The organism is Acetobacterium sp. (assembly GCF_039830195.1).
GTDB lineage: Bacteria > Bacillota > Clostridia > Eubacteriales > Eubacteriaceae > Acetobacterium.
Map to the genome: position 1 here is coordinate 115,344 of NZ_JBDODG010000006.1, position 57,671 is coordinate 173,014.

Sequence of the window (57,671 nt, forward strand, 5' to 3'; positions counted from 1 at the left end):
GCTGTTGCCGAAGCTGTTGAACTAGCGATAGGTTCACTTGATACCATCATCAAAGAAGGCGATACTGTCTTAATTAAACCAAACCTCGCTTTCCAGGCGCCGCCAGAAAGTCACGCCGTTGTAGATCCGCGAACCATTGAAGCTGTTGTTTCTTATGTTAAGAAAAACTCCAAAGCCGGAAAAGTTGTCGTTGGTGATAACCCCTCCTTAGGAATGCATGTTGGCCGCGCCAAACCAGCCTTCAAAGATTCAAAAATGGAAGAAGCAGCTAAACTTGGTGGCGCTGATGAAGTGATCTATTTTGACGAACATGATGTTGTTGCAGTAGAAATTGAAGGGGCTAAATTATTCAAACATGCCACCGTCTTCAAACCTTTTATGGATGCTGACGTCGTCATCAACTTACCAAAAATGAAAGTGCATTTAGCTGGGACCGTTACCTTAGGGCTTAAAAACTGGAATGGGATCATCCCCAACTGCCATCCCAACGATCAGCAACAGGGTGCTCACCGAATCGAATTAGGCCAAAAAATGGCTGATATGTATCGAATCCGTCATGCTGATTTAACCATTGTTGACTCTGTTATCGGGATGGAAGGCCAGGGACCTCACGCCGGTTCGCCCATTGAAATGAACTTGATGATCGCAGGAACCGATACTGTTGCTGTTGACTCGGTTGCCTGTTCCATTATGGGCTTTGAACCGATGGAAATTCCTGCCATCCGCTGTGCCGGAACCGAAGGCCAGGGCGAAATTGATTTAGCCAAAATCGATGTTGTCGGTAACTCCATTGAATCTGTTATGAAACACTTTAAACGTCCCGGTGGTGACCCGATTGGTATGTATGCCGGGTTAACCTGTGTTATGCAGCAAACCTGTCCCGGTTGTTTTGTTAATGTTCGTGGTGCTCTCGACTCATTTGCTTTAAGTGGCATTGATATGAACAAATTCCTGGAAAAATCTGGTGAAGTTGTCGTCATCGCTGGTGGTGTACCAGATTTTGATCCGCAAATCTGTGTTGGCAAAAACGTCTTTATTTGCGGCGATTGCTGGGAACTCTTCCCCTCAGTTGACAAGGTAAAAGAAGGGGCTGCACTGGCCAAATCAGTGACTTACTACCCCGGCTGTGCGCCAGTTTATATTTTCGCCCAACTCAACGCGGATCTTCAGAAGTTGGCTGCTGGTAAATAGATTTTCCATCTGGCATCAGGGGTTACTCCCCTGATGCCGATTAATTATCTTTTCAGCAGCAGCAATCAGCTTCTATATAAAAAAACAACTCTAACAAAGGAGCGTGAACGCTTTGAAAATGTCTGCTGACTTTGATTTAATCAAAAGAACCTGGGAAGATTTTGTATTTTCCGGAAATATTGGCACGCATGTCCGCAAACCGATCATTGATTCCTGGCTGCGTTGTCAGAAAGCTGGCCTTGATCCCCGGGCTTTGAATCGAACGCCAACCGTCAGTGAAGAAAATTTTCGTAAACGTCTGGAACAGAATCAGATTCTTCTGAACGTCAGCATACCCTTTATGGTTGAGTTACAGGAATTTGTGAACAAATCTGGCTTTTCAACGACCCTCACCGATCCTAATGGGGTTATTCTGGAACTGATTTGTGACCAATCCATTCTGACCCAAGCCTTTAATAAAAATCTGGTGCGGGGCAGTATCTGGAATGAACACATGGCCGGCACCAATGCCACCGGTTTAGCCATCGATCTCCTTCAGCCAATTCAGGTCATCGGTGCTGAGCATTATTACGAATGCTATCACGATCTCACCTGTTCAGCCGCACCCATTCTCGATGCCAGTGGCAAACTGCTGGGGGTCATGGATATGGCCGGGCCCAAAGAAATGGCTTATCCCCATACATTAGGGATGGTTGTTGCTACCACTAAGGCGATATCCCGGCAGCTTTGTATTGCTGAATCCAATCGCCAGGTTGATTTGACCAACCACTACCTGAGTACCCTCATCGACTCGATGACTGATGGTGTCGTCGCTGTGGATGTCCAGGGCAAAATTATTGGCATTAATTCCCAGGGCGCTAAGATTTTGAAAACCACCACCTTTGAATCTTATGGGAAAAACATTCTGGAAATTATGGATGGTGAAACGATTCTCGATCATAATGGCCATGTGCCGCCTTCTTTTTTTGAAGAAAAAGATAAACACATTGTTACCAAAAGTAAAAAAATCAATTGTCTGATCAACAGTAAGCTGATTCTTCATGATAATGGTACTGTTGCCGGTGCTGTCGCGACGCTGAAAGACGTGGATCGAAAAATAAATGTTGTTGAAAAAAACAAACGTAAAGGTACCCGTTTCTCCTTTGATGATATCATCGGTGATAGCTCTGATCTCCTCCGCTCAGTGCACCTATCCCAGATTGCCGCCAAAGGCAGTGCCACGGTGCTGCTTGAGGGTGAAAGCGGAACTGGCAAGGAAATGTTTGCCCAGGCCATCCATAATGCCAATCAGTCGGACAAGCCATTTATTGCCATTAATTGTGCCGGGATTCCGGAGAGCCTGATTGAAAGTGTCCTCTTCGGTTATGAAGAAGGTTCCTTTACCGGAGCCAGCAAGCATGGTAGGATCGGAAAATTCGAATTAGCCAAAAATGGCACCATTTTTTTGGATGAAATCGGAGAAATGCCCTTGAACACCCAAACCATTCTGCTACGAGTCCTCCAGGAGCGCTATATCCAGCGGATTGGCGGCGACAAGGATATTCCCATTGATGTGCGGGTGATTGCCGCCACTAATAAAAATCTTGCCGAAGAAGTTAAAAAGGGGAGGTTTCGACAAGATCTTTACTATCGCCTGAATGTCTTACAGATCAATATCCCACCATTGCGCAAACGCAAAAAAGACATTCCTATTCTGGCGGAATTTTTTCTCAAGGAGATCACCCAGTCCTGCGATAAATACATTGAACCGCTCCATCCCTCCACCATCGCCACCATGCAGGAATATGAGTGGCCGGGAAATGTGCGCCAGTTTAAAAATGCCATTGAGCAGGCGGTAAATTTTACCGAAACCAATCGGATTGATGACTACTTCATCTCCAGTTATCTGCCCAGTTTAAATGAAGAACTAACCCCAATTGAAGAAACACTGCCGCAACGGAAAACGTCAGTTATTCCCACGTCTGAAAAACCCAATGTGGATTTAAGAGATCTGGAACTTAAAACCATTAAAAAAGCCCTGCAGCTTTTTCCCGAACGTAAAAAAGCAGCCGAATATCTGGGTATTTCCAGAAGCACCCTTTATCGCAAAATGAAACACTATCAGCTGGAGGATTAAGCATGAAAAAAAACCTCAACTGGATTGACCTGGGACTGATTTCCTATCAAGACGCCTTTGTCATTCAGGAAAAACTCCACCAAAAATGTGTGGATGGGACCGGAACAGACACCCTGCTTTTTCAGGAAAACTACCCCATAATCACCCTGGGACGGGGAACCCAGGAAAAAAATCTCCTCTATTCTGCTGAAGAACTGGCTGGGATGGGTATTGCACTGACCGAGGTTAGTCGGGGTGGCGATATTTCCTATCACGGTCACGGCCAATTCATTGTTTCGCCGATTCTTCATTTTGATCAGTATGTCAAAGGTGCCCACCAGTATGTGCGCTGTCTGGAACAGATTGTGATCAACCTTTTGGATCATTACAATCTCAACGGAAAACGTATTAAAGGTCGCAGTGGGGTCTGGGTTGTCGATCCTGATACCGGCGAGGATAAAAAAATTTCGGCCTTGGGAATTGCAGTGTCACACGGGGTTACCATCCATGGCATATCAATCAATGTCAACCCCAACCTCCAGCATTTTAAAACCATCATTCCCTGCGGTATTGAAGATAAGGGTGTAATCTCCATGGCAACCTGTGGATGCCCCCCCATTACTCTGTCCGAACTTCGGGACCGGTTCATTCTGGCCTTTGATGCGATGTTTGGAACTCAAACTACAAAAATAACTTTTGATGAAATTGATTGTCATTAACAACAAATTTCCGTATCGATCTTAGATCAGTTTGTTGTTGGTACAAAATAAAAAAAACTAAATTTTAAGGAGAACTGAAATGAAATACGAAATTGCTATCCCCGAATTTGCCGAAGGCGCCGAAGAAATCAATTTACGACAATGGCTTGTCGCTATTGGTGATACCGTTAAAAAAGGCGATAACATTGCTGAAGCTGCCACCGATAAAATTTCTATCTACATTGAATCACCTGCCGACGGTGTTCTTTCCGCCATCCTGGCGCAAGAAGATGACCGGGTTTTAGTTGGCCAGATTATTGGCGAAATTGAGGGTTAAGAACATGGCTGGTATACATCAGGATAAGGTTATTATCATCACCGGTTCCTCCCGGGGAATTGGTTATTCTTTTGCCGAATATCTCAGCAATGAAGGCGCCAATATTGTTATTATTGGTCGAAATATTGAAACTGCCAAGGCTGCCGCCGAAAAACTGCCGACCAAATGCATCGCTGTTCAATGTGATATATCTTCCGAAGAAGATGCCATCAAAATGGTCGACATTGTTATGGAAACCTACGGCAAAATCGATGTCCTGATCAACAACGCCGGGATCTTCCCGGTAAAAACCTTCAGTGCCATGACCCTGGAAGACTGGAAAGCGGTAATCGATATTGATTTAACCGGCACCTTTATCGCCACTCACGCGGTTTACAAGGTCCTGGAAAAGCAGAAGCGGGGCAAGATTATTAATGTGGCTTCCATTGCCGGTCGGGTTGGCGGACTTGGGTTTACCCATTATTCCGCCGCCAAAGGTGGCGTCATTGCCTTTACTAAAGCCCTGGCTCGGGAAGCCGCCCGGCTCAACATTCAGGTTAATGCCATTGCTCCGGGGGTTATTGAAACCGACATGGCTAATTCTAATTTTCCCAAATACGCGCTGACCGAGCATACCAAAAATACGCCGGCTGGCCGACTGGGAACTGAAGAAGACCTGCTGGGGATTATTTCTTTTCTTTGTTCATCGGGCAGTGATTATATCATCGGCCAGACCATTGCCATCGATGGTGGCTATACCATGATCTAGTGCGAATCTGACAAAATTATTGAGGAGACTTCCATGAATATACAAGACTCGTTTATCAAGCTAAAAAATAGTGATGTGACCATCACTTATCTGGAGGCGGACGGCCAGGAATTCACTCAGACCTACGCCACGCTTTTTGAGAATGCCATGAAAGTCCTCGGCGGTTATCAGTCTTTTGGTCTTAAAAAAGGATCCCTACTGGTGTTTCAGCTAAAAAGCATCCAAGCCCAGATCACCTGTTTCTGGGCTGGCATCCTCGGTGGTATGGTCCCCGCCATCCTGCCCCTGGCTCAGGATGAAAAATCCCGGTCTTACCTGCAAAGTGTGCTGACCACGCTGGACAATCCCATCATTGTCAGTGATCTGGAAGGCGTAACCACCCTTTTCGAAAACAACCTGCTGATATTTCGGGCTTTGGTCGAATCACCCCCGGGAACTATCGCTTCAGTTAGCGACACGGATCCCGGGATGATTCAGTTTACCTCCGGCACCTCTTCCGATCCTAAAGGTGCTGTTCTGACTACCCGCAACCTCCTGGAAGGCGGTATTGCCAGCAGTATCATCGTCCGGGACAACGTTCAGGAACGCTATTTGAGCTGGCTGCCACTATCCCATTGTTTCGGTTTTGTCGGCTATCATCTGGTTCCGATTGTCAACAACTTCCCCCAGTATTTAATGAGCCCGCTGCAGTTTGTCCAAAACCCCAACCGTTGGCTGGAAAAACTCTCCCAGTTTTCCGCCACCGTTACCGGAGCGGCCTTGTTTGGTATTGAACTATTGCTAAAGGTCGGCGTTAAACAAAATCGGGCGGTGAATCTCGCTACCGTTTATATCTGTTTTTGCGGTGGCGAGGATGTCAACCCCCTTTCTTTAACCTCCTTCGAAGCTCAAACAGCCCCGATGGGTTGGACCAGAGATACCCTGAAACCAGCCTACGGCCTCAGCGAAACCACCATGGGCGTAGCCTACACCCCCTATGGTTCGCCGTTCCGGATGGATTATTTTCTGGGTAGCGGTATCGCCATTGGTGAGAAGCTATTCTTCTGTGATCCCGATGATGATACCATCGGCCGCATGTCAGTAGGTATACTGGATGAATGCAACGAAGTGGTCATCAAAGATCTTAGCGGAAGTATTCTGGAACCGGAATATCTGGGTCTGATTCATATTCGCGGAACCAATGTCATGCAAGGTTATTATTCTAAAAACAAAAATGCTCCCACCGGTGTTGATGAAAATGGTTGGTTTAACACTGGCGATCTGGGCTTTTTCAGAAATGGCTGGTTGAATATATTTGGCCGCTATAAAGATATTATTATCGTTAACGGCGAGAATTATCTGGTCTCGGATCTGGAGAAAACCGGCAAGCAGGCATTACCCGAAAATACCAACCTGATTGTTGTTCAGGGCAAAGACCGGACCACTCAGGAAAACTGCCTGATTCTCTTCAGTGATTCGAAAAATCCGGAAACCTTAACCCTTGCCGGTCAGTCTATTTCTGCCACCTGGCAGCTTCCCATCACCTGGGGCGTAATCGTTGATGAAATTCCCAAGACCACCTCCGGAAAAATCAACCGTCTGGCTTTGGCTGTTGCCTGGGAAAACGGCGAATACAGCGATTACGATCTGGCCATCCCGTTAGGAAGCATTACTGAATCAGCCCTGGATGGCCCATACAAAGAGATGGCCGATTACTGGGCTACCATTCTGAGAATTTCGCCGGCAATGATTTCGCTGGACAGTCATTTTGTCTTTGATCTCGGCGGTGATTCGCTTGGTCTGATTGATCTGATTCACCAACTGGAAAAGACCTATGGGATTAAAATGAACACCAATCAGATCCGCAACCACCTGACCTTAACAGAAATGACCAATTATATCCAGACTCTTTAACAAATTATTAATATTCAGCTGACTCATCAGCAGTAATGGAGACAATTATGAATGTAGATCAATTAACAAAATTATTGGAAGACGTCAAAAACCAGGAATGCGAGGTTCATACCGCTCTGGAGCTGCTGAAAACGCTGCCCTACGAAGATCTTTCCTATGCCAAGGTGGACCATCATCGGGAGCTGCGAAATGGTTATCCTGAAGTGATTTACAGTCCCGGAAAGTCGCTGAACCAGATTAAGGGGATTGTCGAAAACATGCTGGTACGCTCAACTGGCAATATTCTCGCTTCCCGGGCTGAACGGGATGTCTTCGACACCATCAAATCCATTACGCCTGATGCCATTTATTACGAGGAAGCCCGTTCGGTCGTTGTCAAACGTGAAGAATACAAAACTACCGATGATTACATTCTCGTAGTCACGGCCGGAACCTCAGACATTCCGGTTGCTGAAGAGGCGGCCGTCACCGCCATGGTGATGGGCAATCAGGTCAAGCGGCTCTATGATGTCGGGGTGGCCGGCATCCATCGGTTGTTAGGCAACGTACCGATTATCAATCATGCCAAGGTGATTATTGTGGTGGCCGGTATGGAAGGAGCTCTGGCCTCAGTGGTCGGCGGTCTCACAGATAAACCCATCGTCGCCGTTCCCACCAGTATCGGTTACGGCGCCAGCTTTGGCGGCATCTCCGCTTTACTGGGGATGCTGACCTCCTGCGCCAGCGGAATCGGCGTCGTCAATATTGACAACGGTTTTGGGGCTGCCTGTATGGCGTCAAAAATTAACAAACTATAAACATAAGCGAAATTTCATCAGGGCGTGGCCCAAAGAAGGAGAATTGTCCATGAAGGTTATATTTTTCGATTGTTTTTCCGGTATTAGTGGGGATATGGTTTTAGGAGCCTTTATTGATTTGGGTATTGATCCGGCTTACCTTGACAACGAACTGAAAAAGCTGAATCTTAGCGGGTTTCGCATTGAAGCTGAAGCCACCATGAAAAAAGGGATTTCCGGCACCCGCTGTCATGTGATCCTGGAAGCAGACCGGCACCATCATCGGCACTTTAACGACATTAAAGAGATCATCGAAAATTCAACCCTCTCGGACGAGGTAAAAAAGACTGCACTGGCTATTTTTATGCGAGTGGCCGTAGCCGAAGGCAAGGTTCATAATGTCCCCGTTGAGCGGGTTCATTTCCATGAGGTCGGTGCGCTGGATTCAATTGTTGATATCGTCGGGGCCGCCATCTGTTACCACGCATTGAAACCGGATCTGGTTTATGGTTCCAAAATAAATGTTGGCAGCGGCTGGGTCCGCTGTGCCCATGGACTCCTGCCAGTGCCTGCTCCAGCCACCGCTGAAATCCTATGTGAATCTAATTTTGAAATGTATTCCAAGGCGATTGACGGCGAATCAGCCACTCCCACCGGGGTTGCCATTCTGGCTGAACTGGCCACCTTCTCCCCCAATACCCCCAGTTTTATCCCGGAAAAGACCGGTTACGGATTTGGCGGAAAGGATTTTGGGGTTTTAAATGCCCTGCGGATCATTCAGGGACGAAAATCCGAATCCAACACCATCATGGTTGTGGAAACCAATGTTGATGATATGACCGGCGAAATGGCTGGCTATGTATTGGAAGTTTTACTGCAAAAGGGCGCCCTGGATGCCTTCTACACTCCGGTATATATGAAGAAGAACCGCCCAGGCATCCACCTGACGGTTTTATGCAGCGAAACCAAGTTGCCACTGATTGAAGAAATCATTCTAAAAGAGACTTCCACAATTGGCATTCGCAAGTATCCGGTGGAACGAACCTGCATGCACCGGCATTTTAAAAAAATTATTACCCCACTCGGTGAGGTCACCATCAAAATATCCCAGCAGGGTGAAATTACCCGGGCCACCCCAGAATATGAGGATGTCAAAAAAATCGCTCAGGAATCGGGTAAATCACTTTGGGAAGTACTGGAAATGGTCGAAAAATTAAAATAACTTTTTAAATCGCCACAATAAAAACGACTCAGATTAAATTTCCGAGTCGTGTTTTTTGCTATCGATAATCGTTTTTATTAAAGTTTAAACTGACTGGTCTGCTTTTTCAGTATTTCTGCCTGGTTGAAGAGCTTTTCACTGGCGGCGGCGGTCTGTTCCGAGGTTGCCGAATTGGTGTGGACCACACCGGCAATTATGTTGATGCCTGAATTAATTTCATGGATACTCTGAGTTTGCATCTCCGAAGCCTTGCCAACTGCTTCAATCCGTGTTTCCACTTCTTTCATACTCGACTTGATTTCTTCTAAAGCTTCTGACATCCGATTAGCCACCTCTATACCAATTTTTACATTTTTTCCCGACGCTTCAATCAAACTACTGGTTTGTTTGACTGCATCTGTTGTTCGGATCGAAAGGTTTCTGACCTCTCCGGCGACAACGGCAAAACCCTTTCCGTGTTCCCCGGCTCGAGCGGCTTCAACACTGGCATTCAAGGCTAACACATTGGTTTGAAAGGCAATTTCATCAATAACCTTAATAATTTTCCCAATATTTCGAGATGACTCATTGATATCATCCATGCATAAAAGCATCTTTTGCATTTCATGGTCACCGCTAGTTACTTTGAGCTGGGCACTGCTAACCAAATCAATAGCATCATCAACACACTTGCCATTGACTCTTGTTTGTTCGTAAATCTCGTTGATTGAAGCCGTTAATTCTTCGATGGAGCTGGCTTGTTCTGTTCCTCCGATTGACAACGAGGTGCTGGCCGTCGATATATTTTGGGCACCCATAGTTACTTCTTCAGAAGAATTAGCTATTCTTGTTAAAGCTGACCGCATATTTCTGATCATCCACTCAAAAGCAGATGCCAGAGCACCTATTTCGTCATTGTTTTTCACGGCTTCGACTTTTTGTGTCAAATCACCCTGGGCGACCTTATTTGTCACATTTTCCAACATCACCAGTGGTTTGGTCATCCGATCGGTGATAATCCAGATCACTATGCTTGCAAGCATAATTGCAACAATCGAAAATAAAATCAGCATATTTCTGAAGTCCGCCGTCAATCGATCATAAATTGTATTTGGTATCCCGACGTACCAGATACCAATAACATCTCCATTTGCATTTCTAATCGGTTGATAAACTGTTTGGTTCCATACCCCCACCACATTTGCTTCTCCGATATAGGTTTCGCCGTTATTTAACACCGTTTCTTTGACAATATCAGTGGCTTGAGTATTGATTGCTCGGTTGCCCACTTCATCTTTCACATTAGTTGCTACCCGGGTACTTCCCTGGAAAATTGTTACTGTATCACCTGTTAATTCACCGATTTTATCAACGATTTCAAAGTTTTCATTCATTTTGATGGCACCTTTGTATAAGCTACCATCATTTACCGACCAATCCCCAGGAAATTGCTGTTCGATCAGGGCATTTCCCATGGTGGCATCACTTAATAACTTTTCCTGGGCAGCCCCAAGAGCTTTTTGCTGCATACTATTAACTGCGTAAACACCGATTCCCAGGTTGATAAAAACAATGGCCGTGACAAACAGGGCAACAATCTTATACTTGAATTTCATCAATCATTCTCCTTATCGGTAAGTATGTTGGCTTATCTTATCTTTTTAACCAATTAACGCACTGATAAACAAAAATTGCAAGCATCCTGTATATAATCACAATAATCTGTGAATTTTTATTTTTTTTTATGAACCCCATATTTTTCCACTTTTTTAGTCACTGTTTTTCCATTCTTAAAACAGAAATCACATAATTCATTCCCCGTTGCCAGTGTCCAATTGCGACGAAACTGAATTCTTGGTGCTAAAGGATCATAGGCGACATGATCTGAATTACAAAATACCGGACAAAGTTCCAGCGCATCTCTTTTTGCAAGTTCCTCGCAGTATAAACAGGTGGTAATGTGAAAATAAATTCGATCCCGACTGAATTCTTTCCAGTTAATGGTCCAGCCTTCCTTCGGATATCCCCGTTTGATGATGGGTTTGATCAAAAGTTTAAATAATGGATAAAAAAATGGCAGACCGCTGAGCAATTCCGAAATGGTTCCCATCCGCAGGGCAGCCGTTCCAATTTCTTCTTCAACAATAGCGTAAGCCACTTCCCGGGAAACACCACCTTCGATAAGCCCACGATAACAGGCATAACCAGGCAAAATAGATGTTCTCAAATGTTTGTCAACAACTGTGTTTCCTCTGTCTTCAATGCTCTGAAGTTCATTCTCTAAAATAATTACAGCTTTTTTATAATAAAACCGTCCTTTAATTTCACCAAATAACACAATTAATGTATCCATAAGATTTGGGAGTCTCGTCTTTTTAAAAACATCTCTGTTTCTCTTTTCTTTTTTTTCTTTCATCATCTGTTTCTCCGCTACTGAGTTTTTATCTGCATCCACTACATCACTTTGAACACATTTTAATCATAGTTTTATTTTATCATACCCACCATATCCTTCAAGACTAAAAGCAAAAGAACCTGTTACTTTGAACAGATTCTTCTGAAAACTATGATGGTTTTCTATTTATTTTACGATTTCCAGGCTTTTTTTAATTCCTCAATATCAAACTTTTTCATCTTCAGAAATGCCGCAGTCACTTTGGCTAACTTCTCCGGATCGTCGTCTTTCATCATCTCCTTCATGATAGTAGGAACAATCTGCCAGGAAAACCCATAACGGTCTTTTAGCCAGCCGCATTGTTCGGCTTCTGGTACGGCCGAAAGGGCATTCCAAAAATGATCGATTTCTTCCTGGGTTTCACAGTTGACAACAAATGAAATGGCTTCATTAAAGGTAAACTGATGATCATAGGCACTGTCCATGGCCGCAAATTTTTGCCTCGCAAGGGTAAATTCAACGTGTTGAATTGTTTCCGGTTTATCAAGCAGCGAAGCTTCGCCATATCTTAAAATATCACTAACTTGAGAATCTTCAAATAGGGACACATAATAGTTTACGGCCTCCTCGGCCCTTCCGCATTGGTCTCCGACAAACATCAGAGTCGGGGTTATCTTCTGGGCTATTTCCTGCCCGCCGACAGCCATAATTTGCCAGGACAAACCATAACGATCAGCTACCCAACCGTATTTTTCGCTGAATGGATAACGATCAAGGGGCATCAGCACTTCGCCCCCTGGACTTAATTTTTCCCATAACGCATCAACTTCTTCTTGGGAATCACATGCTATCAGAAAGGATACCGCCGGCGTGAATTTAAAAAAGGGACCTGCCGAAATCAGCATAAAATCTTGCCCTGCCAGCTCGATGGTGAGCATTGTTGCAGTTCCAGAGGGGGTGTCATTCAGAACGGTTTTATCCTTAAGCCTAGCTTCCTTAAACAAGGACATATAGAATTCTGCCGCCTCTTCTGCTTCTTTGTCAAACCATAAATGTGTAGCAATTTTTTGCATCTCTAGTTCTCCTTCCAATTTCCGTGATCAAACTTCTGCCGGGCTTACAATTCATTATGCAACTTTAATATCCGTCTATTTTCTTCTATTTTATCATAAGAATCATAATCATCAAGAAAAAAACCGACAACTTGTTTTTAAATGAGTTGCCGGTTTTTTGCCTTGATCGCATTTGATTTCTAGACAGCTTCTTGATTTGCTTTTTCATTAGCTTCTTCTGTAGCTTCTGCCTTAACTTCTTCCAATTTGTTTTGGGCGGTGAATACTTTGCCTTCGCGATAACCCTGCGCATAAAAAGAGTAATGATCCTCATGGTTCTTCTCTTTATGTTGGGCATGTTCCATTGGTTTGAGAATTTCTTTAACTTCCGGCGGAACCGTCATCACCAGGCCCCATTCCTGATGTTCAAAATCCTGAGTTGTATAAGCATCATCCAGCCCCTCATAAAAACCCTTGCCATAAGTTTCACAAGCTTCGTTAATAATTGCATTTGGCTTTTCATCGAGTTTCATGACCTTTTTGATTGCCTTTAACTGAGAGCGTACACAATCAACCGCATAGGCAAAGATACTGCTACAGATTAGGGCATCCTCTTCATAGCCATGAAAAATAATGTAGTGCCGTTGGGTACCAGGCGGCGTGATCATATAGAATACACAACAATTGTTTTCTGAAATAACATCAGCCAGACCAGTCATCCAGTGCTCTCTCCGGGTAGTATAATAAATATTGCTATCAACCTTAATGGGTTTTTCGTCGTATCGTAATAAATCCCGTTCCGTCAATTTATACTCAACCATCAGCTTTTTTGCTTTTAGAATAGCGTAATTTGCTTCATTGGGGTTGGGACTTTTACCAAGGGCTAACAGTTTTTTAATTCGATCTTTTATATTGGCTTCCATTTTTCTTCCTCGTTTTGAACTTTCTGCTTTTTTGCCAAAAACAAACATTTCAATATAGAATACATCTTAATTAAATATCATTTTATTCTATATCTCTTATTTTATTTGCTATGGCTCAAACTGTCAAGAACGAAGACGAATAAATTTATGGATTCTTAATTATTTTAGGATGGGATTTTCAAATCGTCGCCACTTTAATGTTTTCTTGCCATACTGAATCGCTTCCTGAGGACAGCGGTTAATACAGGCTGAGCAGTGGGTACATTGTTTCGCCGTCCAAACCGGTTTGTTATTCGCCATTTCAATGGCAGAAACCGGACAAATTTTTTCGCATTTTCCACAGTCATTACACTTTTCATCAGCATAAAAAAGCCTCGTTTTTCGGCCATGCACATATAGCGGATAGGCAACTCTGGTCAAAAATGATTTTTTTCGCTTGCTGCCATCATCCTGCCTATTTTTCGAAATGGCTGCAATAATATCGGCTAATTTTTCATCTGTCGAGTTCAGAATTCTTTTCTGCAGGTCAGGACCAGTTGGCTGGTACATCATAATGTAATTGCTGGCCATCTTGAGTTCAAACGCAGCAGTCAAAGGTAATTCATGCTTTTCCAACAGCTCTTCCAGCATTTTCGGGGTTCCACCCATACCACCACCGCATGTCATCACGCCAAATACATATGGTTTTAGTCCCGCTTCCAGATTTTGTTCAATTTTCAGTTCAGTAATAAAATCGACCACAATTGAAGGTACTCCATAAAAGTAAACGGGAAAAACAAAACCAATTTTTTCATTGCTTGAAAGCTTGTAAATAAATGATTTCTCTTTCATTGCAGCGGTTATGTCAATGAGGTCTTCTCCCAGCTCATCACCAATCTTCTTTGCTGCATAGAACGAGTTACCTGTTCCTGTAAAATAAAATATCATCTTATTCTCCTTTATTTTTTTCTTGATATGTCATTCTAGTTTACTTGCATTGCCCCATTAATCGTTCAATATGCTCCACCAGTGTTTTTAAATCTAACAACCTACTTTTTCCCGGATCCAGATAATAGAAATTCATGGTTCCCTGCTTATTGACATTAACAATTTTTGCATCCATCAGAATTTTTATATGATGGGATACTGCCGGTCGGGACAGATTGACCTTTTTTGTAATGTCCCCTACCCTAATACCCGGGTAGCACCCACTTTCCATAATTGCCGCGATAATGAGCTGCCGCGTTTCGTCACCGATAGCGGTGAGCAGTGGTTGGCAGTCTTTAAAATTCTCGATGAGTGCTTTTTGCTCTTTACTCATGTCTTGCAAGTCTAATCCTCCGTTCAACGGTTCAATTCATTAAACCATTAATTATAGTATACATGTTTAAATGTTTTTATCAACATCGGGAAAGAAATTCAAGACCATTCACATTGATCCTACTAAAAAATGACCTCTGATAATATAATTGAATTATAATTTTTTCATTTGAAATTATTTCATCGGTTTTTAAACTGCTGGCTGCAACCTTATATAGTTCGCTTATTTATGCCATTTATTCCCTATAATCAAGCTTGACAACGGATTGAAAATAACATAAAATATTAATCATATATAGTTACTATGATTACGTTTAAGGAGTGTATTATGGATAACCTGACTAATAAATACCAAGCTTTAAAAAACTACTTAGCAGAACTGGAAAGTGTGGCAGTGGCATTTTCCGGGGGGGTTGATTCGACGTTTTTACTAAAGGTAGCCTATGACGTTTTAGGTAAAAATGCTGTCGCAGTGACAGCCCGGTCGGAGAGCTTTCCCCAGCGTGAATTGCTGGAAGCTACCGCCTATGCTGAAGAATTCGGAGCCGATCACTTTATTATTGACTCGGAAGAACTCGACATAGAAGGTTTTTCCCACAATCCCAAGAATCGCTGCTATTTATGCAAATCCAAACTTTTTACCAAGATCAAAGAAATTGCGACTCTTCAGAAATTAAAGTACGTTGTTGAAGGCTCCAACACCGACGATGATGGTGATTATCGACCGGGACTATTAGCGGTAACCGAGTTGAGTATAAAAAGTCCGTTGCGGTTTGCCAAACTTTCCAAGAATGAAATCCGTGAGCTGTCAAAGGAATTGAACCTGCCAACCTGGAACAAACAATCCTTTGCCTGTCTGTCTTCCCGATTCCCCTATGGCGAGAACATTACCCCTGATCGCCTGCAGATGATTGACCAGGCGGAACAATATCTTCTTGATCTTGGCTTCCATCAGGTTCGCGTTCGCTATCATGGCGACCTGGCCCGGATCGAAACCGATGAAGCCGGTTTTGATGTCTTATTGGATAAGAATAACCGAAATAAAATTCATGATCGTTTTAAAACCATTGGCTTCACTTATATCGGTCTTGATTTAAAAGGCTATCGAACTGGCAGCATGAACGAAACGCTGTAATAATATAAAAAGGGATTGATATAAATCAAATGTTTATATCGATCCCTTTTTATATTATTGTCTGTTTTATTTTTAAATCTGCTTTATTTATAAAACTGCCGTTTTACTTTCATTTGTGGTTTCCTTGCCAGAATTGCTTATCGCTAATTCATAAAAACGCCTGAGTAAAGCCATGCCATATGTTTTATGTTCCACCGTATTACAAAATACATCTCCAACACATTCCGGATGGAACTGAACGCCCCATACATTATCCTTAAATCTCAAGGCATGGGTTGATTCAAAATCATTTTGAGCTAATATCACTGCATTTTGAGGTAATCTGGTAACGGTCTGAAAGTGAGATGCATAGGCACTGAAATGTTCCGGTAATACTCCCAGTAATGGGTCTTTCTTGCCTTCTTCAGTAAGACGAATCTCAACCTCTCCCTTTTCTTCTCCCAGTTCATGATAGTCAACCGAACCACCAAAGGTATGGGCAAGCAATTGATGTCCAAAACAGATACCTAAAACAGGGATATTCATTTTAACAACCTGCTTTAGCCATTGAGCAGTGGCAACTCCCCAAGGTTCCAAAGCAGTTACCATTGAAGGGGAACCGGTAATAATAATGCCGGCAATATCATCAGGCAGGATCGGTACTGCATTTTCATAAACCGAAATTACACGGATATCATCATACGGTATCCCAACACATTGAGCAATACGCATGTCGCAATCTCCACATTTGTTGATCACATGTTGATCCGATGATCCTGTTTTTATAATGAGTAGTTTTTTCATGATCGTTCCTCCTCCAATCAAACGCTTTTTATTTCATACTTTTCATATATGTTTTTATTTTAAATAAAAATCAAACAATTGTCAATAGCAATATCTTTAAAAGTTATTTATTTTTATTCATATTATTTTTATATGTTTTATGTGTTTTTTTCTATTGCAATCGCAATCGCATGCTGTTATAATAAAACACATTAAACATATATTATTACTATGATATAAAAGGAGGTAGCCCCATGATGAAATCCAGATGTTGTCTTATTCACTAATTTATGTTGTAGATAAACCAGAACGACTGTAAATTTTATGATTAGAAAAGAGAGGATATCAAATGAAAATTAAACGAATTATCGGATTTATTACAATTATCAGCATTTTGCTTATTGCCCTCACTGGTTGTTTTTCATCAAGTGCTGCCACCACTGAACCAGAAAAGGTCTTGAAAGTGGGCGTGTGTGCCGGACCATATGGCGATATGTTCACCGAAGCAATTCAGCCGTCCTTAGAAGAAAAAGGCTACACCGTTGAAATCGTCGAATTCTCAGACTACGTTCAGCCAAACAAAGCTTTAGCCGCTGGTGAAATTGATCTCAATCTGTTTCAGCATTCTACCTACTTAACCAATTTTGCTAAAGAAAATAGCTTAGACCTAACTTTTATCAAAGAAGTGCCAACCGCCGCAATGGGAATTTTCTCTGAAAAGTATAAAACCATCAATGATATCGAAAATAGTGCTACCGTTGCGATACCAAATGATGCAACGAACTTATCCCGAGCTATTCGAGTCTTGGCTCAAACCAATATTATTACCATCGACCCTGCTGTTGATCCTAAAACAGCCACTCAAAACACCCTTTCCAGCAATCCTAAAAACCTTCAATTTGTCGAAATCGAAGCGCCCCAATTACCAAGAAGTCTTGACAGTGTCGGCATTGCCGTGATTAACGGTAATTATGCACTCAGTTCTGGACTCAACCTTTCTGACGCCCTTTATAATGAAAAACTGTCTGAGGGCTACATTAATGGTGTCGCTGTCCGAACTGAAGATAAAGATTCAGATTTTGCTAAAGATGTCATTGCTGCAATCGAATCCGATGCCTTTAAAAAAGTAATTGAAGACCCGAGCAAACAATATGTTTCTTTCCAAAGACCATCTGACTATTAAAATTTTAACAAAAGCTCAGTTGCTTTAAAGAACTGAGCTTTTGCCTTAAATCTTACAGAAAAAGGTAACTATTATGATTGAATTCAAGCATGTATCTGTCAGCTTTAAACAGCGCAAACAGTTTTTTGAGGCTGTCAACGATGCCAATTTTAAAATTGAAAAGGGTGAGATCTTTGGCATTGCCGGTTCTAGTGGTGCCGGCAAAAGTACCCTGCTCCGTACCATTAATTTATTACAAACTGTTTCATCCGGTGAAATATTGGTGGACGGCGAAAATGTCACCAATTATCGGAGAAACCAGTTGCGTATACTCCGTCGTAATATCGGGATGATTTTTCAACACTTTAATCTGGCTCGTAATCTGACTGTCAAACAAAATATTGCCTTTGTTTTAAAGGCAGCAGGGAAATCTAAATCAGAAACTGAAACCCGGGTCAATGAATTACTGGAACTAGTCAATTTATCTGATAAGGCAAATTCCTATCCGGCCAACCTTTCGGGCGGTGAAAAACAGCGGGTTGCAATTGCCCGGGCGCTGGCTAATGATGCCAAGATTCTGCTCTGTGATGAGCCGACATCCGCCCTTGATTTGGAAACAACCTCATCCATTTTGAGCTTATTAAAAGATTTAAATAAAAAATTTGGTATCACCATTGTCATCATTACCCATGAACTGGATGTTATAAAAAGCATCTGTACCCGATGCGCAGTGATGAACAAGGGAGCAGTCGTCGAGATTGGGAATGTTTATGATATTTTTACCAAACCCAGGGAAGACTTCACCAGACAGTTATTAAGTCATACCAACCATTTCAATTTGCCTGAGCAAATCATCAACAAGATGCAAGGTCCGATTGTCCGCCTCACTTTTAAGGGTGACAACGCGAACCATCCGATTCTCTACTACGCTGCTAATACTTTTCAGATTGGTTTCAATATTTTATTGGGAAAGATAGAATACATCAACGATTTGCCCCTTGGGATACTCTATGTTCAGCTAATCGGCGAAGCCGATACCCTAAAACTGGCAATTGAATTTCTTGCCGCAAATACGGCCGATTTGGAGGTAATCAATCATGGCCTTTGATTTAAAAACAGCTCTGATTTTAACTTTTGGACAAACCATGCAAATGGTCATTTCGTCGTTGGTGGCCGCAATAATCATTGGCGGTAGTATTGGCCTGTTATTGTTTTTAACAGCCAATACGCTTTTTCTCAAAAACCGGGCCATCAATCAAATTGTCGGCGTCATTATTAATATCACCCGTTCAATCCCCTTTCTGATCTTGCTTGTTTTGATGATTCCCGTTTCAAAGGCGATTGTGCATACATCCATCGGGCCCAATGCGGTGGTGATTCCCCTGGCGGTGGCGGCCATCGCTTTTTTCGGCCGACTTTCCGAAGCATCATTTTCCGATGTTGATAATGGCGTTTTGGAAGCTGCGATTGCTTCTGGCGCCAGCAAATTATCCATCGTGCTAAAGATTCTGTTGCCGGAAGCCTTGCCTTCACTGATCAAAAATATCACGGTAACTGCGGTGTCTTTAATCGGTTTTTCGGCGATGGCCGGAACCGTTGGCGGCGGTGGAATTGGTGATCTTGCCATTCGTTACGGCTATCAGCGCTATGAACCGGAAGTCATGTTCATCTGTGTGATCGTTCTGGTGCTGCTGGTGCAGATCTTCCAGGTTATTGGCGATGCGTCTGCGAAAAAACTGGATAAAACCAGCAAATAACTACATTATTTAAGAATCGAGGAAACATTATGATCGAAATAAGATGGCATGGACGAGGCGGACAAGGTGCCTTTACAGCTGCCAAAATTCTGGGCGCCGCTTCACTAATCGACAATAAATACTCTTTGGCTTTTCCTTCCTTTGGTCCTGAACGCCGAGGTGCACCAATTCAGGCTTTTAATAAAATTGATAATCGGGCAATTATCAATCGGAGTGAAATTAAAGCCTGTGATTATTTAATCTTCCTGGATGACAGTTTGTTCGCTTTGGATTATTTAAAAGATCTGAAAGACGATGGCATCGCCCTGATTAATACCGCAACACCAGATAAATTCAGTGATTTCTCACAGATCCAGACAATTGATGCGAATCAGATTGCCCTCAAAATCATCGGGAAACCCATCAGTAACACGGCAATGCTCGGGGCCCTGGCTAGTATCTCAGACGATGTTTCACTAGTGTCATTACAACAAGCCAGTAATTTGTATTTATCAGCGGCTCACGCGGCCAAAAATCAATTGATTTTAAAAGAGTCTTTTGAATATTTTAAGGAGGTTCACTGACATGAGCAAACCCACTTTACGATCCTACCAAAAGCCGCAAAAATTATCGGATTACCCCTTAGGTACCGCCAGTGAAGCCGGATATCTGGTCACCAAAAATAGTGGCTGGCGAAACGAACGGCCAATTATAACGGATGCGTGCATCAACTGCCTGCAATGTTATCTTTACTGCCCCGACGGCGTTATTTTTAAAACGACTGACGGGTTGGATATTGACTATGACTTTTGCAAAGGCTGCGGCATCTGTGAAAAAATCTGCACTAAACAAGCCATTAAAATGGAGGTGGAAACAAATGTCTAAAGCATTTTTATCGGGCAATGATGCCTTTGCCGAAGGGGTTAGGTTGGCTCGCCCCCAGGTTATTTCGATTTACCCCATCACCCCGCAGACAACGGTGGTCGAAAGAATTTCCGAAATGGTGGAAGACCGCAGCTTAAAAAGTGAGCTCATCCACGTTGAGTCGGAACACTCCGCTTTATCATGCGCCATTGGTGCCAGTGCCATGGGCGCCCGGACTTTTACGGCAACCTCCTCTCAAGGACTGTTATACATGGCAGAATGTCTGCAATATGCCAGCGGCGGACGATTCCCCATCGTGATGATGAATGCCAACCGCTCCACAGCCTTACCTTGGAATATTTATGGAGACCAGCGGGATTCCCTCTCACAGCTTGACAGCGGCTGGATCCAGGTGTATGTGGAAGATGCTCAGGAAAGTCTGGACATGGCTCTGCAAAGTTACCATATTGCCGAAAACCCGCTGGTTTCAACCCCGGTTATGGTCAATCTCGATGGGTTTGTCCTTACCCATACCTACGAAACCGTAGAAATTCCAAGTCAGACGGATGCTGACCGCTTTTTGCCGCCGTTTCAAACCGAAAATAAAATGAGTTTGGCCAACCCCAAAAACCTGGCTTTCAGCGTTGGCCCCGACAATAATATGGAATTTAAATACATCCAGCACAAAGCGATGCTGGACAGCAAACGAGTTATCGAAGAAACCGATGCAAAATTTGCCGAAATTTTTGGTCGCAGTTATGGCGGACTGACCCAGGGTTACCGTATTGACGATGCCGATTATATCCTGATTACCCTGGGCAGCATCACCGGCCTGTGCCGGGAGGTGGTAGATGAACTGCGTGAGCGTGGCGAAAAAGTCGGCCTGTTGAAGCTCCGTTTTTTAAGACCCTTTCCCAATGAAGATCTGGTTGCGGCACTGGGATCAGCAAAAGCCATTGGGGTGTTGGAAAAAGACATTTCCTTTGGCTATGAAGGCACCGTATACACCAATGTAAACTCAGTTATTGCCCAGAACGGTTTGCGCCTTGAAACTTATAATTTCATTGCCGGTCTCGGCGGCCGTGATATCAGCCGGGAAAACATCACAGCAATCTTTCGCCATCTTCAAACCGGTGGCCAACATGTTAATTTTATCGGACTGGGGGTGACCATCGATGAGTAATCCAATAACTGCAAAAACGATCACCGACAGTGAATTTTTTTATGGCCATAAGGCCTGCGCCGGTTGCGGCGGCAGTCTAGCCGTGCGAATCGCCCTTAAAGTTCTGGGCGAGGGGGCTATCTCGGTGCTCCCGGCCGGCTGTATGTCGGCGGTGGGGTTTAATTATCCGCATTTATGTTTTAGCAATAATTCGATCATTTCCACCTTTGCCGGAACCGCTTCGATGCTAACCGGAGTTGAGGCCGGCGCCCGGGCGGTTGGGATTAAGAATTTCAAAGCTGTTGGGTTGGCCGGGGATGGTGGCACTGCCGATATCGGCATTCAGGCCTTATCCGGAGCCATTGATCGCAACGATGATATTCTGTATATCTGTTACGATAATGAAGCCTATATGAATACCGGCATCCAAAAGAGTGGTTTAACCCCTTTTGGCGCCAAGACAACCACTACCCCCAGCGGTGAAAACATTCACGGTAATATCCGTCCCAAGAAAAATCTCTTTGAGATTGTGGCTGCCCATGACATTCCCTATGCCGCCACCGCCAGTATTGGCGATCTGAAAGATTTTATGAATAAGATTGAAAAAGCTTCGAAAATAAAGGGCACAGCCTATATCCACGTTGTCGCCCCCTGCCCCATTGGTTGGGGCATCCCCGTTAATGAAACCATTGAGATCGCCAGAAAAATGATGGATTGTGGTTTGTGGTACCTCGCCGAATATGAAAATGGCCAGTTTAAACTGAATAAAAACCCCCGCGACTTTTCATCAATTAAAGATTACCTGCTTGCCCAGGGACGCTTTAAACATTTAGCAGCTGCGGATATTGAAGTATTGGCCTCACAACGGGATACCAAGTGGGCAACGATCCGAAAAAATTGGAATAACATACAGGAGGAATTATGAGCGAGAGAAAATATTGGGACGAAAAAATTGAGACCCTGCCACGAGCAGATCTGGAAGAATTACAACGTCGCGAATTAAAGGAAATGCTGACATTTGCCTACAATAATTCAGCTTATTATAAAGAATCCTTTGACCAGGCCGGACTGACCCCAGCAGATTTTAATCAACTGGATGATATTCAGAAATTCCCGTTTACCAATAAGGCCACCCAACGGGAACGGCAGACCAAAGGCGGTCTCTTAGGCGATATGATTGCTGTTAGTGAAGATGATGTGGTTTTTGTGTCGGCATCCAGCGGCTCAACCGGGGTGCCAACCCTCAGTCCCTTTACCAAACAGGATTTTGACGAATGGCAGGATGTCGAAAGCCGATTGTTTTATGCTGCCGGAATGCGAAAACATGACCGTTATGTTCATGCCCTGAATTTTTCATTATTCGTGGGCGGACCTGATGTTATTGGAGCTCAGAATTTGGGAGCTCTTTGTATCTGGGCCGGAACCGTGCCATCAGAACGGCTGCTTTTCATTTTAAAGGAATTCCAACCCACAATCATCTGGACAACCCCATCTTATGCTTTGTATCTTGGCGAAACAGCGCTTAAAATGGGCATTGATCCAGCCAAGGATCTTGCCATTCGCACCATAATCGTAGCTGGCGAACCCGGTGGCTCGATCGGAACCACCCGGGAAACCATTGAAAAAGTCTGGAATGCGGAACTGTATGACTTTTTTGGGTTATCTGACATCTTCGGAGCCTGCGCCGGGATGTGCGAAGCCAAGGATGGCCTCCATATCGTCGAAGATCATATCCTGGTGGAAGTTCTGGATGTTGAAACTGGTAAGCCAGTAGCCGACGGTGAACGGGGTGAGCTTGTTTATACCACTCTGCGGAAAAAAGCCCGACCACTGATCCGTTTCAGAACTGGTGACATTGGTTCAGTCAACCGCGAACCCTGCAGTTGCGGCCGAACCCACGCCCGGATTAAAATTCATGGCCGCCTGGATGATATGTTTATCATTTCGGGGGTTAATGTTTTCCCCAGTGATATTGAGTTTGTCATCAGAGGAACGCAAGGAATTACCGGCGAATACCTGATCCGTTTATACGAGCAGAATCACGCGGTTAAATATCGGATTGAAATTGAAAAATCGGATGACAGCAATGAACCGGACGAAGTTTTAAAAGAACGGGTTGCTGCTGCTCTTAAAACCCGGTTAGGAGTAAAACCCGGTGATGTCACGATCTTAAAAGATGGTGATTTGGAGCGGGCTACTCATAAAGCAAAACGCTTAATTGATGAGCGAACCTTAATCTATGAAATTTAAAGAAGGTGCACGATGAAACCACTTAGTAACCGAACTGCTGACTTTACCGATTCTGTGATCCGACGGATGACCCGTATTTCCAATCAATATAATGCGGTCAATCTGTCCCAGGGATTCCCTGACTTTGACCCACCGAAACCAATCCTTAAGGCGCTGGAAAAAGCTTCCCATCAGGGGCCTCATCAATATTCGATTACCTGCGGAGCGCAAAATTTCCGGGAGGCTCTGGCGCAAAAACAATCCCAGTTAATGGGCCGTTCAATTAATCCGGAAACCGAAATTGTGGTGACCTGTGGGAGCACCGAGGCGATGATGGCCGCGATGATGACCGTCGCTAATCCCGGTGATAAGGTCATCGTTTTCTCGCCTTTCTATGAAAACTATGGGGCAGATACCATTTTATCCGGTGCGGTTCCGATCTATGTCCCCCTTCATCCGCCGGCGTTTAACTTCAATGCCGATGAATTGGAAGCCGCCTTTAAACAAGATCCCAAAGCACTGATTCTATGCAACCCTTCCAACCCCACCGGCAAGGTATTTAACCGGGAAGAACTGACAATTATTGCCGATTTGGCTAAAAAATACGATACCTATGTAATCACCGATGAAGTCTACGAACATATTGTTTACAAGCCCCATGAACACATTTATCTAGCCTCTTTGCCTGGTATGTATGAACGTACCATTTCCTGCAGCTCTTTATCGAAGACCTATTCCATTACTGGCTGGCGGTTAGGCTATATCATCGCCCCGGAACCGATTATTGATGTGGCTAAAAAGGTTCATGATTTCTTAACCGTCGGTGCCGCGGCGCCGCTCCAGGAAGCCGCCACTGTTGGTCTGCAATTCGGCGATGACTACTACACTGATCTGCAAAAGAAATACACCGAAAAAAGAACGCTATTTTTAGCAGGTCTCGATGACATTGGGCTTACCTACAGTACTCCTCAGGGAGCCTATTATGTGATGCTTGATATCTCAAGATACAAATCCGATAACGATTTGGCCTTTTGTACCTGGCTGGCTGAGCATGTCGGGGTCGGTGCGGTTCCTGGATCAACTTTTTTCAGAGAAAACGTCAACCACTTAATTCGTCTGCATTTTGCCAAAAAAGAAGATACGCTTTATGAAGCCTTGAGTCGGTTATCTGAAATAGACAAAAAATGGCAAAGCACTTCTTTTTGAGAAGTGCTGAGGTTGTCACTAAACTACCGTACCGACCAATTGTTAATCTGTTGTTCGCCGCGGAATCGGACAGGCTCTGCCGTGTCCGCTCCGATGCGTACAACATGATGTAACAATTGTCGGTACGGGGTTATCTTTTTTGACAGGCAAAGTACTTCTTTTTAAGAAGTGCTTTGCCTTATTGCATTAATGATTTATTTTTCATTAATGGCCCGCTCCAGCTGGGTCAACGCCTGCTCCAGGATCAATCTTGGGGCGGCAATATTGATCCGCTGAAAACCATCACCGCCGGCGCCAAACATGGTGCCGGCATCCAGCCAGAGACCGGCTTTATTAATAATTAAATCTTCTAATTGTTCCTCATTTAATTCCAGTTCACTAAAATCCAGCCAGATCAGATAGGTTCCTTCCGGTTCGATGAGCTTAACCTGAGGTAGCTGTTCGTTTAAAAAATCTCGGATGAAATCCAGATTTTCGCCGAGATAGATTTTTAATTCCTCCAGCCACTTTCGTCCTTTTGAATAGGCCGCCGTACAGGCGACAATGCCCATAATATTAATCTCATTATAGCCGCCTTTTTGCATTTCTTTTTTGAATTTTCTTTTTATTTCTCTATTTTCAATAAAAATATTAGAAACCTGAAGCCCAGCTAGGTTAAAGGTTTTACTGGGGGCTGTACAGGTGATGGTGATCACTAAAAACTCTGGCTTCAAATCTGCAAATACCAGATGTTTATGTCCCGGATAAATAAAATCCTGATGGATCTCATCCGCTATCACTGTTACCCCATGTTTAAGGCAAATATCGCCTAAGCGAACCAGTTCTTCTCTTGTCCAAACCCGACCAACCGGGTTGTGAGGATTGCAGAGAATAAAAATTTTGACCCCGTTATCAATGATTTTATTCTCGAAATCGGTAAAATCAATCGAATATCGACCATTATCATAGACAAGCCGATTGACAACCAGCTTGCGCTCATTAATGGTGATGGTATCAGCAAAGGGATAGTATACCGGCTGTTGAATAATAATACTATCACCGACCTGTGTCAGACCGCGGATTGCCGTAGCAATGGCATAAACCACTCCGGGTGTGGTAACCAGCCATTCCGGCTGGATATTCCAGTCAAACCGGGTTTTAAACCAATCCTTTAACGTAAAAAAATAATCCTGTCCATCTTCAGAATAACCAAAGATGCCATGTTTACTTTTTTCCACCAGGGCCTCCACCACTGGTGCCGGGGTTTTAAAATCCATATCAGCCACCCATAATGGCAGCAACCCCTCTGGTTTTCCCCGTCGATTGGCAAAATCGTATTTGATCGAATTAGTGTTATCCCGTTTAACAATTTCATTAAAATTATATTTCAAATCCTATTCCCCCTTTATTACCCTGGCTAATTCAGAAATTAAATCCTGAGCACTTTCAATTCCCACCGACAATCTCAGCAAACGGTTATTAATCCCCTTTGCTTCCCGTTCTGCTTCAGGGATATCCCCATGGGTCTGTAGCATTGGATAGGTTATCAGCGTTTCCACCCCACCGAGACTCTCAGCATATTGGATAATTGAAACCCCTTCTAAAATATGTTTAGCCGTTTCTTCACTGTCTACCTCAAAAGAAATCATCCCGCCAGAACCGGTGGCCTGGCGTTTAGAGATTTCATAACCTTCATGAGTCGAGAGTCCGACATAGTGGACTGCGGTGATTTTCTCCTGCTGACATAGCCAATTGGCAATTTTTTCGGCATTTTCCTGTTGTTTGTCCATCCGGATCGGCAGGGTTTTTATTCCCCGGATTAACAGCCAACTGTCAAAAGGCGATAGACAAGCCCCGGTAGTCTTATATATGAATCTCAGCCGTTCAGCGATTTCCTCTTCTTTTACGACCGTAAAGCCTGCCAGGGTATCATTATGGCCCCCCAAATACTTGGTGCCGCTATGGATCACAATGTCTGCCCCCAATTTCAGCGGTTGCTGAAAATAGGGAGTCAGAAAGGTGTTATCGACGATTAATAAAAGCTGATGTTTTCTGGCTATCTCTGCTACTGCAGCAATATCGGTTACCTGCATCATCGGGTTGGTTGGCGTTTCAACAAAGAGCGCTTTGGTATTGGGACGGATGAGTCCTTCAAGCAAAGAAAGCTCCGATGTATTGACCAGATCAAAACCGATTCCGTTTTTCATCGATATATGATGAAATAAACGGTGTGAGCCCCCATAAAGATCATCAGAGGCAATGATATGATCACCTGGTGAAAACAGCTCCATGACAGCGCTGATGGCCGCCATGCCGGTGGCAAAGGCAATCGCATCGATGCCATCCTCAAGTTTTTTGATAACGTTCTCCAGGTGCTCCCGGGTCGGGTTTTGCTGTCGGGTATAATCAAAACCGGTACTTTCGCCCACCCCCGGGTGAGCAAAGGTTGCCGACTGAAAAATCGGAACGCTGACAGCTCCGGTGTTATCGTATTTTTCTGTGTTTCCATGTATGCAAAGGGTGCTAAAATCCATAATCTTTCTCCATTTCCGGGTTATATTCATAGTCGTTCAGTATGTTTAATAAATACTACCTGAACGCGGTTTTTTTGTCAAGTTTCAGATTATTTTGCAGTTTATTATATCATATCCAGTGCCTTAAATTTCCTATCCCAATTGATTGTTTGCTTCACTTGAGTACTTTAAAAATCGATTCAATCAATCTACCATAATAGTTAATATAAATCTTAAAAATCCAGATCCTGGTTGTATTTCATATTAATTCCATAGTATAATTATGCTATCTTATACGGAGGTACCCTATGTACAATGATACAGTGCTCGACCATTTTGCCAACCCCCGAAATGTTGGCCGTATCCCTGATGCTGACGGCCTCGGGATATCCGGGAATCCAGTTGATGGCGATAAAATAACGATTTATATAGAAGTTCAACAAAATGTTTTAACCGCTGTTAAATTTAAAACCTTTGGTTGTGGTGCGGCCATCGCAGCCAGCAGTATGCTGACGGTCCTTGCCACTGGCAAAACGTTGAGCGAAGCTCTGAAAATTACCAATGCTGATGTAGCTGAAGCATTAGGTGGGCTCCCCGAGCAGAAACTGCTTTGTTCAAATATCGCCGCCGATGCCTTGCATGCTGCTATTAATGATTATACCAATAAAAATGTACATCTAACTGACCATCAAGCTACTGCTACGATTTTATTTGAAGCTGAGTATCCCGAGCGAGTTCTTTCAGAAAAAATTGAAGGGCTAACCGACGCCAATCAAATTAAACGTTATTTGCGTCATATCATCATGCCCGACATTGGCGGCTGGGGACAAAAGAAGCTTCTTGATACCCGGATGCTTGTCTGTGCCGCCGATGCTGAAAGTTGTGATCTGCTGCTCCGTTATCTTACCGCCATTGGCATTGGTCATATCCACTGCCATTTTGAAAGTAATGATGGCTGGGAGGAGGCCCTTAAAGCATTGAATGATCTCAATCCTGACGTGAACTTTCAGATCGCAGATGACTTTGTTGCCGATGCAGACTTGACGATTATTATCGGGAATACCGACTATGCGTCTCGCACGACAGAGCTGTTTCAAAATTCATCGAGTCCACAAATTTCGCCCACCTTTATTTCGATAAACGAAGCCTGGCAGGGATGCTTCGGACTGTGCCAGAACAGCAATGAAATATCCGTATTTCTCAAAGCCATCGAAAAGAAAGGCTTCTCCAAACAATACGACTGCAACGATAAGCATTTTTCTGATCAACTGGGTTTGCTTCTGAGTTCTTGTTTTGTTGGCACATTGTTAGCAGTCGAAGCCGTTAAATCCCGTCTTAAAATCGGTGTTCCACTGACCGATATTTTCTATTTTGATTTAATAAACCACTCGTTTGACAATCTTTTTTCAACGAGTGATCAGGTTTTTGTCGACTTTGACTTATCGTCTCATGAAATCGAATTTAAAAATAAATTAGCGGAAGCAAACATCTTAACCATCGGTGCCGGTGGTCTTGGCTGTCCGGCCAATTTGGTATTAGCTAAAGCGGGTGTCACAAAACTGAGTCTGATCGATTATGATCTTGTCGAAATCAGCAATTTAAATCGTCAAATTCTCCATTCTACCGCTACCATCGGGCGGTTGAAGGTTGAGTCTGCTAAACAGGCTCTGGAAGCCATGAATCCGGATCTTCAGGTAACCACCTACTCCGGTGCTTTTTCAAAAGAAAATGCCCGGGAAATTATCAAAAAACATGATCTTGTCATTGATGGTCTGGACAATTTACCGACCCGTTACCTGTTGAATGACGCCTGCTATTTTGAAAAAAAACCGCTGGTGGAAGCAGGCGCTTTAGCTTACTATGGGCAAGTGACCACCATTATCCCTGATGAAGGGCCATGTTTTCGATGCCTGTTTCCTGAAACCAATAATCAGACTGCTGGCAGTTGTTCTGAAATCGGTGTTTTAGGACCAGTCCCGGGAGTAATGGGAGTGCTGGAAGCCATCGAAGCAATTAAACTGACTATCGGAATCCCGGCAACTTTAAAGGGTAGCCTCTTGATGATTGATGTCCTGGAAACATCTTTTGATCGCTTCACCTTTAGAAAAGATGAGGACTGCCCGCTTTGCGGCAAACACCCTACCATTCATGAACTTGGCGATTTCACTTTTGTTTGCGAAACGGCCAAAAACGAATGATAGAATAAACCGGTGGCGGAATCTGACGCGTTTTCAGCGATTCTTTTGAATATCTCCCTTACTGCGTTACATTAGCTCTTTTTTCATCCATGTATTAATTGATTTGATCTAAACTATGTTCAACTTAAATAAGACGCCTCAGTTAAACTTTCTTCTGAGACGTCTTATATTTATGATCAGGTTATTAACAAAATCCGTTCGGTTTAATAGTCACTTCTAATCATAAATATTTTTGCTGAAATAACGGTCACCCCGATCGGGGAAAATGGTGACAATATTTCCCCGGTCAATTTTTTCAGCCAGCTTGAGTGCTCCATATAGGGCAGCACCCGAGGAAGTTCCGGCGATAATCCCTTCTTTTTTCGCCAGCAACCGCACCAGATCAAAAGCTGTTTTATCGTCGACTTTAATAACTTCATCGACCAGTGACATGTCCATTGTTTTGGCAATAAAGTCATTTCCTATCCCTTCAATATCGTAGCATCCCGCCGTACCGCCGCCCATAATTGATCCATAAGGATCGGCCAGAACTCCTTTGATATTAGGGTTTCTCTCTTTTAAATAACGAACAACTCCAGAATAAGTCCCTCCGCTACCGGCACCTGCCACCAGGTAGTCAATGTTTCCACCGAGATCGGCATAAATTTCCGGTCCGGTTGTTTGATAATGAACAGCTGGGTTTGCCGGATTATCAAACTGCTGCAGTGAGATGGAATTGGGAATGGCTTTTAGTAACTCTTGCGCTTTTGCCGTTGCCCCCAACATGCCCAGTTCCCTTGGCGTATTAATGATTTCTCCACCAAAAGCCCGCATCAGCGTTTGTTTTTCAATGGAGAATTTTGTCGGCACCGCAAAAATAACTCGATAGCCCCGGTTAATGGCGGCCAGCACCACCCCTAGACCGGTGTTTCCGGCCGTCCCTTCGATTATCGTCCCGCCCGGTTTTAATAAACCTGATTTTTCAGCATCTTCTATCATCGAAATGCCAATGCGATCTTTGACACTACCACCGGGATTCCATAGTTCCAGCTTAGCGAAAATATTCACCTGATCTTTGACCTGAAACTGATTGAGCTTAATCATTGGCGTATTGCCAATCAATTCTCTGATATCATTATAATAAGCCATCTTATGCCTCTAAACTCATTTTAAACGCCTGTTCTAAATCCGCTAAGATATCATTTTTATCTTCAATCCCCACCGAGATGCGGATCAGATTTTCAACGATTCCGACCTTTTGTCGTATGTCATAGGGGATCGACGCATGGGTCATACTGGATGGATGACAAATGAGTGACTCTACCCCGCCCAAACTTTCTGCCAGTGTAATCAGCTCCAGGGATTCCACAAATTTATTAAGATCATATTTTTCATTCAATTCAAATGAGAACATTCCCCCGGGACCGTCAGCCTGACGTTTATTGATCTCGTACCCCTGACTGTCCGGCAAGCCGGGATAATAAATCGCTTTGACCCCAGGATTGCTTTTAAGCGCCGTAGTAATAAATGTTGCATTTTTAATGTGACGATCCATTCGAACCCCCAGGGTTTTAATCCCCCGTATTAACAGGAATGAGTCGAAAGGCTGCAATACGCCACCGGTGGCATTCTGAATAAACCAGAGTCGTTCTGCCAGCTCTTTGCTGTTGACAACCGCCAAACCGGCAATCAGATCGCTATGTCCGCCTAAATATTTAGTGGCACTGTGAACGACAATATCAACTCCCAATGAAATGGGTCTTTGGAGGTATGGCGTCATAAAGGTATTATCGACGATGCTTATAACCCCATGTTTTCTGGCTATATCTGCCACCGCCTTAATATCAGTAATGGTCAGAATCGGATTGGCCGGACTTTCGATAAAAATTGCCTTGACATCTTCGGTCAGGCTTTTTTCCAGAAGTTCCAAATCTGACGTTTCAACAATCTCATAGGTCAGACCAAAGTTATTGAAGACCTTGTCAAGCACCCGAAAGGTACCACCATAAACATTACTGGAAATGATTACCTTGTCCCCGGTTTTAAAAAGACTGAGTACCGCTGTGGTTGCTGCCATACCCGAAGCAAAGGCAAACCCGGCGTTCCCGCCTTCCAATTCGGTAATCAATGCTTCCAGGGCTTCCCGGGTCGGATTGCCGGATCGGGAATACTCATAGCCCCTGTCTTTACCCAGGCCATCCTGTTTATAAGTGGAGGTTTGAAAAATAGGAACATTTACTGCCCCAGTTTTTTCATCCCCATCAATACCACCGTGGATCAACTGTGAATTTAAATTGCTGTACTTACTCATGTTATGCTCCTTCAAAATTTATATTATTTCTTCAACATCAAAATGATGTGCCGTGTGAATCATCGTCTGGACATTCTCCAATTTTGTTTTGGGGGCAATATCACAACCGGGTATTAATATGAAACCAGGTGTTCCGCCCGCCTTGATGCAGGCCAGAGATTCGGCCTCAATTTCAGAGGTCGTCCCTTCCAGTAAAACGCTGATGGGATCTAATTGACCGCCAAAAGCGACCTTACCTGAAAGCGTTTCTCTGGCTGTGCTCAAATCAACCTTGTAGTCCATTGAAAAAAGATTCGTCTCCGTTTCTGTAATTAAATCCAGAATCTTGGTCGTGTTTCCGCAGATGTGCAGCGATTTTGTTTTAATCCGCCTGACTATTGCCTGGTTGGCAGATTTAATATGTGGAAAGGACAACTCTTTAAACAGCTTAGCTGAGATGACATCCCCTGATGAAAGGGGCTCTGCCTGATTAACCATTTCGACTCCGGCATCTATGAACAAATTCCAATACTTTAAAAGGAGTCTCTCCGTAAATTCCATGATATGATTTAGCCCAGGTTTATCCTTAATGGCGATCTTCATCATATTATCCATTCCCAACAGCTGTCCTGCCAGGGTGAAAGCACCCCACTGACTGACCGCCACAAGATACTCCGCACCGATTCGTTTTGTCACGAGATTTGCCGTTTGTAAAAGATTGGCAATCTCTTTTGAATTTTCTAAATCTTCAACTCTCAGCCGATCCACATCCTCAGGTTGTGTGACCAGTGGTTCATCAACGGTTGATGCCTCTCCCAGCAGGTTAAAGGTGCATTTTCCGCCAATGGCTTTAACAATAATATTGCTGCAATCCGCACCGACCCAGACAACATCCGACTCCACTTTTTTGTTGTCACTAATGATGATTTCGGCAATCTTCTCCGGGGCATCCTTCAGGACGTTCTGAAGGGTTAATCCATTGCGATAATCTGTCCAAACCCCGCTTGAAAGAATCATAACCGGAACTCTGGGTGTCTTCTTCAGTGCAATTCCCGAAAGTATTATTTCTTTATTTGTCAAGAACTCAACTCCTTTAACTCTTATATAGTCTTAATAGTCTTTAGTTCAGTAATCTTTGATTCAAAAGCCAACATACATTTCGCTGTCGTGGTGTAACTTTTCGTTAGTCGGCATATCGCTGCTTAAGCACTCTTTTCGTCGAAAGACAGACAATCCACAAAGATCCGATCAAAATTCTCACCATTAGATAATTCAATGACATCAATCTCGGTGACCAGGCTTTCCATCTCATCGCGATATTTCTGATTCAATAAAAAGGCCAGTCCGCCGGATTTTGAAGTATTGCCGACAAAATCAATTTTGCCTTCGAATTCTTTTGGCAGCAGCCCAATATTTATCAGACTCTTAGCCCGCAGATGAAAGCCGAAAGAACCCGCAATTTGAATCTCGTCAACATCCTCTGGCCGTAGTTCTTTTGCATCCATTAAAAACTCAATGCCGGCACGTACCGCTCCCTTTGCCAGCTGTACCTGCCGGATATCTTTTTGCGAGAGATATACCCCACTGGCAACTTCAAAGGCTATTTTCCCATCGATTTTCACCAGTCTGTTTCTGAGGCTCTGTTTCAAGTCGGCGTTGTCCGGAGCTGCCAGTCGGCCCCGTTTGTCGATAACCTTATGGGCCACCAGTTCACCCACAATATCCAATAGACCGCTGCCACAGATCCCAATGGCTTCGCCATCTTCGATGGTCCGGATGTCGATCTCGCCATTATCCTCAATTTCAAAATACTCGATCGCGCCTTTTTCAGCCCGCATTCCATAAGCGATATTCATCCCCTCGAATGCCGGTCCGGCGGCGGTGGAGGTCGCCGTCAATGCGCCATGATCAGACAAAACCATCTCACCATTGGTGCCGATATCGACAAATAAAGTAACCTGTTGTTTATCCTGAAGCCGGGTTGCCAAAACACCGGAGGTGATATCTGGCCCCACAAAGGAAGAAATAATCGGTGGCAGATAAATTGATCCCAGCCTGGAAATATCCAGGAGATGTTCTTTGTAGCTTAAGCTGTTTCCCCCTGTAATGGCCGGAGTATAGGGATATTTACCCAGCGAATAAGGATTCACGTTGGCAGCCAGATGAATCATGCAGGTATTTCCGCTGAAAATCACTTCATAGATATGTTTTTGTTCAACACCGATATGATTGGCCGCTTTTTCAATCAATTTATTCAGTTCCTTGATAATCAGTGTGTACATCGTGTCCAGCCCTTTTTCATCTGAGGCAAATTTAATCCGCGATAAAACATCCTGGGCATGCAAGCTTTGGGGGTTTAGTGCTGAGACCGAGTGCAGTTCTTCACCGGTGTTAATATTAACCAATGTTGCCACCAGCGTGGTGGTTCCGATGTCAACGACTACGCCATAATTCTGGGCTGCAGTATCCCCTTCTTCCTCACCTAAAATTTGGCCACCGGCAGTTACAACGGTCTTGCCATTGCCGGTATATTCTTTTTTAATAAAGCTATTGACGTCGATATCAAAGCTCTGGCCGTGATTTAATATTTGCAGTGTTTTATTACGGTTTTTCGCAACGGCCTTAACATCAACATGACCAGTCACCCTGGTCTGACATGAAAGCACAAATCCCTGTTCTTTTTCCTCTTCTGGTAGTTGGTGTTTCCCGTGTTCTTCGACATTTTTCAGACTTGCTTCGGAAATCTTAACCTTGCATTTTCCGCAAACCCCTTCTGAATTACAGGGTGATTCAATAACAATCCCCAACTCGTGGGCCGCTGCTAAAATCGTCGTGCCTTTTTCCACCAGAATGGCTTTGTTTTCGCCGATAAAATTTACTTTTACCATAATTCGTTACGCCCCCTTTACCCGATTCGTCATTGCCGTAATGTTTACCAGCGGTGTGGAGGTACTCAAGCCACAAGCTGGCGCGATAATATCAATGCCATCCAATTTAAGTTTTTCGGTTTGTTTCGCAACTTTTTCGGTTTCACCAAATTCCAGCAGATAGGTACTCAAATTACCCATGGTGGTTAGTTCTGGATAGTCTTCTTTCAGTTTTCGCAAGCTAATCGAAGAATCGGTGCTGATCGCATCGGACTTAATTGCCGGTACAAATTTTCTGACCGCATTCATTTTTCCGCAAATGTGAACAATAACCGGGGTATTGGTTTCATGAATGGCAGCGATGATTTTGTTGAGATAACGGACTGCGTATTCATCAAACATCGCAGGTCCCAAGATTTCTCCGGTGGCTGTCGGATCAGCAATGGTAATCACACTGGCGCCGCTCTCCACCATCAGCCTAGCCAATTCGATAATATGATTGCTGGCATAATCAACCACCCGATGGGCTTCGGCAGGATTCTTTCTGAGTTCTTTTAAAAATGGGATTGGGTCAACCAGTGATGCGGCGGTACTAAGCGGCCCGGTGATACTGCCAAATACCGGTATGTCTGAGTATTCTTTTGACAACTGATAGGTTGCTTCAATAATCGCATTAACCCGCTTATTTTTTGCCATCGCCCCTAAGTCCTGATAAATGACTTCTTTAACCGATGGAAACACTTCTTTTTGTATTTTTGGCTCACAGGCCAGGGTTCCGTAATTAATTTCACTGCCCAGCACCTCTGCTTCTACGGTCATGCAAAAGGGAATGCCAAAGTTTTCAAAACCGGTGTTTTCCTGAACGTCATTGGCAATCTCTGCCATTAATTGACTATCGTGATGGCCATCGGGCAAGGTATGACCGGTTTTATTCATTACATCAACGATGGCTGAATTCATCATCCCACCAGGACAGATAACCGGTGCTCGATCAACGGATTCCTTATTTAAGGAACGGAGAATCCGTTCCTTTGGCGTTAAATCATTCATCTAATATTCCTCTTTCAAAAACATCTTTAGCAGCACTAAGCTATAACCGAAGTGATTAATCGTCGCTACAATTTTACGATAATTTCTTCTTGAATTTTTTTCATTATGCGGCAACAATGTTATTCGCCAATTTTACCGCTTCGGCAGCATTTTCCGCGTAGCCATCGGCACCAATCTTGTCGGCATAGGATTGGGAAACCGGACCGCCACCGATTAAGACCTTATAATCTTCTCTTATTTTTTCTCCGACTAAAATCTCGACGACCTCGTTCATCCCTTCCATTGTCGTTGTCATTAGTGTTGAAATGAAAATAAATTCAGCATTTTCTGCTTTGGCTCGTTCCACAAAAGTAGCCGGAGAAACATCACGTCCCAGGTCCACAATATCATAGCCTCCGGTTTCCAGCATGATTTTCACCAGATTTTTCCCGATATCGTGGGTATCCCCTTCAATTACGCCAATGACTGCTTTTCGTCTGGTTTCGTGAGAGTTAATCTTAATATGGGGTTTTAGGATATTTAGACCCGAATACATGGCATCTGAGCACATCAATAGCTCAGGTACAAAATATTCTTCTTCATCAAATAGTTTTCCTGCCTGGTTCATCCCAACGGTAAGTCCATTGACGATGGCTTCATAGGCATCAATTCCTTCAGCGATCACCTGATTACTGAGTTCAACGGTTAAATCCTCATCCATGTCTACAACTGACACTGCCAGCCTTTTGAATAATTCCTGTTTGTTTAAAGACATTTAATAAACCCTCCTCGTTTAACATACATATCCCATATGTATAGTGTGATTATTATATTAGATGTTTTTTCATTTGTCAATATTTTTATACTAATTCTATATGATTAATGAACATGCATAAAAAAGACATGATTTGAAGCAGATGCTTCAAATCATGTCTTTTTTAAAATTATCCTGAAGAATAAATACAACGGCGCAATGCTCTTCAATTTACAACCTAACAAACCAAAATAAGCCGAATCAGATGTAATACTCACAATTACCTTTTTCGTGATAGCGTCTAACCAGTTCGGCCAGGGTAATATTGTCCACCACTTGATCAATAGCATCTTTAATTTCCTGCCAGACATCTGCGGTGACATGGCGGTCTGCTTGTTCGTAAACTCCCGCTTCATCACTCAAAATAACTGGTGATAACTCACCTTCCAGCAACCGCACAATCATCCCCACGGTATAATTTTCCGGGGGACTGGCCAACTGATAACCGCCCTGAGAACCACGAACACTGCGCACAAAGCCAGCTCGTGAAATATGGGTAATGATCTGTTCTAAATATTTTTCTGAAATCTCCTGGCGCTCGGCAATCCGCTTAATGGGAATGTATTCCCCGGTGTTGTTAATCGCCAGGTCCAGCATTAAACGCAAGGCGTACCTGCCCTTAGTGGAAATTTTCATTACTGAAACAAACCCGTTGACAGATAGCGTTCTCCAGTGTCTGGCAATAGAACCACAATCGTTTTACCTTTATTTTCCGGCCGTTTTGCCAATTCGGTAGCTGCATAGATGGCTGCCCCGGAAGAAATTCCCACCAACAGGCCTTCGCGTCGGCCAACTTCCTTGGATGTCAGGAATGCATTTTCATTGCTGACCTTAATGATTTCATCATATATCGCTGTATTAAGCACCCCTGGAACAAACCCGGCACCAATTCCCTGGATTTTATGTGGCCCTGGATTTCCGCCCGACAAAACGGGAGAAGCTTCCGGCTCAACGGCGACGATTTTTACCCCGGGTTTCTTTTCTTTTAAGACTTCACCGACCCCGGTAATGGTTCCGCCGGTACCGATTCCGGAGACAAAGATATCCACTTCACCATCGGTGTCATTCCAGATTTCCACAGCCGTAGTTGTTCTGTGAATCTCGGGATTCGCCGGATTTTCGAATTGTTGCGGTACGAAGGCATTGGGTGTGCTTTCGGCCAATTCCTGAGCCTTGGCAATGGCACCCTTCATTCCCAGTGAACCGGGGGTCAGGACCAGTTCCGCCCCTAAAGCTGAAACCAGGTTACGGCGTTCAACGCTCATGGTTTCGGGCATCGTTAAGATTAAGCGGTACCCTTTTGCAGCGGCTACAAACGCCAGTCCAACACCTGTATTACCACTGGTCGGCTCAATAATCACCGAATCTTGATTGATCAGACCAGCTTTTTCGGCTGCATCAATCATGGCAAAGCCGATTCGATCTTTAACTGAAGACAGGGGATTAAAATACTCAAGTTTTGCAATTACTTTCGCTTCCAGGTTCAGGTTTTTTTCATAGTTTACCAGTTCCAGAAGGGGGGTGTTTCCAATTAAGTCGGTCAGATTTTTTGCAATTTTTGTCATCGTGATACCTCATTTCTTATAATATTCTTTTAAAGTATTCCATATTATTTCTATATGAATTATTATATTGTCCATTCTTTTGCTTGTCAACTCTTTTTTTCTTTTTTTAACGTATTAACTACTTCACTTAATACCCAAAGCAATCCTTAAAATTTTAAATCTTCATTTTATTACAAGTAATTCTATAGTATAATTAGGATATTAGCCTGGCGATTTCGCAATGATCTCCTGGGTATTTTTTATGAACCACTGCAGTCATTACCGCATGATTCGGTTTAGAACGGAGATAACACGTGATATATTTGGATTACGCCGCCGATACCCCAGTTAATGCCCAGGTCCTGGATCTGTTTTGCCGCATCAGCCAGGACGCTTTCGGCAACGCCAACGGTGCACATCTTTTGGGCAAAAAGGCGAAACAGCACATTGAAAATGCTACCATCAAGATAAAGAATCAATTAAACTGCTTAAATATGGCGGTCATCTATACCTCTGGCGCAACCGAAGCCAATAACCTGGCGATTAAGGGTGTGGCCAGAAATTATCGCGAAAATGGTCGGCACCTCATCTCGACCTGTCTGGAGCATGCTTCAGTCAGCGGCAGCCTCAAGCAGCTTCAGTCGATTGGCTATGAGATTGATCTGGTGTCCATCAAAAAAGATGGTACCGTAGACCTTGATCATCTCAAAGAATTAATTCGAGAGGATACAATTCTGGTTTCGATCAACTATGTGGACAGTGAATTGGGGGTCTGTCAGCCAATCGAGTCAATTTCGGCGATTGTTGCCACTTATCCCAATTGCTTTTTTCATGTGGACGCTACTCAGGCTGTCGGGAAAATACCCGTTGATTTTGACCAGATCGATTTGGTTACCTTTTCGCCCCACAAATTTTTCGGACTGAATGGCATGGGCGTGCTGCTAAAAAACGCCGACCTCATCCTTGAACCACAGATCCATGGCGGTACCAGCACCAGTTATTATCGCAGCGGCACGCCTTTTACGGCAGGTGCCGCAACAACAGCGCTGGCCCTTGAGCTGTGCATGGCTGAGCTTGAAGAACGGTTGGCCCAGGTTGCCTTGAAAAACTCCTGGTTAAAAAAGCAGATATCTGCTTATCCGCTGGTTTCTTTCAACAGTACCGAGCATTCTATTCCCCATATTCTTAATCTCAGTGTGAAAGGCGTCAAGGCCCAAGCTTTTCAGGCTGCACTGAGCGATCAGGAAGTCTGCATATCGACCAAATCAGCCTGTTCCACCGATAACACCCCCTCGCGCTCGGTTCTCACCGTCACCGGAAGTCGGGAGCTAGCCAGAACTTCCTGGCGAATCAGTCTCTGTCATTTAACCACTGACAGCGAATTGCAGGATTTTATGGAAATTTTTGATTATTGTTATAAAAGTTTAACTAAAAAGTAGGAGTTATTATGGAACGTTATGAAGAAATAGAAAAAAGTTTAAAAAAGAAGTATCGCAGCAGTATCTGGTGCCGTTTTACCAGCGGTATCAATGAATATCAGCTGGTCAAGGAAGGGGATAAAATTGCGGTGTGCATCTCTGGAGGAAAAGACTCCATGCTGATGGCAAAGCTATTCCAGGAACTCAAGAAACATAATAAATTCGAATTTGAACTGGTTTTCCTGGTGATGGATCCGGGCTATAACCCGATTAACCGTGAAATGATCAAAAAAAATCTGAAGCTGTTGAATATTGAAGCCACTATTTTCGAGTCGCAAATTTTTGATTCAGTGGCCGATATTGAAAAATCACCCTGCTATCTCTGTGCCCGGATGCGTCGGGGCCACCTGTATCACCACGCCAAAGAATTGGGATGCAACAAAATCGCCCTGGGGCATCATTATGACGATGTCATCGAAACTATTCTGATGGGGATGCTTTACGGTGGCCAGATTCAGACCATGATGCCCAAGCTAAAAAGCAGCAATTTTGAGAATATGGAGTTGATCCGGCCGATGTACCTGATCCGGGAAAAGGCCATCATCAGCTGGAAATTGCATAACGACCTGCAATTTATTCAGTGTGCCTGCCGTTTTACTGAAAATTGTATGATTTCAGACAATGAAGGTGGAGCTTCCAAGCGTCAGGAAATGAAAACCCTGCTGAAAAAATTCCGGCAAACCAGCCCTTATATTGAAAGCAACATTTTCAAAAGCGTAGAGAACGTCAATCTCAATACCATTATTTCATATAAACAAGATGGGGTTAAACATCATTTTTTAGATGATTATGATAACTGATACGTTCGATTTTAGCACGCGTAGCGATCAAGAATCTCTTGTTTTTAAACTGAGCCCTTCTACTTGTATGGTCGCGCCAATGAAGTTCTTTTTAATTTTAAAATGAAGGGTTGGTGCTGCAATCCTGGCATTTTTACCGATATATAAGGTAATATCATTTTGTTCAAACGATTCAAAATTCTCTGTTTGATCCGGTTTGTACATATCTACCTCGGCAATTTCAAAGGTTGGACAGCAACCGCCGCCAGTGGTGTTGACCGATAGTGTCAACACCTTTTTTCTTTTTTTGTGCATCAACATTAATACTGCCTCATCGATTTTTATGGTGAAATTTTTATTCATTTTCTGCTCCCGGCATTTTTATTTAGGTAACGTTATTGTAAAACAACTTCCCTCATCCAACTGACTTTCAACTTCAACGGCTCCGCCATGGGCATCGACAATCGAATTGACAATCGCAAGTCCAATCCCCGTGCCACCGGTCATGCGGTTCCGGGATTTGTCAGCACGATAAAAGCGTTCAAAGATAAAGGGCAGATCTTCCTGACCTATCCCAATACCATTATCTTTGATCTGTATTTTTAGATCAGCATCGGATTCAGACAGGTGAACCGCTATCATACCATCTTCAGGGGTATATTTAACCGCATTGGAAATAAGATTGATCATCACCTGAGTGATCCGGTTTAAGTCGGCCTCAATGTCAGATCCCATCCCTGTTGTGACGACATGCAGATTCTTTTTCCTAATTTCTGGAGCAAGGCTGTTTAATGCCTGATCGATTGCTTCGGTAATATTTATTCTAGACTTTTCCAGTTTGAGATTTTCACTTTCAACCTTTGCCAGACGCTCCAGATCCTGGATGATTTTTCCAATCCGCAAGATTTCATCGTGGCAGCTTTCTAAGCGCTCGGTAGTCGGTTCCCAAACCCCTTCGATCATTGCCTCAAGATGAGTTCCAACAGATGTAAGTGGCGTTCTCAACTCATGAGCAACATCTGCTGTTAGTTGTTTTCTGAGCGCCTCCTGTTTTCCTAAAGAGTCCGCCAAATGGTTAATGGCAATAATAAGTTCATCCAACTCTTTTGTATTTGAGCTTTCTTTTATGCGAACTGCGTAGTCTCCATCGGAAATTTCTTTAGTGACACTAGCGGTTTTTAAAATTGGACTACTTAATCGTTTAGCCAGAAATGTCCCCAGTATAAAAGAAAAAAGCAAAGAAAATAAACCAATGCCAATGAGAATTGTATTGAGTGATTTTAAAAATTGAAAATCATCTTCATTCAAAAAATAAGGTCCGTAATAACTGATCTTAACGGTTCCTATCAGCTCGTTATTTTTGATCAGACTTAACGATTTTTCTGTGAATTTGCCTTCCCTATCAGGATGCAGCATTGCCATTCGCTGGTTGATTTCATCCGTCACCTGATCACAAAGACTCATATCGCATGTTTGGGCATCCCATATTGTTTGCCCTTCGGCATCCATTACCGAAATAAGGTAGCCGTCATTTAAGGCGTACATCCCAATGGTATGAACAAAGTCAGCATCCCAGGTTTTTGATGCTGAATCATATTGCTGACTAAGGTTATCGGCAATTTCCAGGGTTCGCCTATCCTGTTGAATCGCCAGATAATTGGTAAATTGCCTCTCAATGAAAAAATTGGACAATAAGCTGATCAAACCAATGGTTAACAATAATACCAGAGCAAAGGTCAGGGAGAATTTTGTTCTTAAACTATGTTTCAAGAGTTTCACCCCCAAATTTATAACCAATCCCGTAAATAGTCAGCACATAAACCGGATTCTTAGGATCTGTTTCTATTTTTTGCCGCAGGTTTTTGATATGGCTATCGACAGCCCGATCATACCCTTCAAATTCATCACCCCAGGCGACTCTGATTAAATCCTCCCGGGTAAAAACCCGGCGGGGATATTTTATTAACGCCGCCAGTAATTTATATTCATTGGGCGTAAGATTTATTTCCACCTGATTCTTTTTGATTAAATGGCTCTCAAAATCAACTTCCAAATCACCACCATTGAAATATGCATTATTATATAGTGGCACCAGATCATCGCTTGATCTGCGCAGAACTGCTTCAATTCTGGCATAAAGGGCTTTTAAACTGAATGGTTTCGTAATATAATCATCTGCGCCGATATTTAATCCTTTAAGCATGTCCGATTCTTCAATTTTTGCAGTAAGCATAATAATCGGCACCCGGGATTTTTTTCTGATCTGAATACAAATTTCTTCGCCTGTCATATCAGGAAGCATCAGGTCTAAGACGATGAGCGCAATGTTTTCCCGGTCAAAAATATCAAGAGCTTGTTTGCCGTTTTCCGCAGCAAAGAGGGTAAAGCCTTTGCTTTCCAGAAAAGACTTTACCACTTCAATTATTTTTAACTCATCATCAACGACTAGCACTTTTTTTAAATGATTGTTCACACTTTTCTACCCCTCGATTATTCAATATTAAACGGCTTTAAAAATTTATCCACTTCAATTGGTTTTTTATCTTCGTCTTCAGCGCTGACCTTGGCGAAAACCCAACCTTCAACTTTTTCTGGATCAACGCCGGCATCAATAAAGATCTGCGGATTTAAAACAAAGACAATGTCTTTATCATTGGTACTCAGGTCTTTAGCCCATTCAAACATATTTCCATCACCAAGGTCAACCCCATAATGGTCAAGGGCGGTGTGGTATTTAATATGATCACGTTTCAGATTGACAATCTGTTCATAGGACGCCAATGCAGTCACTTCGCCACTGTAGGTTAATTTTTCATCCCCTAGCATTGTTCCGACCATAATCTTATCATCAACGAGCATTCCGGCGGGAAGCTTGGTGACATCAAGTCCGGCTTCAATGAATGGTTTGGCAGCCACTTCCACCATTACATCGTGCGGTGTTCCGCTGCTGAAATCTTTACTCCAGATAAAACGGGCGGTTCCATCGGGTGCCGACAGGGCCCAGCCACCATTTATCTCATCTTCGACAATTTGGTTGGGAATGGCCTGAAGCACCGCATCAAAGGATGTGATGGAGGTCTTGCCGACGACATCTGTCTGCTGACAACCGGATAGGACAACTAAAAACAATAAGGCTGTCCCGGCTAAAATAATTTTCTTTTTCATGATCTCTACTCCTCTTTTACTTAATTTTTATGGTTTAAAACCTTTTAGTCTGAGTGCATTGGTGAGCACTGAAACCGAGCTCAGTGACATGGCGGCGGCGGCAAAAATAGGATTCAGCAGTGGCCCGCCAAACAGATAGAGCAGTCCGGCGGCGATGGGAATTCCGGCGACATTATAACCAAATGCCCAGACCAAATTTTGTTTAATGTTACGAATCGTGCTTTTGCTGAGTTTAATGGCAGTGGGAACGTCCATCAGATCACTTCGCATCAGCACAATGTCGGCGGATTCCATCGCGACATCGGTACCGGAGCCAATCGCAATACCAATATCGGCCTGAACCAATGCCGGCGCGTCGTTGATGCCATCCCCAACCATCGCCACTTTTCGGCCTTCTGACTGGAGCTTTTTAACCTCATTTGATTTATCCTGAGGCAATACTTCGGCCAGAACCCGATCAATGCCAACGAGTCTGGCAATGGCTGCCGCGGTTTTTTTATTGTCACCAGTGATCATCGCCACTTCGATCCCCATTTCATGGAGTTTGGCAATAGCGGCTTTACTGCTGGCTTTAACAACATCTGCCACGGCAATAATCCCGGACAATTGGCCATTCATGGCAATGTACATGGGGGTTTTGCCTTCTTCTGCCAGTCGATCTGATTCTGCTTCCAGAGTGTTCAAGGCAATACGGTTCTGATCCATCATTTTCCGGTTGCCCAGCAGCAAACGGGAACCAGCAACTTCTACTTCAATCCCATATCCAGGAATTGCTTTGAACGTATCAATTGTAAGTATTTCCAGGCTTTCTTTTTCAGCACCGCGGACAATCGCTTCACCCAGGGGGTGTTCTGATCCTTTTTCCGCAGATGCGGCAATTTGAAGGAGCCAATCCCGGTCAACCCCGGCCGTTGTGACAATGTCAGTTACTTCTGGCTTCCCTTCAGTAATGGTGCCGGTTTTATCAAAAACAATGGTGTTAATGAGATGAGTGGTTTCCAGGGCTTCCCCGCCCTTAATTAAAATGCCATACTCGGCACCCTTGCCGGTGCCCACCATTATCGCTGTTGGGGTCGCCAGACCAAGGGCGCAGGGGCAGGCGATGACTAGCACCGAAATAAATATGGTCATCGCAAAGACAAAGGTATGGCCGGTGAAATACCAACCTGCGAAGGCCAGCACTGCGATGACAAACACGATCGGAACAAAATAGCTGGATACTATATCGGCCAGCTGAGCAATCGGTGCCTTTGAGCCCTGGGCATCTTCCACCAGTTTGATGATTTGAGCGAGGGCTGTGTCGCCGCCAATTTTTGTCGCTCTGAATTGGATCACACCATTTTTATTGATGCTGGCTGCATATACCATATCCCCTGCTTTTTTATCGATTGGCATACTTTCTCCGGTGAGCATCGATTCATCAATGGCGGTATTTCCTTCAATGACGATCCCATCAACCGGAATTTTGCCCCCGGGTTTGACCAGGATCACATCATCAATTTCGACCTCATCAATGGGTGTTTCAATTTCGGCGCCATCCCGGATGACAATGGCCGTTTTAGGCGTAAGGCCCATAAGTTTTTTAATCGCTTCGGAAGTTTTTCCTTTGGATACGGCTTCCAGATATTTCCCTAACAGAATCAAGGTAATGATAACCCCGGCGGTTTCAAAATACAGATCTTCAACTGCCCCGAAATTGCCTGAACCGATCTGATGAACAGAATAGAGGCTGTAGAGAATCGCTGCCGAGGTTCCCATCGCGATCAATGAATCCATATTGGGACTCCGCTGGATGATGGCTTTGAAACCGACACTGTAAAAGCGGTGACCGGCGATAATAATCGGGATAACCAGAATAATTTGCGCGATAGCATAGGTCAGCGGATATTGCATCGGTTCCAGAAAGCTGGGAATCGGCAGCCGCAGCCACCAGATCATCGCCCCCATGGCCAGATATAGCAGTGGAATCCCGAAGCTCGCCGATACGATCAATTTGGTCTTAAGCGTTCGGATTTCCTTTTCCTTCCGCAGTTTATCTTCATCAACAGCCGTTTTTTTCTCTATTTCCAGCGCCTGATACCCCGCTTTTTCAATTGCCTGCCTAATCGTCGCGAGTTTTACTTGCTGAGGATCATAGTGAACTGTGGCTTTTTCAGTAGCCAGATTTACAGTTGCACTGGTGACCCCTTCAAGTTTATTCAGCACCTTTTCAACCCGAGCCGAACAGGCGGCACAGGTCATCCCGCCAATGGGGATTGTCACTTCATTTATTGTGGTAGTTGTGACCGTTCCATATCCGGCTTTTTCAATCGCTTCATCGATTTTTTGTCGCGATGTATCAGCTTCATCGTATTCAACCGACAAGTTTTCGGTGGCAAAATTCACCGAGGCATCAGATATTCCGGCCATCTTGCTGACAACTTTTTCAACCCTGGCCGCACAGGCCGCACAGGTCATTCCTGTTATTTTAATGGTTTCTTTTTTCATTAATTTTCCCTCCTCTTACTCATTCAAAAGTTTAATCTTTTATTGTTGATCGTTACTGGTTGATATCATCAACGACGGTTATGGTGCTGCCCACCATCCCCATCCAGCAGGAATAATTGATGGTTCCGGCCTTGGTCGGCGTAAATTCGACAACATTTTCTCCTGTAATCAGTTTTTGTTCCACCCCATAGCTTCTGATCAGCATTTTATTATTGCAACTATTCAAATCGCCGTCATTGGCTGTGATGGTCCATTTAACCGGTATCCCGGTTTGCACAATAATCGGATCATAAATCCCCCGATCCAGAGTTGTCGTTACGATTTGGATACCATCGCTGACGGTTGCTTTGGCTACGGAACTGCTGGTGCTCGACTGCGCTGTTGCGGTTTGATCGGCACTGCTCGATTGGCTCTGTGACGAATTTGAATTAATTGCACTTCCCCCGGTTGATCCAGAACTTCTGGTACAGCCCGAAAATAAAACAGTCGCCAGCAAGACAACCGCCAGCACGGTTCCCAGTAAATAATATGTTTTTTTCATTTTTATAACCTCCTTCTAATACTACCCGTTATTATCACTTAATTAACAATTGTTATACTGCTCTTAATCATCCCCATCCAACAGCTATAGGGCACCGTTCCTGTTGTCGTGGGGGTAAATTCAATGATATTGTCACCGGCCACTAATTTTTTTTCGATATTGTATTTGGGGATCAATACTTGATTGTTACACCCATTAATGTCACTGGCATCGGCCTGGATGGTCCATTTGACGGGTACCCCCACTTGGACGGTGATGGGTTCATAACTGTCTGGTGAAAGCTTCGTTGTAATTGTCTGGACCCCCCGGTTGATTAATGCAGCATTATTTTGCTCTGTTTCGATAGCTGAAGCTGCACCGCCTGATAGAGCAGGTAGGGCGATTCCCGATAAGCTGATGCCATTACTGAACATAAACACGCCCAATATCAAAACTAACACGGCGCTGGCAGTCATCATTTTACTGGTAAATCTTTTACTGAGCAATGAGCTGATCGCTCCCAGTCCAAACATCAGTGGCACTGTTCCCAAACTGAATGCCAACATCGATAAGGCACCCTGTACCGGATCACCGGTGGAAATGGCATAAAGCTGCATCGCCTGGAGTGGGCCGCAGGGCATTAAGCCGTTTAAAAGTCCAACATAGAGGGGACTATTGCTTTTTTTCTGGTCATTGATCTTCCTGACAAAAATCTTGGGCATTCTGGGATTAAGCTTACGCAACCAGGGAAAAAGATTCAGCATATTCAAGCCCATAATCACCATGAACACCCCGGCTGCAACAGCAACAATTCCTTTTGCGGTGCCGGAAAAGCTGATGACTGATCCCAGTGCTCCAACGATTCCGCCAACGATGGTGTAAGAAATCACCCGACCGGTATTATATAAAACTCCAGGTCTGAGATCTGCCATTTTATTTTTATTTTTTATCCTTGCATGGGGAACGCATTGAGTAAGGTTAATTCCCCCACACATAGCGACGCAGTGGACGGATGTGAGTAAACCGATTAAAAATAACGCACCGTAACCCACCCCCAGTTTTGCCTCTGGAAACATGTTAACGATAGTAAAACCACCTGAGTAATTAATAATCACAAACGCCACTATCATGATAATGGCAATCCCTAAAACTTCTCTGCTTCTGTTTTTCTTTTCGGTTTTTCCAGTTGGCGGTTTATTTTGATTTTCTGCACTTCGTTTCAGATGATAATCCATCATCTCAATGGTATCCAATATTGTTGACAGTCTCACCTGATCCGGATCATAGGTAAAACTGACCTGAGAACGCGTATAGCTAGCCGTGACGCTGATTACACCGGTTAGCTTATTAAGCTTGTTCTCAATCTGATTTTCACAGTTAACACAGGTCATCCCGGCAACCGGGAATGTTTTTGTTATCCGCTTTTCTTCCATTTGTCATTCTCCTTGTCACTTCTTGTCTGTTCCTATCATAACAGTAACTTTTGTAGAACTTATGGAGAAACGAAGGTTAAGTTAATGAGCTTAAACCAAAAGCAATAAATTAATTTTTTAATCGGTTTACTTTTTCAGAGCGGAAAAATGCCGGAGGCTTCCAGCAAAACCGCCCTTGCTGAAGTTTTTTAGATTACTAGAATCTGGACATAAAAAAAGGCTCTCGATGTTACTCATCGAGAACCTATGTGCAAAATTATTTTTTTTACGGATACACTTCAATCAACACATCCATTATCCCGCCGCAAACCATACCTTCATCTTCAGCCACGGATCCGGTCATATCGACTTTCATCGTGAGATATCCACTTCCAGCCTGGAGCAGATCCCGGGCCGTCAAACTGACCTCAGCTTCACTGCAGCCACCGCCAATACTGCCAAGGCTGCGTCCATCAGGCCAGATGATCATCTTGGCACCAGGACCTCTGGGTACCGATCCTTTTTTTGATATCACCGTAACAATCGCCCGTTTTTCGGTGCCATCCTTGGCCAGATTTTCCAGCACCTCATAGTCAAAATCGGATTGATTGGATTGCCTTCTTTTCGGGGCGTCCGAAGCTGTTTGACTCAGTCTTTTTTTACTGATGATCTCAGCCATAATTGATATGGCAATTTCTTCTGGAGTAACCGCGCCTATTCTCAGACCAATTGGCGAATACACCTGGTTAAGCTTTCCTTCATCAAGGCCCTCGTCGACCAGTAGTTCCATCAGATTCTTGACCCGTCGTTTTGAGCCGATCATTCCCAGATACTCAGGATCTGAATCCAAAACATTTCGCAGGCATACGGCATCATGGCGATGACCTCGGGTAACGATCACCACATAATCGGAAGGGTTAACCTGGAGACGATCAAAACAGGTTTCAAAACTTTCGCAGAGAACCTCGCTCGCTTCCGGAAATCTGCCTTGATTGGCAAAAGCAGGTCGATCATCAACAACGGTTACCTTAAAACCAATATCAGCACCATATTTTGCCAACGGTTTAGCGATATGTCCCCCGCCGAGAATAATCAGCCGGCCTTTTGAATAAAAAGGTTCGCAGAGAACCCTTTCATGATCAGCTATAACGATCAGCTCCGGCAAACCTTTGATCAGGAGATTTTCGATGGTTTCTTGTATCTGTTTATCAATATTCTCCAGTTCATCCTTGCTGATCAGACTCTTTTCAATGTCAGTTTTTCCCGCTTCCGTGACAGTTTTAAATCGCGTCAGCATCACGATCTTATTTTTCTGCTTGAGGTCATCGATTAATTTGGCGTATTGATTATCCATTTTTATGTCCCTTTCTGTTTCTTTCCCACAACTTGAAAACTTTTCATTGATTGCGGCATTCACACCTGAATTTCATACTTATTTATTTTACTATATAGGGTATTCCGCTGAATTCCCAGGGCACAGGCAGCTTGACTGATATTTCCTTTGTATAGTTTTAAAACCCGTTTGATGTGTTCTTTTTCCACATAGGTCATATCCAAAACAGCCGGATCCAACTCTTCCAGTCTTTCTTCTGTCAATATCAGCGGTTTTTTTTCGATAAAATTGATGTCATAGGGCTGGCTTTCCTCAGAATTTTTAATGAAGTACTTTGTCGGAAAGGATTCCGTATTGATGATCAGCTCCACCACATTTTCAAGCTCCCGGACATTTCCCGGCCAGCTGTAATCTTCCAGAATCCGCATTGATTCATCAAAAATCTGAAATTCCTTCTTCTCATATTTGGCTGACAAATTCTTCATAAAATACCGATATAAAACAGGAATATCGCTTTTTCGTTCTCGCAATGGCGGCAGATACAAGGGCAGAACATTCAGACGATAGAACAAATCCTTTCTGAACCGCCCCAGTTCCACTTCTTTCTTCAAGTCCTTATTGGTCGCGGCAATAATCCGGACATCGATGGGAATCGACCGCTGACTTCCGATTTTTGTGATGACGTTTTCCTGCAAAACTCTCAGCAGTCGCGTCTGCATATCCAGGGGCATCTCGCCAATTTCATCCAGCATAATGGTACCGTTGTTGGCCTGTTCAAATTTTCCGATGTTGCCCCCTTTTTTGGCACCGGTATAAGCACCTTCCTCATACCCAAACAACTCTGATTCAATTAATTGGTTGGGAATGGCGCCGCAATTAAGGGCCACAAAAGGTTCATCCATCCGTTTGCTATGGTTATGGATCGCCTGAGCAAAGACTTCTTTACCGCAGCCGCTTTCTCCCAGAATCAGAATGGTTGACCGATTGTTAGAGATCTTTTTGGCGTACTCGATAGTACTGACAAAATGTTTATCGGCCCCCATTATTTTATCAAAGGTATAATAAGGCTGCTCGGATTTGATGATTTTTTTCGACTGATCTTCTTTCAGGACAAAGACAATCTCAATACTGTCGTCCTGGGGATTATAAATCGGGCTGGCGGTCATTTGACAATGAAAATGATTTCTCAGCGCTTTAATATTGATAATCCGGTTAACGTGTTTTTCCGAATGGATCGCTTCCTTGATATTATCCCATTCTTCAATTATCTCCGAGACGTTGGCAGCCGACAATTGTTTGTATTTATTACCAAATAAGTCCATGGCTCTCTGATTATATATTTTTATCCGACCATCCAGATCCGCGGTGAGAATGGCCACCGGCATCGAATTGAAAATAGTTTTAATATGTTTATTGGTCATATTCTGGAGCCGATTATACTCTTTTACCCGCAGCATTTCTTCGATGGCATTGGAGGCAGCAATTACCATACCCAGAGTATGAGGATGAACAGAGTCGGAATATCCGGTCAGATCCAGAGCCCCAATCAGGTTTCCATTGGGATCTTTAATCGGTGCTCCTGAGCAGGTCCAGCGATGATAAGCCTTGATAAAATGATCTTTCCCGGACAATTGAACCGGCTCTTCAGATTTTATTACGAGCGACATGGCATTGGTACCAATGCACTCTTCGTTCATGTAGGCTCCGGCAACCATTTTCAGTTCAAAGGCTTCCGTCAGTATTTTTTCATCGCCGATGGCGTTCAGAATACAGCCATCCTTATCAGTCAGTAGTACAAAGAAATTATTTCCCCGGACGATACTCATCAGATGTTCCATATATGGTGAAGCCGTTAAAATCAAATCTCTGTTTTCCGAAAATTTAGTCTGGAGTTCCGAATGATCAATCATTTTTTTACTGAAAACCTGATCTTCATTAATATCATATTCGGCACAGCGATCTTTTGATTGTTTGATGAGGTTTTGATAAATATTTTTATTCATGGTTAATGGTCTCTTTTCATTGATTTTTACAAATCCACTTATCTTTTTCCTGATTATAGCATAAGTCGAAGATGCCGGCATAAGGAATCGTCCAGTTAAATACTTCTTTAATTGATAACCCGAACAACTCCGCCAGAATAACCCGGATGACTCCGGCATGGGCCAGGATCAAGGTCGACTTCAAGTGGTTATTATTTACAATTTCAGCAAACGCCGGCAGGACCCGCTGCTGTAAGTCGATAAAACTTTCCCCAGCCGGTGGTGCAAAGATGTCGAGCTTCCGGCCTCTCTGCTCATAGATTTCCGGGCAACTATTTTTAATTTCGGAAAAGGTCTTCCCATCCCACTCGCCCATATCAATTTCTTTTAACGCATCGATTCTGAGTCTGGGAACCGGACGATCCCCCAGAATAATATCCAGGGTGTTGACACAACGGCTAAGGGGACTGGTATAGGCTTGGTCTAAAGGGATTGTTTCAAAATATGCCCTGAGCTTTTCTGACTGCTCAACCCCTTCTGGTGATAAAGGAACATCCAATTGGCCGATATAAGCTTTTTCATTTTTCCATGCTATTTTGCCATGCCGGACTAAGTATATCTGTATTCCCATTACGATACCTTTCTGAATCTGATTAGATTATGTTAATCAGTTTTAAGCAACGCTTTTGTGTTAAATAATACTGTTTATTTTATTCGATCATTCTTTTTATTTTCTGCAAAATGAGTTCGGCATTCAGATATCGTTTTGCTATTTTTTCAGACGCAATCGGATTGTCTTTATAGAACTCCAACATCTGGATTTTTCTTGTTTCCAGATCCATCAGTTGATCATTTTTGACAAATTTATCGGCCAGATAGAGGATTTCACTTTCAGTAACGGCCTGATCCGGTTCCATGACAATATCCATGTGGTCAGCAATAATATCGCCCACTGTTGGGTAACCCATTTCTCTTAAAAGCTCTCCGCCTTTGTGGGCATGGTTTTTTTCGGTTTTGGCAAGATCATGGAGCAAAGCAGCTGCCCGAAGAGCTGAAAGATCAAGTTTTAATCCCTTTTCTGTTAATTGTGTTGCCAAACCCATAGCCGTCTGTTTGACTTTGGCGCAGTGACTGCGAATATTTTCCGGCAGCTTAAATTTATCCCAAGTGGCGTAACATTCGCATAAATTGGGTGCCCTCATGGCGTTGTATGCTAGTAGTGTTTCGTAATCTGACCGGGTATCCATATCCATTAGAATCGCTTCGTCAATCAGTGGGAGGTTAAAGGCATCCTCTTCATATACGGCCAGTAAGCGTTTCAGGCCGCCATCCATTTTATTTTCCAGAATCAGGTTCTGATATTTTTTATGGATTAACGGCGGGTGTCCCCGTTCGCCAAAAAAGCAGGGATAGATAACGCCTTTGCATGTTTTATCTGATGCATCTATCAGATATTTAACGGTTTCCGGTTTCACCAGGGGAATATCCACCGGGTGAATAAAAAAAGCATTAATCGATTCATCTAATTGGGTGATTCCTTTTACGATTGAGGTATACATCCCCTCAGCAAACTTCTCATTGATCACCAAATCCAGTGGTTTATTCTTAACATAAGGGCTTATTTCATCAGCCCGATGTCCCAGTACCAGGATGATCTGATCCACGCCGGCCTGTTGATAAGTCGCGACTACCCGCTCGACGGCCGTTTGATTTCCAAATTTCAGCAGCGGCTTAAACCCATCCATCCGCGAGGAATAGCCAGCGGCAATAATAATAACGCCAATCTTATTCTTTTTCAAATTGGTTTCCGCCTGACTTGAATCATTTCCGCCACGATACTCACCGCAATTTCCTCCGGGGTATCGGCAAATATATTGAGGCCGATGGGACTATGCACCCGCTCCAAGTCACTGTAGGAAAATCCTTCATCCAAGAGATCCTGATAGATATGATTGCGTTTCTTTTTGCTGCCAATCATCCCGATGTATTTTGCCTCAGTTTGCAGTATCTGCGCCAGAACATCTTTGTCTTCTGAGTGTCCTCTGGTCACGATGACCACATAGGAGTATTGGTCAATTTTAACGTAGTTTTCGATGTTTTTAAAGGCTGGTATCACCATCACTTCTTCCACCCCATTAAACCGTCGAGTATTTGCAAATTCCTCCCGGTCATCTAGCACGGTTACATAAAACCCGACGACCTTGCATAATTCTGCCAAAACCTTGCCAATATGACCACCGCCAACAATACAGACATTTTCATTGTTAAAAAATGTTTCAACATAAAACCCTTCTTTTTCCAGAAATGTTTGATGATGTTTTAATTGATAAAAATTCTCTCGGATCTCTTTAACCAGGCCGTGGACTTCATCACTTTCCGAACCAAAAAAACCGGTTTCTGTACAGACCCATTTCTCCAGACTGCCACTTTCATTACCTGTCTGGGGTATTTTTGTAATCGTGACAAAGTCGGTTTTATTTTCAATCAATTGGACAATTTCACCATAAAAAAACTGATTCTGAGGATCCCACCAGTCAATATACTCCAACAGTATTTTCAAATCGCCACCGCACACCATTCGCTGGGAGGCTTCATCTTTGCTGTTAAGCACAAACTCCTCAATCTGAAAGTACTTGTTCTTATGAACCTTGACTGCCGCACGTATCACCATCGCTTCAACCAGACCACCGCCGATGGTTCCTGCAACCGTCAGATCCTGTTTGATAATCATCCTGGCACCTTCACTGCGGGGAGTTGATCCGGATTTTTGCAGAATGGTTGCCATAACAAAATTTTCCCTTTGTTCTTGAGCGTCTTTTATTATTTTCAACAAATCATTCATTGCCCTTCTCCCTTCGCAGGTCCACTATTTTTCGCTTAATCATACTGTTCACCAGTTGATCAGGTTTTTGTAACTGACTCTTTTCAATCGCTACTTGAACGGCTAATTCGCAATTTTTATCAAAATATTCCTGAACCCTGATTTTAATCTGCTTTTCTTTTTTGGCTGACTGTTCTTCATTATAGAAAGAAACATCAATTCTTAATGACTGCCCGTCTTTAACAACAACCTGATAATCTACCAGATCTTCAACCGCCAGCAGTATTTCTTCCAACTCTTTCAGATCAAAGTAAATACCGTCTTTTAAGTAAACTCGGTTATTAATCCGACCTTCCACTTTTTTCATTGTTCGCAAAAAAGTTCCGCATTGGCAGGTTGCCTGAGAAAATGCCCCAATATCTCCGGTTCGATAACGAATCAATGGCATGGCCTCCCGATCAAAGCTGGTAAACACAACCTCTCCATAGATTCCGTCGGCCACTGGTTTCCCGGAAGCCGGATCGATTATCTCAAAATATAAGTCGCCTTCGCGGAGATGATAGCCGTTTAGTGCCTCGCATTCCACCCCACCACCGTATCCCATTTCGGTCATCCCATAATGGTTGAACACCTGACAGCCAAACTTCCTTTTGAACTCTGCTACCATCGCCTGAGGGACATAGTCCGTACTGAGTAAAACTTTTTCAATTCTTGTGAATCCATCGTGTTTCATGCGGCTGAGATATAAAACCTGAATCGGAATGCCGACAATACAGTTAATCTTATTTTCGACGATGATTTTTTCTACTGCATCCAGATCGGTAAGAAGTCCGTAAACAACACATGCCGTTTTGGTTCGCTCAAGGGCTTTTTTTAGCAGGTTTCCAATTGTTCCATAGGCTTGTCCCGGCAGCAATACCATCACCCGGTCGGTGCTGTCAATTAACGAACGCATCCCATAGTTGAAAAAATCGATTGTTTTTTGGAGATCTTCATCCGTAAAAAAAATCCGTTTTTTCTTACCGCTGGTACCGGATGTATTCAAGGTAACAATCCGGTCAATCCGGGATTGGGGCACACATAAAAATGCAAAGGGATCGTTTTTGATGTCTTTGGCTGTGGTAAAGGGGAGCTGATAAAAATCATCCCATGATTTAATCTGCTCTGGGTTAATGCCTTCCAACTGTTTTTGATAAAACGCACTGTTTTTTTTTGCATAATTAAGGGTTTCAACGATTTTTTTGAGCTGATAGGTCTCCAGCTCTTTTGGGTTTGCCGGTGAGATCCCGGTTCGTTTAATGATCCATTCTTCCAATGGTGTCTTTTTCATAAAACCCTCACTGTTTGCGATAGATGGAATTACCGTTTTTGGCGGTCAAGTTGTACATACAAAAAGGGATCAGTTGACCCTGGGGATTAACAACATGAATGCAACAGTCTTTGACTCGATTGAGATCAAGATTCCAGACATCCTGGAAGGCCATCGCCGATAGACTAAAAGAATAGCGGTTGATCCGTTCCAGAATCTTATCCCATTGATCTTTTCCCTGATTATCCTGGCCGGGATCAGGATTTTTTTCTACAGCCAAGTCTTTTCCATTCCATTTGCGCGAGACGTGGGCTTTAGTCTTATTTGCCCCTGCTTCGGCCTTTTCGGTTCCACAGCAATTGGCAGGATTATTGACCGCTAACAGCTCATTATTTTCCTGAAGAATATAATTGCCATGAAAAGAACATCTGGCGTTTTCACATCCCGGTGGCGCAAAACTTTTCTTTCTAATGCGCCCTGCGGTCTGATCTTCAATCCTGTCCATGATATCCCCCAGGGTCAGCCGCTTTGCTTCCACCGGCAAATTGGGGATCCGGCCAAAATAGCTGGCAGGTTGCATATGAACCCCTTTGACCGTTGGTACCCATTCCAATCCAAAATTGATAATGTTCCCCAGGTCGTCATCATTGACTTCGCTGACCAGGGTTGGCACCAGGACGACTCCAATATTATAGCGCCGACAGTTTTCAATTGCCTTTATCTTGGTTGCCAGTAATGGCTTACCTCTGAGTTTTTTATATATCTCGTCATTGGTTCCATCAAATTGCAGAAAAACAGAGTTGAGTCCCGCCGCTTTTAGTTGTTTGACAAAAGCTTCATCCTCGCCCAAACGAATCCCATTGGTATTAATTTGAATAAAGGAAAAACCCAGCTGATGTCCCAATTCAATGATTTGCGGCAGATCATCTCTTAATGTAGGTTCGCCTCCGGATAACTGAATATTACAATCACCCGAGGTTGCCATGACACTGCCATACATTGAACGAATCGTATCGATGGTCAGATCCGGTTCACCATTGCCATTAGCATCGGCAAAGCAAAAGGAACAACTGAGATTACAACGCTGAGTGACCTCAATCAGCGCCGTGCAGGTGTGCTGGCGATGATCGGCGCAGAGCCCGCAATCATAGGGACAACCTTTTTCTACCAGGGTATTCGGTTTTTCGATGGTGGCCGGGATTTTATTTCGCACCCACTTTGCCATCGGAATACTGCCACGCCAGAGCAGCGCTTTGAAGCGGCCATGTTCCGGGCAGGATTTTTCCATCCAGGTTTCGGCTTTTTCAGACCAGATGAGCGCATTTATTTTTTTTAGACAGACCGGGCAAAGACTTTCAGTCGTTGAGATGATTCGCTTCATTTTTTTCCTATTGCTCTCTGTTTCCAAATGTATAACCATTTTCCTGAAGTATTTCGACCACCTTTTCAAAGCTTTCCAGCAGGGTATCACCGCATTTCACCGGATAGGCCTGATTATTTTCGTCAGTAAATCGGTAAACGCCAATCAGATCCACACATTCGGTGCTTTCAAAGCGCTGTTCAAACCAATCCATATAGTCTTTAACCATCGTACCAAAATTATCGCGGGTATATTCCCGGGCTTTGCCCTTTCCGGCATATAAACCAATAATCCCAATGCCGCCGGTCAAAACGCCACAGGTTTTCTGATTGCCGCCAATCCCATTACATAAGCCGTTCATCACCCGAATCAGGTCTTCGTTTTCGATCTCTTCCATATCCAGTGCCAGCTTAAGCATAATTTGACTGCAACAATAGCCTTCAGTCCCCAGTCGATAAAGTTCAAATTTCAGTTCGTCCATGTCTTATTCCACCTTTCTTGCGATCATCATAAAGTAGCCCGGTTTACACATTTTCAGTGCTTCCTGAAATCCAACTGCACATGTACCTCCGGTTTTTTGCCAGAATGCACTCATCGAGCCAAATTCAAAGATCGTTTTGACCAGTAGCTGTTTGAGTAGTGTACTATGGTCTTCAAGCAAAACAATCTCAAAACCTGCACTTGTGATATCAGCCTGCAACTGTTTTAAATCATATAAACCTCGCATGCAGCTCTTAAATTGATGGTTTTTCATAGCATCAAGCGATTCGGGATTTCGGGCATAAACATCGGTGATAAAAAAAGTCCCGTTAATTTCCATAACCCGGTAGACCTCCTTCAGTGCAGCGGTCATATCCGTCATCAGCGAGAGTGTGCACTCGGACAACACCCCTTGAAATGAATCATCCTGGAAGGGAATCGCTTCACCACTGCCGACCAGAAAGCTTT

Annotated in this window: 53 protein-coding genes and 1 pseudogene (2 of these 54 cut by a window edge); 21 read left to right on the top strand and 33 right to left on the bottom strand. The window is 43.7% G+C overall.

What is annotated here, in order from left to right; translation table 11 throughout:
- The 8 genes from ABGU93_RS01720 to larC form a co-directional block, all read left to right on the top strand.
- Window positions 1–1,191, top strand: the 3' portion of a protein-coding gene (locus ABGU93_RS01720; protein ID WP_347411779.1) for a DUF362 domain-containing protein. The gene continues 111 nt to the left of window position 1, outside the view; 1,191 of the gene's 1,302 nt are visible here — the last part of the coding sequence; its start codon lies off the left edge, out of view; its stop codon occupies window positions 1,189–1,191.
- A 118-nt stretch (window positions 1,192–1,309) separates the two neighbouring features.
- The gene (locus ABGU93_RS01725) at window positions 1,310–3,307 is read left to right on the top strand and encodes a sigma 54-interacting transcriptional regulator (RefSeq protein ID WP_347411916.1); all 1,998 of its coding nucleotides are present in this window, start codon (window positions 1,310–1,312) and stop codon (window positions 3,305–3,307) included.
- A 2-nt stretch (window positions 3,308–3,309) separates the two neighbouring features.
- On the top strand, window positions 3,310–4,005 hold the full coding sequence (lipB, locus tag ABGU93_RS01730) for a lipoyl(octanoyl) transferase LipB (protein ID WP_347411780.1): 696 nt from the start codon (window positions 3,310–3,312) through the stop codon (window positions 4,003–4,005).
- Window positions 4,006–4,084: 79 nt separating this feature from the next.
- On the top strand, window positions 4,085–4,321 hold the full coding sequence (locus ABGU93_RS01735) for a lipoyl domain-containing protein (protein WP_347411781.1): 237 nt from the start codon (window positions 4,085–4,087) through the stop codon (window positions 4,319–4,321).
- 4 nt (window positions 4,322–4,325) lie between these two features.
- A complete protein-coding gene (locus tag ABGU93_RS01740) occupies window positions 4,326–5,069 on the top strand; it encodes an SDR family NAD(P)-dependent oxidoreductase (RefSeq protein WP_347411782.1) in 744 nt (247 codons plus the stop codon).
- A 33-nt stretch (window positions 5,070–5,102) separates the two neighbouring features.
- Window positions 5,103–6,962: a non-ribosomal peptide synthetase gene (locus ABGU93_RS01745; RefSeq protein WP_347411783.1), complete on the top strand. Its 1,860-nt coding sequence runs from the start codon at window positions 5,103–5,105 to the stop codon at window positions 6,960–6,962.
- Between the two features lie 47 nt (window positions 6,963–7,009).
- Window positions 7,010–7,759 carry a nickel pincer cofactor biosynthesis protein LarB gene (gene larB, locus ABGU93_RS01750; RefSeq protein ID WP_347411784.1) on the top strand — a complete coding sequence of 250 codons (750 nt, stop codon included), beginning with the start codon at window positions 7,010–7,012 and terminating at the stop codon, window positions 7,757–7,759.
- Window positions 7,760–7,808: 49 nt separating this feature from the next.
- Window positions 7,809–8,960 (top strand): nickel pincer cofactor biosynthesis protein LarC, encoded by a 1,152-nt coding sequence (larC, locus tag ABGU93_RS01755; RefSeq protein WP_347411785.1) that lies wholly within the window; start codon window positions 7,809–7,811, stop codon window positions 8,958–8,960.
- Window positions 8,961–9,037: 77 nt separating this feature from the next.
- Here the strand turns inward: larC and ABGU93_RS01760 are convergent, their stop codons facing one another.
- The 6 genes from ABGU93_RS01760 to ABGU93_RS01785 form a co-directional block, all read right to left on the bottom strand.
- Complete coding sequence (locus ABGU93_RS01760; protein WP_347411786.1) at window positions 9,038–10,555, bottom strand: methyl-accepting chemotaxis protein; 1,518 nt, start codon at window positions 10,553–10,555, stop codon at window positions 9,038–9,040.
- A 116-nt stretch (window positions 10,556–10,671) separates the two neighbouring features.
- Window positions 10,672–11,292 (bottom strand): L-2-amino-thiazoline-4-carboxylic acid hydrolase, encoded by a 621-nt coding sequence (locus tag ABGU93_RS01765; protein ID WP_347411787.1) that lies wholly within the window; start codon window positions 11,290–11,292, stop codon window positions 10,672–10,674.
- Between the two features lie 233 nt (window positions 11,293–11,525).
- A complete protein-coding gene (locus ABGU93_RS01770) occupies window positions 11,526–12,407 on the bottom strand; it encodes a VOC family protein (protein WP_347411788.1) in 882 nt (293 codons plus the stop codon).
- A 179-nt stretch (window positions 12,408–12,586) separates the two neighbouring features.
- Window positions 12,587–13,309, bottom strand: a complete 723-nt coding sequence (locus ABGU93_RS01775; RefSeq protein ID WP_347411789.1) for a DUF2786 domain-containing protein — start codon at window positions 13,307–13,309, stop codon at window positions 12,587–12,589.
- Between the two features lie 159 nt (window positions 13,310–13,468).
- Entirely contained in the window at window positions 13,469–14,236 is a 768-nt protein-coding gene (locus ABGU93_RS01780) for an EFR1 family ferrodoxin (protein ID WP_347411790.1), read from the bottom strand.
- Between the two features lie 40 nt (window positions 14,237–14,276).
- The gene (locus ABGU93_RS01785) at window positions 14,277–14,609 is read right to left on the bottom strand and encodes a winged helix-turn-helix domain-containing protein (protein WP_347411917.1); all 333 of its coding nucleotides are present in this window, start codon (window positions 14,607–14,609) and stop codon (window positions 14,277–14,279) included.
- Between the two features lie 327 nt (window positions 14,610–14,936).
- On the opposite strand from ABGU93_RS01785, the gene larE reads away from it, so the two are divergent.
- Window positions 14,937–15,743, top strand: a complete 807-nt coding sequence (gene larE, locus ABGU93_RS01790) for an ATP-dependent sacrificial sulfur transferase LarE (protein WP_347411791.1) — start codon at window positions 14,937–14,939, stop codon at window positions 15,741–15,743.
- 87 nt (window positions 15,744–15,830) lie between these two features.
- On the opposite strand, the gene ABGU93_RS01795 is transcribed toward larE, so the two are convergent.
- A complete protein-coding gene (locus ABGU93_RS01795; protein ID WP_347411792.1) occupies window positions 15,831–16,526 on the bottom strand; it encodes a glutamine amidotransferase in 696 nt (231 codons plus the stop codon).
- Window positions 16,527–16,854: 328 nt separating this feature from the next.
- Between ABGU93_RS01795 and ABGU93_RS01800 the strand changes: the two genes are divergently transcribed.
- The 9 genes from ABGU93_RS01800 to ABGU93_RS01840 all read left to right on the top strand — a co-directional run bounded on the left by ABGU93_RS01800 (window position 16,855) and on the right by ABGU93_RS01840 (window position 24,864).
- Window positions 16,855–17,688 (top strand): MetQ/NlpA family ABC transporter substrate-binding protein, encoded by an 834-nt coding sequence (locus ABGU93_RS01800; RefSeq protein WP_347411793.1) that lies wholly within the window; start codon window positions 16,855–16,857, stop codon window positions 17,686–17,688.
- Window positions 17,689–17,761: 73 nt separating this feature from the next.
- Window positions 17,762–18,775, top strand: a complete 1,014-nt coding sequence (locus tag ABGU93_RS01805; RefSeq protein WP_347411794.1) for an ATP-binding cassette domain-containing protein — start codon at window positions 17,762–17,764, stop codon at window positions 18,773–18,775.
- Entirely contained in the window at window positions 18,765–19,424 is a 660-nt protein-coding gene (locus ABGU93_RS01810; protein WP_347411795.1) for a methionine ABC transporter permease, read from the top strand. Before ABGU93_RS01805 ends, ABGU93_RS01810 begins: the two co-directional genes overlap by 11 nt.
- 29 nt (window positions 19,425–19,453) lie before the next feature.
- Complete coding sequence (locus ABGU93_RS01815) at window positions 19,454–19,987, top strand: 2-oxoacid:acceptor oxidoreductase family protein (RefSeq protein WP_347411796.1); 534 nt, start codon at window positions 19,454–19,456, stop codon at window positions 19,985–19,987.
- 1 nt (window position 19,988) lies between these two features.
- Window positions 19,989–20,288: a 4Fe-4S binding protein gene (locus tag ABGU93_RS01820; RefSeq protein ID WP_347411797.1), complete on the top strand. Its 300-nt coding sequence runs from the start codon at window positions 19,989–19,991 to the stop codon at window positions 20,286–20,288.
- Entirely contained in the window at window positions 20,281–21,450 is a 1,170-nt protein-coding gene (locus tag ABGU93_RS01825; RefSeq protein WP_347411798.1) for a transketolase C-terminal domain-containing protein, read from the top strand. The genes ABGU93_RS01820 and ABGU93_RS01825 overlap by 8 nt, the downstream gene beginning before the upstream one ends.
- The gene (locus ABGU93_RS01830) at window positions 21,443–22,354 is read left to right on the top strand and encodes a thiamine pyrophosphate-dependent enzyme (protein ID WP_347411799.1); all 912 of its coding nucleotides are present in this window, start codon (window positions 21,443–21,445) and stop codon (window positions 22,352–22,354) included. The genes ABGU93_RS01825 and ABGU93_RS01830 overlap by 8 nt, the downstream gene beginning before the upstream one ends.
- Window positions 22,351–23,679, top strand: a complete 1,329-nt coding sequence (locus ABGU93_RS01835; RefSeq protein WP_347411800.1) for a phenylacetate--CoA ligase — start codon at window positions 22,351–22,353, stop codon at window positions 23,677–23,679. The genes ABGU93_RS01830 and ABGU93_RS01835 overlap by 4 nt, the downstream gene beginning before the upstream one ends.
- Before the next feature lie 12 nt (window positions 23,680–23,691).
- The gene (locus ABGU93_RS01840) at window positions 23,692–24,864 is read left to right on the top strand and encodes an aminotransferase class I/II-fold pyridoxal phosphate-dependent enzyme (protein ID WP_347411801.1); all 1,173 of its coding nucleotides are present in this window, start codon (window positions 23,692–23,694) and stop codon (window positions 24,862–24,864) included.
- 194 nt (window positions 24,865–25,058) lie between these two features.
- On the opposite strand, the gene ABGU93_RS01845 is transcribed toward ABGU93_RS01840, so the two are convergent.
- Window positions 25,059–26,234: a MalY/PatB family protein gene (locus ABGU93_RS01845; protein ID WP_347411802.1), complete on the bottom strand. Its 1,176-nt coding sequence runs from the start codon at window positions 26,232–26,234 to the stop codon at window positions 25,059–25,061.
- A gap of 3 nt (window positions 26,235–26,237) precedes the next feature.
- A complete protein-coding gene (locus ABGU93_RS01850) occupies window positions 26,238–27,377 on the bottom strand; it encodes a PLP-dependent aspartate aminotransferase family protein (protein WP_347411803.1) in 1,140 nt (379 codons plus the stop codon).
- 287 nt (window positions 27,378–27,664) lie between these two features.
- Between ABGU93_RS01850 and ABGU93_RS01855 the strand changes: the two genes are divergently transcribed.
- Entirely contained in the window at window positions 27,665–29,554 is a 1,890-nt protein-coding gene (locus ABGU93_RS01855; protein WP_347411804.1) for a ThiF family adenylyltransferase, read from the top strand.
- A gap of 216 nt (window positions 29,555–29,770) precedes the next feature.
- Here ABGU93_RS01855 and ABGU93_RS01860 read toward each other — a convergent pair whose 3' ends face one another.
- From ABGU93_RS01860 to cysK, 8 genes are all read right to left on the bottom strand, one after another.
- Window positions 29,771–30,682 (bottom strand): cysteine synthase family protein, encoded by a 912-nt coding sequence (locus ABGU93_RS01860; RefSeq protein WP_347411805.1) that lies wholly within the window; start codon window positions 30,680–30,682, stop codon window positions 29,771–29,773.
- A 1-nt stretch (window position 30,683) separates the two neighbouring features.
- A complete protein-coding gene (locus ABGU93_RS01865) occupies window positions 30,684–31,844 on the bottom strand; it encodes a PLP-dependent aspartate aminotransferase family protein (protein ID WP_347411806.1) in 1,161 nt (386 codons plus the stop codon).
- Between the two features lie 18 nt (window positions 31,845–31,862).
- Window positions 31,863–32,903, bottom strand: a complete 1,041-nt coding sequence (locus ABGU93_RS01870; RefSeq protein ID WP_347411807.1) for a uroporphyrinogen decarboxylase family protein — start codon at window positions 32,901–32,903, stop codon at window positions 31,863–31,865.
- Between the two features lie 122 nt (window positions 32,904–33,025).
- Window positions 33,026–34,711 (bottom strand): ASKHA domain-containing protein, encoded by a 1,686-nt coding sequence (locus ABGU93_RS01875; RefSeq protein WP_347411808.1) that lies wholly within the window; start codon window positions 34,709–34,711, stop codon window positions 33,026–33,028.
- Between the two features lie 6 nt (window positions 34,712–34,717).
- Window positions 34,718–35,740 (bottom strand): uroporphyrinogen decarboxylase family protein, encoded by a 1,023-nt coding sequence (locus ABGU93_RS01880; protein ID WP_347411809.1) that lies wholly within the window; start codon window positions 35,738–35,740, stop codon window positions 34,718–34,720.
- 103 nt (window positions 35,741–35,843) lie between these two features.
- Window positions 35,844–36,494 carry a corrinoid protein gene (locus tag ABGU93_RS01885; protein ID WP_347411810.1) on the bottom strand — a complete coding sequence of 217 codons (651 nt, stop codon included), beginning with the start codon at window positions 36,492–36,494 and terminating at the stop codon, window positions 35,844–35,846.
- A 240-nt stretch (window positions 36,495–36,734) separates the two neighbouring features.
- Window positions 36,735–37,169: an Rrf2 family transcriptional regulator gene (locus tag ABGU93_RS01890; RefSeq protein ID WP_347411811.1), complete on the bottom strand. Its 435-nt coding sequence runs from the start codon at window positions 37,167–37,169 to the stop codon at window positions 36,735–36,737.
- The gene (gene cysK / locus ABGU93_RS01895; RefSeq protein WP_347411812.1) at window positions 37,169–38,098 is read right to left on the bottom strand and encodes a cysteine synthase A; all 930 of its coding nucleotides are present in this window, start codon (window positions 38,096–38,098) and stop codon (window positions 37,169–37,171) included. Before cysK ends, ABGU93_RS01890 begins: the two co-directional genes overlap by 1 nt.
- A 293-nt stretch (window positions 38,099–38,391) precedes the next feature.
- On the opposite strand from cysK, the gene ABGU93_RS01900 reads away from it, so the two are divergent.
- Complete coding sequence (locus tag ABGU93_RS01900; protein ID WP_347411813.1) at window positions 38,392–39,516, top strand: cysteine desulfurase family protein; 1,125 nt, start codon at window positions 38,392–38,394, stop codon at window positions 39,514–39,516.
- Between the two features lie 20 nt (window positions 39,517–39,536).
- Window positions 39,537–40,355: pseudogene (locus tag ABGU93_RS01905) on the top strand (ATP-binding protein); the annotation flags it as partial.
- A gap of 27 nt (window positions 40,356–40,382) precedes the next feature.
- Here the strand turns inward: ABGU93_RS01905 and ABGU93_RS01910 are convergent.
- The 16 genes from ABGU93_RS01910 to trsM form a co-directional block, all read right to left on the bottom strand.
- Entirely contained in the window at window positions 40,383–40,697 is a 315-nt protein-coding gene (locus tag ABGU93_RS01910) for a hypothetical protein (protein WP_347411814.1), read from the bottom strand.
- Between the two features lie 18 nt (window positions 40,698–40,715).
- Window positions 40,716–42,104 (bottom strand): HAMP domain-containing sensor histidine kinase, encoded by a 1,389-nt coding sequence (locus tag ABGU93_RS01915; protein ID WP_347411815.1) that lies wholly within the window; start codon window positions 42,102–42,104, stop codon window positions 40,716–40,718.
- Window positions 42,094–42,807 (bottom strand): response regulator transcription factor, encoded by a 714-nt coding sequence (locus ABGU93_RS01920; protein WP_347411816.1) that lies wholly within the window; start codon window positions 42,805–42,807, stop codon window positions 42,094–42,096. The genes ABGU93_RS01915 and ABGU93_RS01920 overlap by 11 nt, the downstream gene beginning before the upstream one ends.
- Window positions 42,808–42,824: 17 nt before the next feature.
- Window positions 42,825–43,499 (bottom strand): hypothetical protein, encoded by a 675-nt coding sequence (locus tag ABGU93_RS01925; protein ID WP_347411817.1) that lies wholly within the window; start codon window positions 43,497–43,499, stop codon window positions 42,825–42,827.
- A 27-nt stretch (window positions 43,500–43,526) separates the two neighbouring features.
- Window positions 43,527–45,986, bottom strand: coding sequence for a heavy metal translocating P-type ATPase (locus ABGU93_RS01930; protein ID WP_347411818.1), 2,460 nt, complete (start codon window positions 45,984–45,986; stop codon window positions 43,527–43,529).
- A 52-nt stretch (window positions 45,987–46,038) separates the two neighbouring features.
- A complete protein-coding gene (locus tag ABGU93_RS01935) occupies window positions 46,039–46,527 on the bottom strand; it encodes a hypothetical protein (protein ID WP_347411819.1) in 489 nt (162 codons plus the stop codon).
- A 38-nt stretch (window positions 46,528–46,565) separates the two neighbouring features.
- Entirely contained in the window at window positions 46,566–47,939 is a 1,374-nt protein-coding gene (locus tag ABGU93_RS01940; RefSeq protein WP_347411820.1) for a sulfite exporter TauE/SafE family protein, read from the bottom strand.
- Window positions 47,940–48,204: 265 nt separating this feature from the next.
- The gene (locus ABGU93_RS01945) at window positions 48,205–49,272 is read right to left on the bottom strand and encodes an XdhC/CoxI family protein (protein WP_347411821.1); all 1,068 of its coding nucleotides are present in this window, start codon (window positions 49,270–49,272) and stop codon (window positions 48,205–48,207) included.
- A gap of 59 nt (window positions 49,273–49,331) precedes the next feature.
- Window positions 49,332–51,254: a sigma 54-interacting transcriptional regulator gene (locus ABGU93_RS01950; protein ID WP_347411822.1), complete on the bottom strand. Its 1,923-nt coding sequence runs from the start codon at window positions 51,252–51,254 to the stop codon at window positions 49,332–49,334.
- 16 nt (window positions 51,255–51,270) lie between these two features.
- Complete coding sequence (locus tag ABGU93_RS01955; protein WP_347411823.1) at window positions 51,271–51,864, bottom strand: histidine phosphatase family protein; 594 nt, start codon at window positions 51,862–51,864, stop codon at window positions 51,271–51,273.
- Window positions 51,865–51,943: 79 nt separating this feature from the next.
- Entirely contained in the window at window positions 51,944–53,032 is a 1,089-nt protein-coding gene (locus tag ABGU93_RS01960) for a DVU_1551 family NTP transferase (RefSeq protein WP_347411824.1), read from the bottom strand.
- Complete coding sequence (locus ABGU93_RS01965; protein ID WP_347411825.1) at window positions 53,029–54,075, bottom strand: XdhC family aldehyde oxidoreductase maturation factor; 1,047 nt, start codon at window positions 54,073–54,075, stop codon at window positions 53,029–53,031. The genes ABGU93_RS01960 and ABGU93_RS01965 overlap by 4 nt, the downstream gene beginning before the upstream one ends.
- On the bottom strand, window positions 54,068–55,384 hold the full coding sequence (locus ABGU93_RS01970; RefSeq protein WP_347411826.1) for a DVU_1553 family AMP-dependent CoA ligase: 1,317 nt from the start codon (window positions 55,382–55,384) through the stop codon (window positions 54,068–54,070). Before ABGU93_RS01970 ends, ABGU93_RS01965 begins: the two co-directional genes overlap by 8 nt.
- Window positions 55,385–55,391: 7 nt before the next feature.
- Window positions 55,392–56,744, bottom strand: a complete 1,353-nt coding sequence (gene trsS, locus ABGU93_RS01975) for a radical SAM (seleno)protein TrsS (RefSeq protein WP_347411827.1) — start codon at window positions 56,742–56,744, stop codon at window positions 55,392–55,394.
- A gap of 7 nt (window positions 56,745–56,751) precedes the next feature.
- A complete protein-coding gene (locus ABGU93_RS01980; protein ID WP_347411828.1) occupies window positions 56,752–57,204 on the bottom strand; it encodes a DVU_1555 family C-GCAxxG-C-C protein in 453 nt (150 codons plus the stop codon).
- Between the two features lie 3 nt (window positions 57,205–57,207).
- A protein-coding gene (gene trsM, locus ABGU93_RS01985; protein WP_347411829.1) for a DVU_1556 family methyltransferase crosses the window boundary here: on the bottom strand, window positions 57,208–57,671 show its 3' portion. The gene runs 253 nt beyond the window's last position; the window shows 464 of its 717 coding nt (coding positions 254–717); its start codon lies beyond the right edge, outside the window; its stop codon occupies window positions 57,208–57,210.

What these genes read in the sequence shown, in the direction of transcription:
- larE (WP_347411791.1), top strand. Translation starts at nt 14,937, where the DNA reads ATGGATAACCTGACTAATAAATACCAAGCTTTAAAAAACTACTTAGCA.
- ABGU93_RS01955 (WP_347411823.1), bottom strand. Translation starts at nt 51,864, where the DNA reads ATGGGAATACAGATATACTTAGTCCGGCATGGCAAAATAGCATGGAAA.
- ABGU93_RS01835 (WP_347411800.1), top strand. Translation starts at nt 22,351, where the DNA reads ATGAGCGAGAGAAAATATTGGGACGAAAAAATTGAGACCCTGCCACGA.
- ABGU93_RS01865 (WP_347411806.1), bottom strand. Translation starts at nt 31,844, where the DNA reads ATGAGTAAGTACAGCAATTTAAATTCACAGTTGATCCACGGTGGTATT.
- ABGU93_RS01950 (WP_347411822.1), bottom strand. Translation starts at nt 51,254, where the DNA reads ATGAATAAAAATATTTATCAAAACCTCATCAAACAATCAAAAGATCGC.
- larC (WP_347411785.1), top strand. Translation starts at nt 7,809, where the DNA reads ATGAAGGTTATATTTTTCGATTGTTTTTCCGGTATTAGTGGGGATATG.
- ABGU93_RS01735 (WP_347411781.1), top strand. Translation starts at nt 4,085, where the DNA reads ATGAAATACGAAATTGCTATCCCCGAATTTGCCGAAGGCGCCGAAGAA.
- ABGU93_RS01725 (WP_347411916.1), top strand. Translation starts at nt 1,310, where the DNA reads ATGTCTGCTGACTTTGATTTAATCAAAAGAACCTGGGAAGATTTTGTA.
- ABGU93_RS01860 (WP_347411805.1), bottom strand. Translation starts at nt 30,682, where the DNA reads ATGGCTTATTATAATGATATCAGAGAATTGATTGGCAATACGCCAATG.
- ABGU93_RS01880 (WP_347411809.1), bottom strand. Translation starts at nt 35,740, where the DNA reads ATGAATGATTTAACGCCAAAGGAACGGATTCTCCGTTCCTTAAATAAG.
- ABGU93_RS01965 (WP_347411825.1), bottom strand. Translation starts at nt 54,075, where the DNA reads ATGAATGATTTGTTGAAAATAATAAAAGACGCTCAAGAACAAAGGGAA.
- ABGU93_RS01840 (WP_347411801.1), top strand. Translation starts at nt 23,692, where the DNA reads ATGAAACCACTTAGTAACCGAACTGCTGACTTTACCGATTCTGTGATC.
- ABGU93_RS01745 (WP_347411783.1), top strand. Translation starts at nt 5,103, where the DNA reads ATGAATATACAAGACTCGTTTATCAAGCTAAAAAATAGTGATGTGACC.
- trsS (WP_347411827.1), bottom strand. Translation starts at nt 56,744, where the DNA reads ATGAAGCGAATCATCTCAACGACTGAAAGTCTTTGCCCGGTCTGTCTA.
- ABGU93_RS01885 (WP_347411810.1), bottom strand. Translation starts at nt 36,494, where the DNA reads ATGTCTTTAAACAAACAGGAATTATTCAAAAGGCTGGCAGTGTCAGTT.
- ABGU93_RS01820 (WP_347411797.1), top strand. Translation starts at nt 19,989, where the DNA reads ATGAGCAAACCCACTTTACGATCCTACCAAAAGCCGCAAAAATTATCG.
- ABGU93_RS01775 (WP_347411789.1), bottom strand. Translation starts at nt 13,309, where the DNA reads ATGGAAGCCAATATAAAAGATCGAATTAAAAAACTGTTAGCCCTTGGT.
- ABGU93_RS01925 (WP_347411817.1), bottom strand. Translation starts at nt 43,499, where the DNA reads ATGAAAAAGAAAATTATTTTAGCCGGGACAGCCTTATTGTTTTTAGTT.
- ABGU93_RS01855 (WP_347411804.1), top strand. Translation starts at nt 27,665, where the DNA reads ATGTACAATGATACAGTGCTCGACCATTTTGCCAACCCCCGAAATGTT.
- ABGU93_RS01740 (WP_347411782.1), top strand. Translation starts at nt 4,326, where the DNA reads ATGGCTGGTATACATCAGGATAAGGTTATTATCATCACCGGTTCCTCC.
- ABGU93_RS01830 (WP_347411799.1), top strand. Translation starts at nt 21,443, where the DNA reads ATGAGTAATCCAATAACTGCAAAAACGATCACCGACAGTGAATTTTTT.
- ABGU93_RS01795 (WP_347411792.1), bottom strand. Translation starts at nt 16,526, where the DNA reads ATGAAAAAACTACTCATTATAAAAACAGGATCATCGGATCAACATGTG.
- lipB (WP_347411780.1), top strand. Translation starts at nt 3,310, where the DNA reads ATGAAAAAAAACCTCAACTGGATTGACCTGGGACTGATTTCCTATCAA.
- ABGU93_RS01910 (WP_347411814.1), bottom strand. Translation starts at nt 40,697, where the DNA reads ATGAATAAAAATTTCACCATAAAAATCGATGAGGCAGTATTAATGTTG.
- cysK (WP_347411812.1), bottom strand. Translation starts at nt 38,098, where the DNA reads ATGACAAAAATTGCAAAAAATCTGACCGACTTAATTGGAAACACCCCC.
- ABGU93_RS01935 (WP_347411819.1), bottom strand. Translation starts at nt 46,527, where the DNA reads ATGAAAAAAACATATTATTTACTGGGAACCGTGCTGGCGGTTGTCTTG.
- ABGU93_RS01760 (WP_347411786.1), bottom strand. Translation starts at nt 10,555, where the DNA reads ATGAAATTCAAGTATAAGATTGTTGCCCTGTTTGTCACGGCCATTGTT.
- ABGU93_RS01875 (WP_347411808.1), bottom strand. Translation starts at nt 34,711, where the DNA reads ATGGTAAAAGTAAATTTTATCGGCGAAAACAAAGCCATTCTGGTGGAA.
- ABGU93_RS01850 (WP_347411803.1), bottom strand. Translation starts at nt 27,377, where the DNA reads ATGGATTTTAGCACCCTTTGCATACATGGAAACACAGAAAAATACGAT.
- ABGU93_RS01945 (WP_347411821.1), bottom strand. Translation starts at nt 49,272, where the DNA reads ATGGATAATCAATACGCCAAATTAATCGATGACCTCAAGCAGAAAAAT.
- ABGU93_RS01800 (WP_347411793.1), top strand. Translation starts at nt 16,855, where the DNA reads ATGAAAATTAAACGAATTATCGGATTTATTACAATTATCAGCATTTTG.
- ABGU93_RS01810 (WP_347411795.1), top strand. Translation starts at nt 18,765, where the DNA reads ATGGCCTTTGATTTAAAAACAGCTCTGATTTTAACTTTTGGACAAACC.
- ABGU93_RS01805 (WP_347411794.1), top strand. Translation starts at nt 17,762, where the DNA reads ATGATTGAATTCAAGCATGTATCTGTCAGCTTTAAACAGCGCAAACAG.
- ABGU93_RS01815 (WP_347411796.1), top strand. Translation starts at nt 19,454, where the DNA reads ATGATCGAAATAAGATGGCATGGACGAGGCGGACAAGGTGCCTTTACA.
- ABGU93_RS01825 (WP_347411798.1), top strand. Translation starts at nt 20,281, where the DNA reads ATGTCTAAAGCATTTTTATCGGGCAATGATGCCTTTGCCGAAGGGGTT.
- ABGU93_RS01770 (WP_347411788.1), bottom strand. Translation starts at nt 12,407, where the DNA reads ATGCAAAAAATTGCTACACATTTATGGTTTGACAAAGAAGCAGAAGAG.
- ABGU93_RS01980 (WP_347411828.1), bottom strand. Translation starts at nt 57,204, where the DNA reads ATGGACGAACTGAAATTTGAACTTTATCGACTGGGGACTGAAGGCTAT.
- larB (WP_347411784.1), top strand. Translation starts at nt 7,010, where the DNA reads ATGAATGTAGATCAATTAACAAAATTATTGGAAGACGTCAAAAACCAG.
- ABGU93_RS01930 (WP_347411818.1), bottom strand. Translation starts at nt 45,986, where the DNA reads ATGAAAAAAGAAACCATTAAAATAACAGGAATGACCTGTGCGGCCTGT.
- ABGU93_RS01970 (WP_347411826.1), bottom strand. Translation starts at nt 55,384, where the DNA reads ATGAAAAAGACACCATTGGAAGAATGGATCATTAAACGAACCGGGATC.
- ABGU93_RS01890 (WP_347411811.1), bottom strand. Translation starts at nt 37,169, where the DNA reads ATGAAAATTTCCACTAAGGGCAGGTACGCCTTGCGTTTAATGCTGGAC.
- ABGU93_RS01780 (WP_347411790.1), bottom strand. Translation starts at nt 14,236, where the DNA reads ATGATATTTTATTTTACAGGAACAGGTAACTCGTTCTATGCAGCAAAG.
- ABGU93_RS01765 (WP_347411787.1), bottom strand. Translation starts at nt 11,292, where the DNA reads ATGGATACATTAATTGTGTTATTTGGTGAAATTAAAGGACGGTTTTAT.
- ABGU93_RS01785 (WP_347411917.1), bottom strand. Translation starts at nt 14,609, where the DNA reads ATGAGTAAAGAGCAAAAAGCACTCATCGAGAATTTTAAAGACTGCCAA.
- ABGU93_RS01940 (WP_347411820.1), bottom strand. Translation starts at nt 47,939, where the DNA reads ATGGAAGAAAAGCGGATAACAAAAACATTCCCGGTTGCCGGGATGACC.